Raw genomic sequence first — 57,671 nt, 5'->3', positions numbered from 1 at the left:
TTGCAATCGCCAATTGGTGTTGTTGTTGCAAAGCCTCATAATGCGATTCTTGTTTTGCAATCGATTGATGATAATACTTGCGGTGTTTAGTAATGACAAAATCGGTTGATACCGTAATGGTGCCTTGATGCAGCAACTGATAAAAAGCATGCTGTGCATTTGGTCCCACTTCTCCCCAAATAATCGGGCAGGTACTATAATCCACTTCATCTTGATTATTACGACGAATCGACTTTCCGTTTGACTCCATTTCCAATTGTTGCAAGTAAGAAGTCAAATATTCCAACCGCCCGTCATAAGGCAAAATCGCATGGGTCTGAATATCTAAATAGTTGGTATTCCAAATCCCAATTAACGCCAAAAGTACAGGAATATTACTTTGCCAAGGCATTGTCTTGAAGTGCTGATCCATATCATAGGCACCACGAAGCAACTCGGTAAACGCATCCATACCAAAGGTAATCGCTATCGGCAAGCCAATTGCTGACCACAACGAATAACGACCACCCACCCAATCCCAAAGATTAAGCTGTAAATTTGGCGCAATCCCCCACTCTGTCATTTTGTCACTTCGAGTCGATACACCGATAAAGTGGCAATTCAATACAGAGGCACTTTGACCTAAAGACTGCATTAACCATTGACGAGCAGTCTGTGCATTCGACAAGGTATCAATCGTGCTAAATGATTTTGAGGAAATAATAAATAATGTCGATGCTGGGCGGAGCTTTTGCAGAATCTGGCTCAGCTGGCTACCATCCATGGTCGAAGCAAAACGCACTCGAACATCAGGATCCGCACGATGTGATGCCAACGCATTACACACCATCAATGGACCAAGATCTGACCCACCGACCCCGATATTGACGACATCGGTAATTTTTTCACCTGTCGCCCCACGGAATTGCCCAGAACGAATCTTATCAACCAGCTCTTGCATTTTTTCAAGTTGTTGATGCACTTGTTGATTCACCTGAAAGTTAACATCAGATTCATCTTGTAGTTTCGGCATCCGTAGCGCCCAGTGCATTGCACTGCGCTGTTCGGTATGATTAATACATGCTGTAGAAAATAGTTTTTGAATCCATTCCGAAAGTCGTTTTTCATCGGCAAGTTGAATCAGCGCATCAAGCACACTTGCATCTAAACGCTGCTTACTAAAATCAAATAGAATCCCGTTGCTTTTAATATGCATCGACTGAAATCGACTAACATCCCGTTCAAACAGCTCGGTAATATGTGTATTTTTAAATTGCTCTGCAAGCTGATCAAGCACTTTCATCATGAGTGGCGACATAGTTCAATCCTCTTAGCGTCCAATACCAATATAAGTAAACCCTTGGTTTTCAACATATAAAGGATTATAAATATTACGCCCATCGATGAGATTCGGATGACGCATTTTTTTGACGAGCTTCTGATAATCAGGGCTCCAGTATTGCTTCCATTCCGTAACCAAACACAAGACATCTGCACCATCTACAGCATCATATTGATCATCATACAATTTTAATAAATGTTGGTCTGGATAAAGTGCCTGCAACTCTGACAAAGCCCGTGGATCGTGAACTTGGGTAATTGCACCTTGCGACCAACACGCCTCTAATACTTTTAAAATCGGCGACTGCGCAACGCTTTTACTATTGGGTTTAAATGACGCCCCCCAAAAGGCGATGACTTTATTCTCTAAATGACAATCAAACAGTTTCCATAATTTACGGAAAATGATTTCTTTTTGATTTTCATTAATATCCCAAATTTTATCTAGTAAACCATTGACGTTACCTGTTTCCAGCACCACCTCTTTGAGCTTTAAAATGTCACGGGTAAAATTACTGCCACCAAAGCCACAGCCTGGATACAAATAATGCGCACCGACTCGTTCATCCATCGACATGGCGACTCGTACTTCTTCAATATCGATCCCAAGTGATTCTGCAACATTAGATAAGTCATTCATAAAACTAACTTTTGCCGCCAAGAATCCTGATACCGAAAGTTTAGTAAACTCTGCGGCTTGAATACTGAGAAAGTTATATTGTTGACTCAAAGGATAAATCGGTCGAAACATTTCACGAATAATGACCTCATTCTCAGGGTTTTCATTGCCGACAATGAGCCCACTATCCAAGAAACTGGTTAGCAAACGCCCTTCTTGTATCGCATCAGGAATATAAACGATATTCTTAATCGCTAGTTCTTGCTGTAACTCACGGGTTTTGCCCATGCCTAAGTTGGCATAATTAATCACTAATTTATATTTATAACGAGAAAACTTCTCACGCAATTTATCAAAGTCGAGATACTGCTCGTTGTTCACCGCAAGAATACACACCGAATAGGTGTACTCTGTACACGGCTCATCAACCATCAATAGATTTAGACTCATCTGTTCTCGCAAACTACAACTCAGCTCACAATCATCAAAAATCATTTCAGATTGCTTCAACCGATTGGACAAGTCTTTATCCAATGTTTGCCAGTTGACATGATGTCCGATCAAGGACATACGATACGCCATGACAGCAGCATTCACAGATGCGCCTAAAACCTTGATATACATAGCCTAAACCAACTTAATTTAATGTTTTAATAAATTCTAATAGCTCATCCTTGAGTTCATTACGCTGTGTTGCATAATGCAAGATCGCTTTTAAATAACCAATCTTACTCCCACAATCATAGGTTTGTCCATGTAATGTAAAGGCTTGGATATTTTGTACACCTAACAATTTTGCCATCGCATCGGTTAACTGGATTTCACCTGATTTATCCGCTTGAGTTTCTTTTAAGTAGTTAAAAATTTCAGGTGTAAACACATAACGCCCCACCACTGCCAAAGTCGATGGCGCCTCACTCACCGCAGGCTTTTCAACTAATCCCAAAATATTAGTGGTGTTTTCCTCACCCTGCTTTTCAAGTTTAACAATACCATATTGATCGACACGTTCAGGCGCAACGTCTTCCACCATGATTTGTGATGCCTGATTTTGCTCAAATTGCGCAATCATTTGCGCCAAGTTATTCTGATCAGCCGAGTCGACCAATACATCTGGAAGCAATACTGCAAAAGGTTCATTACCAATCACTTTTTCCGCACAGAGTACTGCATGTCCCAAGCCAAGTGGCTCAGGCTGACGCACAGCAACCACAGTCACGTGATCAGGCACAATTGCTCGAATCTCATCTAAGATTTTGTTTTTTTTCTTTTTCTCTAAAAGATTCTCAAGCTCAGCATTACGGTCAAAATAATTTTCAATCGCTTGTTTTGCAGGATGATTCACCAAGACAATCGTATCAATACCCGCCTCAATCGCCTCCTGCACAACATAATCAATTGCTGGACGGTCGACTACTGTAATCATTTCTTTAGGAATAGACTTGCTTGCTGGTAATAAACGTGTACCGAACCCTGCAACAGGTAAAATCGCTTTCTTAACTTTCACTAAAAAATTCCTATAAAATTAAAAGTTTATTTAAAATACAAATATATAGCCTATCTCTAATATATGTAATTCAAATTAATATGCCACTTCACTTGGACATAAATTTGTAACATCACGTTGGGGACACCGACGTGATGCACACACTTTCTTCGCATTGTGTGATTAATTCGCAATTATTTGCTTTAACTCGCTGGTCTTCTCTTGCATCAATTGCTGTGCTTGCTCACCACGAGCCTCTACATTGAGCCTTAACAGTGGTTCAGTATTTGAGGCACGCACATTAAAGCGCCAATCACCAAAGTCACAAGAAATTCCATCGACACGATTAATTTCTGGATGGAGCGCCTGATAATGCGACAATATTTTCTGAATGGTTTGATCAGAATCTTGCACTTTAAAATTAATTTCACCACTACATGGATATTGTGCAATCATCGCACCAACTAGCTCAGATAACTTGGTTGATTTTTTTGACAACAATTCAATTGTCAATAACCAAGGGATCATGCCACTATCACAATAACCAAAATCTCTAAAGTAATGATGCGCACTCATTTCACCGCCATATACTGCATTCTCGCTACGCATCACATCTTTAATGAAGGCATGTCCAGATTTTGACTCTACAGCAGTACCACCATAACGATTAACAACATCTAGTGTATTCCATACCAGTCTAGGATCATGGACGATTTTTTCATTCGATGATTTGTTTAAAAATGCCTCGGCAAGCATACCGACAATATAGTAGCCCTCAATAAATTGACCATTTTGATCAAACAAGAAGCAGCGGTCAAAATCCCCGTCCCAAGCAATCCCAAGATCTGCACGATGCGCAAGCACAGCCTCACTTGTCACTGCCTGATTTTCTAATAATATTGGATTAGGAATCCCATTTGGAAAATTACCATCAGCTTCATGGTTAATTTTAATAAATTCAACAGGCGCATTCAGTGCTTGAAAGCGCGTCTCTAATTCATCAATTACATGACCTGCTGCACCATTCCCCGCATTGACTAAAAGTTTTAATGGTTGCAAGGCCGCAACATCGATATATGTCATCAAATGATCGACAAATTCTGGCAGGATATTGTATCGTTGCGTTAAGCCCACTTGAGCAGGTGTTTTAAACTCACCTGATTCAGCAATCGCTTGAATTTCACGAAGCCCAGTATCGATACTAATTGGTCGAGCATTCTCTTTAACCAGCTTCATCCCGTTATAGTTCATCGGGTTATGACTAGCGGTAATCTCAATTCCGCCCTGCACATCAAGGTGAAATGCAGCAAAGTAAACTTCCTCTGTACCCGTCATTCCCAAATCAAGTACATTGACACCCGCATCATTTAAGCCTTTGATGGTTGCTTGCTTTAAAGACTCACTTGATAAGCGAATATCACAGCCTACCGCCACAGTTTTTGGCTGGTAGAGATCACCATATGCACGACCTATACGATAGGCAACATCTTCATTTAACTGTGTTTCCAATTCACCACGAATATCATAGGCTTTTACGCAGCTAATTTTCATCTCTTTCTCCAATATTTAATGCTGAATTGATCGAGCAACTTCTTTTAAAACAGATTCATTTGGCAATATTTTTTCAGGCGCTTCAAACTTGCGCTGAGCATAGCTCGAAATTATCGGCAAATAAAATGAACCTTTATTCCGTAAAACATCAATGTGCCAATGCATCCAAGACTCCCAATACATTTGACGATCCACAGGAATACGCTGATCCACAAAACCTGTTTCGGGGGCATTCATCAAAGACTTTTCGTGAAAAGAGCCTATTGCTAATGGCAAATTTACCTTTTTGACCCGATGATGACCAAATGCCAGCTTCACTCGATGATTAAACTCAGAATCTGCACCAGTGCGTACAGCATCCCAAAATCCTACTTTCTTCATCACTGCTGTTCTTCTAAATAATAAAGAAGATGGATTTAAACGACTTAATGGAAATACACTTCGGCTAACAAATCGCCCCTGATTCGTTAAACGAACCCAGTTAGACACCGTGGCAATTAACTTTTTATCCTCTAAAAGCGGTTGAAGTTGCCGCTCCAATCGCTGAGGATGTGACCAATCATCTGCATCGTGACACATGACAAAATCACCTTTTGCCATTAATAAAGCTTTATTTTTGGCTAGGTAAGTCCCTGCATTCAGGATCTGTCGCATCGGGCGAACTCTTTGATCTTTTTTGGCAAACGATTGGATGATGTCCCATGTACCATCCGTGCTACAGTCATCAACAATAATTAACTCTATAAATCGATAGCTTTGTTTAAGAATACTCTCTACCGCAGTTTCAATATAATCTTTAGCATTAAATGCAGTCATAATAATACTGACCACGCCACGTGATGGCTGAACGCGTTGATACTCATCACTACAAGGCTGAATCGTATTCACATTAAGGTTTGACTTATTATCATTTTCAAGACAAATCTTGCTCATCTGAGCCGAAGCATAAATTGCATTGAGCGACGCCAGTTTATCACAAACGCCAATTGACAAGTTTGCCATCAGTATAGATTTATCAACATTCGAGATAGAGGAATCAGAAGTATTTAGGTTTTGCAACATCACTTTAGCTGATGCAACATCACCACTTTTCTCCATGAGCGCCACGACACAAAGACTAGTCAAACGATATGTTTTAGCAAGCAATAATGCTCGGTTATAATTGAATGTTGCCAACTTCTCCACAAGCAATGTCATATCTTGCGAAAATAAACGCTCATATTTTTGTATGAATTCTTCACCTTGAATATCTTGACCACATGCAAAAGCTGAAACAATGATTGCAATCAAAGTGTACTTTGACTGCACATCAAACATTTCTCTTTCTCGCTTTAAATTCACCTCATTATACATTCCCAATTGATACAGCGCCCAAAGCACCTTTTCATTAGAGGAATGCTTCCATTGTTTACTGAGACTTAAGTAAGCTACATATTTTGACTTCTTGAACGATGAATAAGCTCGAAATTGAGAGAACATCAAGCATCTTTCCCAAACAGATCCCTTGTATAAACTTTATCTAAATGGTTGGACAAATCAGATGATAGACGATTCGCAACGATCACATCGGATTGACTCAAAAATGCATCTAAATCAGCAATTACTTTGTAACCATTAAAATCAGCAACTTGAATCGTTGGCTCATAAATGACTATCTGAACCCCTTGATCAACCAGTCTCTGCATAATCCCTTGTATAGCAGATGCCCTAAAATTATCCGAACCTTGTTTCATGATGAGACGATAAATACCCACAACTTTTGGTTGTTTTTCAACAATTGAATTTGCAACAAAATCCATTCGCGTATTATTCGACTTGACAATTGCTTCGATTAAATTCTGTGGAACATCGTGGTAATTTGCCAACAATTGCTTGGTATCTTTGGGCAAACAATAACCGCCATAACCAAAAGACGGATTATTATAATGACTACCAATACGTGGATCCAAACCAATACCACGAATAATTTGTTCGGTATTTAGCTGATGAATTGCAGCATAAGTATCTAACTCATTAAAATATGCAACCCGCATTGCAAGATAAGTATTTGCAAAGAGCTTAATTGCTTCGGCTTCTGTACTGTTGGTAAACAATACTTCAATATCTTCTTTTACAGCACCTTGCTTTAACAATAATGCAAATTTTTCTGCACGTTCAGAGATTTCACCCACCACAATCCTTGATGGATAAAGGTTATCGTAAAGCGCATGACCCTCACGCAAAAACTCAGGAGAAAAAATGATATTTTTTGTCTGATATTTTTCATTTGCTGTATGAGTAAAACCAACAGGAATCGTAGATTTAATTACCATTAATGCATTGGGGTTTATGCCTATAACTGCTTGAATTACACTCTCGACACTGGAAGTATCGAAGTGATGCGTCTCTTCATCATAATTGGTCGGCGTGGCAATAATGACGATATCAGCACTTTGATATACCGAAATATCCGTTGTTGCAACTAAGTTCAGATGACTTGTTGACAAATATTCCTGAATTTCTTTATCTTCGATTGGTGATTTTTTTTGATTAATCAAATCAACTTTGGCTTGATCGATATCTAGTGCAACGACTTCATTATTTTGCGCCAACAAAATCGCATTAGACAACCCGACATAACCCGTACCAGCAACGACTATCTTCACTATTTACAACCTTTTTTAATTAAATATCACACACTACGACTTGCCAACACGGTTAGAAGCTCATCAACATCCACAACACCTGAGTTTACAACCACACAATCATAATTCATATCATTAAATCTAGTACGCAAATAATAATCAGACTTGATCGACTTCGCATCCTGCAACTCAACCAATGACGAACCTCTTTGCATAAAAGCTGTGTTTGCCAATACTTTAGATGTTGCTGTAACAACCAAACTAGAACGCTGAAATAAATCAATTAATTTCGATACAGGGAGGTCTTCTGGATGAACAATCAAAAAGCCTAAATCACGTAAAACCTTACACACTTCATCTTTATTCTTAATCTCCACGCCACCTTTAGGGTTAGCCAAAAAGACTTTAAATCCAGAATCTTCATATGAATTATACTTATTAAAGTGCTCAAAAAAAGCTGCATCCCAAAGATTTCCGCCTACAGGATGTATCTGATATGCTTTTTTCACGCGAATATCTTGCATATCTAAAAAAGATTTAAATCTCGAACGATCAACTCCTAGGCGCTCGCACAATAAATCTAAAATTCCGTACGTATCTTCCGTATAAACAATAGGAAGATTTTTCGGAAAATAATCCACTAATGCCAAACCACTCCACATCTCCGAAAGATGCTGAAAATAATCACTATCTATGTGTGCAATTGGCAGAATAATGGCTTCATCTACCTCATCCACTTCATTTTTACTTAACAATACTTGATTGCTTAGCTTTGCTAATCGAGAACACAACTTCCTGTTAAAAAAGCGATCCTCTATTACCACACTATAAAAATTAGGATCAGCAACACTAAACCGAACATTCGACAACACATCAATACGTTGCTCTCGGCGACGGCTTACCTCTTTTTCAAAACCCTTTCCAGACAAGAGGCTCTTGGTCCCAACTTGCGAAAAGTCTTGAGCAAAGGTTGATTTACGCTTTTGATCTTCGTGAATAATGGCAGAACTCCCAACCACCAATTGATCCAAATCCACCCAACTCGTCAATCTCAAAGTTTTACGAGGAACATACTCATCTAAACTCATAGTGACAAAGTCAGCATCATTACTCCACAAGCTGCTTTGTCGGGCTTTTTTAAGATCTCTGACTTGATTTTCAGACACTTTTATAGCTTGTGCAATCGAGTCCGATTTTTTATCATTCTTCACTAAAGATATAAACTTTTCAGCATCTGACACGCCGTTTTTAAATATAATATCCAAAAAGGCAGCCGTATAATTGGCACTATTGCTTAAAATTTTTTTATCAATAGCTTGCTGGTGTGTATCACCTAAATGCAATTTCCTTAATTGAGAATCGAATGTATTCATATCAAACTCACACCTAAAAATCGAAATATCTTCTCAAACGAACATACCAGAATACTTATACAACAAAAACATCAAAACATTAGCACCATCTACAATAATCTTACAAAAAAAACAAAAACTTAAAAACCAAGTCTTTACTTAAGATTATTTATCAAAACAATGAACAACAACTAATGCCAACACAAACTCAAATCATAAGAAGAAATATCCGACTTAGAGTATTTCTTTATGATCTTTTTATAACCACTATCAAAATACGCTGCCTTAAAAAAAAGATTAGATGCCTTTCGCGGATCATATACTCCAGAAAACATAACATTACCTTGAGACTTATAGTAATCAGCTCGGATACGATCAAACTTAACTTTACTATGAACAAACTCTTGATGGGTTAAATCACCAGTAGCATATGGAACCACCCAATCCACAGCCTTCTTCAAAGAGCCTCCGTTAGGTGAAACCCAATTAAACCAATCCTCACCATTTTTCTTTGCCAGAATAGCCACATCAACCAATGGCATTAAGTCAAATACAACATAATGAATGGCATCTCGCTCCTTAAAATCCACCGTCTCTCCTTGGCTATTAATATTATAAAAAATTTGATCCTTAAAAATTGTACGCGATGAATCAATAATTCCATCATCATCCGTAACAAAACCAATCATAGATATTATCTTCACCCTATAACTCTGCCAATTAGATATCCACCAACCATCTTTAGGTGCAGAATTTATTTTATCTATATAAACTTTCGCCCAATCTTTTAAGAACTTATCAACTTTAGAATTTTCCTTATTAGATAACTCACCTTTTATTATCCCATAACTATCTACCATTCGCATCATATGCTGCTCATATATTGGGATATACGAAGGCTCATAAGTATCAATCCATGCAAATAAAAATTTTTTTGTTAAGTTTAAGTATCTCTTATCATTAGTATACTTATATGCAATTGCAAAATCATGCATTTTACGCATATCTTTTAACGCCTTCGTACCTTCCTTATACTTCAATGTGTTTGGCAACCCCCCCACATCAATCGTCTTAAGAGGATTAGGTGAAGACTTTTTCTCTTTCTCCGCTCTACTCACGATCACTTTTATAGCATCCTCATCAACAAAGTAACATAAGTTTTTTCCATAGGATGCATTCACGATCACAAAATTAAGAACAAGTATTAAAAAAATCATTCTAAACATAAAATACTCTTCACTTCATATTGCTAACAAATGTAATATTGTACTGGGAAAAGAGGAGCTTTAGTAAACTCCAGAGGCTTTGTTACTTAAAGGCATCAGAACTTAATCCTAGCCAAAATAATGAACAACGCTTTGAATTGATAAGTATACGTTTTACGTGTTGTGCTCATGGTAAACATGAGTACATTACAACTTACTAAGTTTAACCCTCCATTTTTGACGACCCACATCAGTTTTTTCGAATTGACTTGTTCATTTAGGAAATATAGTGTTGAATATGCTGTTAACAGAAGGTTTGTGCATCAAAACTCAGTTATTTATTACTGTACAAACATTTTAACACCCTGAAATACAAATGAATGGAAAATCTTTAATGCTAACACCTAAAGAACTTGTAAACCACAATTCTATTTTACTAAGTATGGATATTTGGAATGCTGAAGGAGAGCTTGTTGCTGTTAAATTAAACACCCCATTCCAAGAATTAACTTTCAACGGTGATTTTGACAAAGTTGAGAACATATTACTCGAAATAAAAGGATATCCATTTTACAACTTAGTATCAGAAAAGGTGGATGTCTTACTCTCCCAACTCTATAAGCTTAAAAAAACATTAAATTTCAACGACACCAATTACAAAAAGGTTAGCCTAATACCTTTCAAAGATAAGAACAAAAAATTCCATCAAAATTTGGAAGATTTAGAAAATGGAATATATTTAAATTTTTTTTCAAATCATAGGTTTTCCAACTTCACAGAGAACTTTGATGGTAAGAGTTCTGAAATTATTAAAATATTAAAAAGTAAAAACTTTGATTTCCAAGTATCCCAACATTTTGCTGTAAAAATGAGAGTAATGTCTAACTGTCGTATTCATAATTTTGACGAAGGTTTCTGCACTATTTCTGATGAAAACCACCACTATGATCGGGGTAATTCAGCAAGATTAGCATCTTTAACTTCCTCCAATTTCTTACACAAAGACTGCAATAAAACAATTGAAAATGCTTTTATATTGCCATTCGAACACACATATTTGAATTATTATCACAATTTAATTGAATGCATATTTGGTTTAAGATATTTTGATTATCATAAGTATGATTATCCAATAGTTTACTCAAAAGATAAATTTAATATCATTCCATTTATAGCAAAAAAACTTAATATTGACCAAGATAGATTTTTATCACTAGATGACGTATCTACGACTCTCATAAAAAAAGCTTATTGCTTTCATAAGGGTAGTTTTTATTGGGATAAAAGTATATATGATTTCGCTCGTAAACTAATACCGTCTTCTGTCACACCTTCAAGAAAGAAGGTATATTTATCTAGATTAAAATCTAGAAGACCTATACAAAATGAATTAGAAGTTGAAAACTTCTTACGATGCTTGAATTTTGAGATCGTCTATTCAGAGGATTTGAACTTTGAGCAACAATGCAACCTTTTTAGTGAAATTGAGTATTTGGTTGCTCCGCACGGAGCAGGTCTTGCCAACATCTGTTTTATGCCTGAGGGAGCAACACTTGTCGAGATTTTCGAAAAGGGAATGATCAAAGCCGATTTTTATCTAAGATCAACACATAACAAGTTAAAATATGACTTTTTATTTTTAGATGATAACAAAAATCTAGATTTAAAATCTCTAAATGAGATAATTTCCAACAAATAATCATACAGACGAATAACACAAGTGTTATTCGTCTGTATTTGACAATGCTTCAAAAACAACGTCTTTCAACACATTAGGACTAAAGAGAGAGTTATACTCATACAGCTTACAAAAATTTGATATCCTTTCTATATTATAACTACTCAGATTTTTTTCTTCTAAGATGAATGGCTCAATATCTTCTCCACCTTTGAGTATAGAAAAACAATCATGAAATTTAAAATTATCATCTTTATGCAACTGATGCCCTCTAATCTTCACCCACAACCAAGGAATTCCATATGTTTGCGCAATTATGGCTCCGTGCAATGAAGTAGTTATACAATATTTTGAGTTTGAAATTTTATCAATGACATCTGATGGTGGCATACCAACATCAATAATATCCAAGTTTTCAAGTTTCTTACTCTTAAACATATTATACTGTGTCCAATGTGGGACAATACACCCTTTTTCAGAATAGTTCTTCACAGGGGTGTAAAAATCGTTTAATATAAAAGCTGGATCACCCAAAGGTATTTTTTTTGTAATACCTATTTTTCGAAGCAACTCCAAACTATTCAATCCTCGCAATGAAAGAATATTATCTTCATTTGTATAAATAGTTTTAGTATCTAGATTCTCTATTCTGTCCGTCATAAAGCCGCTCCCCCAAATTTTCATATTGAGATGATTTGGCTTAAATATACTTTCTAGGACTGAGCCAACACCTAAAACCGAATTTTGTGTTTTATAACCAAAAGAGTTAATTACTGGTCTTTCAGTTATCATACTGATCAACCATGGACCTATAACATCACCGAAGTTTGCATGTAAAGACCACCAGTACGCCACTATCGGCTTTTCAACAACTGGTTTATTCATATCATCTACTGTTAGGATTTGGTGATGCTCATAAAAACAGTTTTTCTTATTATGTGTTATTCGCCTTAATCTAAATACCTCTCGCTTTATTAGAGCAAATAAATCATGATTCCCCAAAATATTATCAACACTCACTATCAACACATTATCTGCCGAGGCAAAAGCACTATACAGAAATGAGAAGTTATCTGCTACTAATCGAGAAGATGCAATAATTTCAATTCTTACCTGTGACCTTAATAAATAAATCTTCAAACAATAATCAAATTTATAATCATTGATATAAATGAAATTATCATTTTGAGTTACCTCAACACCTTCAAAGGAGCTTTCTGTTAGACTTTTTATTTCCTCAAATCTATCTAAAATTACACTAACCATTGAAACCTCCACGTTTAAACTTACTCATCGCAGAACCAATCACTTGATGCATATCATAATACCGATATTCAGCAAGGCGACCGCCAAAAATTACATTTTCATCAGCGTTTGCCAGCTCTCTGTATTTTTTGAAGATTTCAGTATTTTTTTCATCGCCGATTGGATAGTATGGCGTTTTATCACGATCCCACTCATCAGGAATTTCCTTAGTGATAATCGTTTTATTTTTTTCTGCCGTAGAGTCATCAAAATGCTTATGCTCTATCATGCGTGTCCATGGTACATCAGCAGAATTATAGTTAATCACCGCATTGCCTTGGTAATTATCAACATCAATTACTTCGGTTTCAAACTTTAATGAACGATATTCTAGCTCACCAAATTGGAAACCATAATATTCATCAATTTTACCAGTGAAAACAACTTTGTCTGCCATTGCATCAAAATTTTCTTTATCTGCAAAATAGTCAACATTTGTGCGGACTTCGATACCATCCAACATTTGCTCAAACATCGCAGTATATCCACCAACTGGAATACCCTGATATTTATCAAAAAAGTAGTTATTGTCCCAAGTTAATCGTACTGGTAGACGTTTAATAATGGATGCTGGCAATTCTTTTGGATCTTTCTTCCATTGCTTTTTCGTATAGTCACGAATCAATGTATTGTAAATATCCGTACCGACTAAACTCAATGCTTGTTCCTCAAGATTCGCTGGTTCACGATCGAGCTTAAGTCGTTGCTCTTCGATCTTTGCCATAGCCTCTTGAGGTGTCGTCACCCCCCACATCGCATTAAATGTATACATACTAAAAGGCAGTGAGTATGCTTTGCCATTATTAATCGCAATAGGTCGATTTACAAAAGTATTAAATTCTGCAAAGCGATTTACATACTCCCAGATATCCGCATCATTGGTGTGGAAAATATGTGGTCCATAAATATGCTGATGGATACCATGCGTTTCTTTACTAAAGCAATTCCCTGCAATATGCTCACGCTTATCAATCACCAAACACTTTTTCCCAGCATCTGTAGCTAGTCTAGCGAAAGTTGTTCCAAACATACCTGCGCCAACAATTAAATAATCATACATTTTTCAAAATTCCTATTAACCAGCCAATTGCGCTAACAACTCTTCTTTCAGTGCTTCATACTGTTCCATATGTGTCTCTGGAACACGATCCTTAGCCCATACAACCAAGTCACGAACAAACTTACACCAAATCGTTTGCATTTGTGCATCATACGCACTGTATTTTGCAATTGTTTCATTCGTAAATCGCAATGACTCAAAAACCGCAAGCCTACGAACATCATTAATATTCGTAATCTGAGAGCGCGCACTGAACTTACGATGAGCACATACCGCATTTTCGCTATAACCAATATTATTGGCTGCAACAACGCTATGCCAATGATATGGAATATCATTGTGTACAACTGTTGAACCAAAGAAAATGTTTTCATCGTGAAGGAGTTCAGTTTTGATGATTCGATTCCAAGGATAATTGATCAAGCCCGAAGCCAATAACTTTAACTCATTATTAGACGTCGCATGAGCAAACTTACCCCAAATCTCTTGATCTGCATTAAACATACCACGAGATTTATTTTCTTCAAAAAATTCAATATTATACTTCATCAAATACAGATCATGTTGCTTGCTACTCGCATCTCTGACGGCTGCAACTAGATTATCAGCAATAATGACATCATCTGCATCTAAGAAGAAGGTATATTTACCAGTACACAGTGGAATCACTGCATTTCTAGCACGACCAGCACCTTTATTACCTTGCTGATAGAAATGAATATGCTGGTATCTATCAGCATATTCTTGGCAAATTTCTGCGGAGTTATCACTAGAACCATCATCAATAACAATCACATCATATTTCAATCCGTGAATTTTCAGTACGGATTCAAATGTATCTCGCAGCAAATCTTCACAGTTATATACGGGAATAACGATTGTTAAATCCAGCTCCGGATAAGCACTCTTATAATCATTAAATTTTTTCTTAAAATTAGCTCGAACATTCACTGGCGGGCAAGCTTTCGCTGTTTTTTCATAAATATTCGAAAAAACTTTTTTAATAATATTACCTGTTGTTGCATCTGCTTGGCGAGTAGCAATCCAGTCAGTTCGATAACAATAGTCATAAAACTCATCAAACTTAACCTGATCACCGATCGCATTGGCTCTCAAAAAGTTTGAAATTGTATTCATATGACATGTGATTGCCGCCAACTTATATGTTGCCGAACTCATGGTCTGCCCTTCACGCGCCATTCGATGATAACTAATTACCTTATCCACAACAACTATACGATTAGACTTACTCAACACAAACCAGTGTAATGGGTTATCCTCATAGAAATAATCCCCCTCAGGATAGTCGATGTTGTTTTGATGCAAAAAGTCTGTCTTATACAGCTTACGCCAAGGTACTGGAGATATACGATATAACTGTGCACAGTTTTTCGCAGAGATCAGAGTATTTAAAGGAATTCCTTCCCAATTGGCCTTATCATAAGCCTCTTTGACAATACGTGTATCATCTTCAAATGTTTTAAAATCGCCAACTACAATCTCAGCTTCATGCGCTTCAGCAGCTCGAATCAGTACCTCAAAAGCATCGGACTCAACCCAATCATCACTATCAACAAAACCTAAATACTTCCCTGTAGCAGCCTTAATCCCAATATTACTTGGAATACCTGCCCCACCTAATGTATTGAAATCCAAATTAATAAATTTGATGCGACTATCTAAGTCTTGATACATTTGAATAATTTTTTTACCGTTATCTGTCGAAGCATCATTAACAATAATCAATTCAAAATCAGTTACGGTTTGTGAAAGCACCGACAAGATACTTGCATCGAGATATGGAGCAACATTGAATACGGGCATAACAATAGATAATAATGGCTGACCACTGTCTGTCTGCACATCAAGAGATTGTGATCTTTCTTGTATCTCAACTATTTCTTCCACTAAACCTGATTGAATCAGGTAGTCAATATTGAACTTTGCTTGAGGATAAAGGGGATGATTTTTTGCAATACGCCGATACTCTTTTAAAGCATTAGCATAATCACCACTTCTTGCGTAATCATTACCTTTTTTCAAACTCATGACTGCTCCTCTTTATCCGTCATTTCAATTCGCTTTTTTTCATCATTAAATGCCAATACTTCTTTGATTAAATCAACTGGTAACTTTTTCAATCGATTTAAACCCTTCAAATCTTTCAACACCGTTTTACCTATCCGATAAGAAAGATGTTGCTTCGCCAACTCACCTTTCTGTGCATCTGTAAATTCATCCAAACTTTCATGAGCAGTAATTTCATCTGAAATCACTTTGATCAAATGCTCTTTAGTAACCTTGAGCACTCCAAGCGGAATTTGAGCAACCTGTCTATGCTTAGCACCTGAAACCAACACACTTCCTAGCTGATAAACAAGCCCAGATTTAACCAATTCGGCAGCACCCAGCTTCCTCTGTAAAGACCCAGCTTCATGCACTCCTTGATCATACATTCGCACCAACTCGTCTTGTACATCATAGAGCTGCTGTTTTAGCTTACTTAATTGGGCTTCATAATTACGCTCAAAGGATGTATGAGCATCATCTATTTTATCTGTCAATTGCTCTTGCAAAGCATAAACTTGTTGTAATAAAAGTTGGTTTTGAGATTTCCACTTAGCCTTTTCTTGCAAGTGATTAATATACAAAAGCTCAAGCTCATCTTGGACAAGGGATATTGTCTCAGATTTTGACGACAAATCATTTTGACAAAACTGAAGCTCACTTCTCAATTGTTTTATCTGGCTAGCATCCTCCTCAATACGCTTGAGTTTCAAAGCCAACTCATCAGACATTCGCACATGAGATTCATTGAGTTCATTATACTTATCTTGCAAATCAATATGACCCAAAATAAAGTTAGCGTTAACTTTGCTATACTTTGTTAAGAACAGGGCTTCCTGCTCTTCTTGCATACCATACAATTGTTCAAGACTGATGCCATTAGACTTAGACTTGAATGTTATCGAGAGAACACTTTGACTCAGATGCTTTAGAAAATCCTGCAAAACTTGAGTCTTTTTCCTCTGGCTCATTGAGTGATAGCGAGGAGATGTTAAACTTTCTTCAAAATCAAAAATTTCCCGCTTCAACTCTTCAACTTGCTCTGTGGCAGATAATTTGATCATATCAGACACCTCTATATATCCAATGCCACTTTCGCGGCAATCGCAATCTGATAAAGAATCGTCGTCAAGCCTCGAGCAATTTCTATGCCTTTCGATGACACTTTCGGCAACACCATAATCTCGTCACCCTCTTTGAGTTGATATCTAGATTTCACCAATTCAGACTCACCATTTTGATGTACGATAATCACTTTCGACTTATTCGACTTCTGGGTATACCCTCCAACTTGATTAATATAATCTTTAGCAGTCATCCCTTTTTGCCACTCTACCGCATTTGGGAACATCACCTCGCCATGCACCATGATGACAGAGGTCTTCTCTGGGATATTTAACACATCACCTTGTTCCAAAATCACATTAGAGAACGAGTTTGGATTTAATACCACTTGTCCTTTAGGCACCACTTTACGTGCTTTTTCTACAAACTGCTTGACCAACTGCGCATCCTGAAGACGCAAAGATGCCTCTTCTTTGGTTGCAGAACGCACAGAATAGGTCGATTCCTCAAGTTTATCTAACGCAACATTCAGCATCTCTTTCTGACGTTTCGCAACACTTGGACGGAACAGTTGCAAGTTCTGTACTTCAGACAATTCATTCGGTTTGAGTTGCTTCAGCACCTCAGAGAGTTTCGCACCATATGGCAACACAATTGCACGTGTCCCATTATGTGCCCCTTCAATACGCACCTGAATTGTGCCTGCATAACGATCCGCTGTCACACTCAGCACGTCACCATCTTGCAGCACGACATTCTGTGCTTCAGCAATCGAATAGTACTCACTACGATACTCTGAACCCTGACGGCGACTAATGCTGACATGTGTCGCACCAGGCTTTGGTTTAGCAACAGACAATGCCTGCTCAACCGTGAGTTGATCGACATTAAATTCAAAATCAAACGGGTTAAATACCTCGCCACTGACACTAAAGGTATGCTTTCGTGGCGCAACAACGATCACATCACCATCTTTGAATGAAAATGGTTGAATCTGACCCGCCAATAAGAAATCATACAAATTCACATATTGAATCATTCGTCCATTACGTTGAATTTGAATATCTACATAACTACCACGCTCTGGATCGACACCGCCCGCACGGTCGAGATAGGCAAGTACCGTATCATTTGCCACACCGCCGTAATTACCTGGTTGATTGACAAAACCAGTCACCAGCACTTTGACAGGCTGCGCCTGCTCAAGTGCAGCATAAACCCCGACATTTGCTACATAAACTCGACGCACGTTACGTTCAATCAGGTTTTGTAAATTCCCATTCGTTGTTCCCGCTACTTTTACAGGACCGACATTCGGTACAAATATATTCCCTTCAGGATCAACCGTTAAACTTCCTGCAAACTGATATGCACCCCATAAGCGAAGGTTGATATTGTCACCTGGGTTAATCACATAACTACTATTGAAGGTACTTCCCGCACTGGTCGCAAATGCACCTTTAAAAAGCTGCGCACCAAACATTCGACTATTGACTTGACTATATTTCGCACCCGTATTACCTAAATTAATCACTGAATTTGATGGCAACATTGCTGCAGCTTGTGCCTGCTCCTGATTGGCACTGGCATCGATGGTCTGGCTCGCAGAGCCACTTGGCCCAGAACTCAAAACATCAGAATCAGGCAACATCGTGTCATCTGTCGCTGCAAAAGCGAAGCTGATTTGGCTTGCCAAAAAAGTGGCTAATAACGTCTTTTTCATCAACTTACTCCTTATGCTCACGAATTACAGAGCGCACCAACATCACGATGCCGAAAAATAAATTCAATAATAAAAATGCACTGAATGCGATATAGCCAACACGTGGATATAACGCTTCTTGCGCCAATCTTGGGCTGGTAATCACGACAAGATTTTTCAACTTACGCACCGCTTCAAGGCGGGCTTTTTCCAATGAAGCCAAAGCCAATTTATACAAATCTGTATTGAATTCAACCTGTGCTTTTAGACTTTCAAAATCAGCTGCACTGCGGTTGAGTTTTTCTGCATTTCCAGGTGAGGTTAACTTAGATTTTTCATCTTGGATTTGCTTTTCAACCGACTGAATCTGACTACGCAAAGCCACCACTTGCGGTGCCGTTGGGTTTAAATAGCTCAGCAAAGTACGCTCTTCCGTACGAAGTTGCGCCAAATTTGATTCAAGCTGGTTGACAATTTGTGCGACCGCTTGCGCTTGCGCTTGTGGGTCAAACATTTGATTTTTATTTTGATAACTAATCAACGCTTCACGTGATTGAGTCAGATTTTCCAATGCCTCATTGAGTTGATCTGTGGCAAATACCAATTGATCTTTCGCTACTTCTTGTGAAATATCATTCACAAACTGCTCACTTTCCGCCAAGATTTCCTGATTCAACCTTAACGCAAACGACGGGCTAAAACCTTCGACAGACAGATGCAATAAATTTGTTTGTTCATCCAAGTCGACTTTGACTCGTTTATTATAATATGCTACCAACTCTTCTTTAGAGGCACTTGCAGGTAACTCAAAAATAGGATCACTACCACTCCCTTGAAACTCTTTTTGTAGATCAAGCTTTTTATCCAGCTTCTCAACGAGATCTCGGGACTGTATAAAAGCTTTTAAATACTGAGAATCCTCGGTACTGGTACTACTTACACCAAGCAAAGCGCCAATACCTGTCGACGCCTCTGTGCTTACCTCACCAACCTGCTTCACGACCACGGTTGCATCCGTTAAATACCTACCTTGAGCAAACAAAAGCAAATATAAAAGAACCACAACAAGTGGCACGATCACCATGGCTAAATACGCTAAAAGCGTAGAACGATTATTTTTTGCCCAATGCATATTCTTTATAAACCTCTACAGCTTCATTAATATCATCAAAATATTGCGCTTTTCCGTCCTGTACAAAAAAACCCACATCACAGTTCTTTGTTAAGTCCTCTAAATTATGAGACACCATAATAATGTTTGAGTTCGCCTTGAGGTCATTCAACATCTTTTGACTTCGCTTTTTAAACACGGCATCACCAACTGCACCAACTTCGTCCAAAAGATAATAATCAAACTCAAAAGCCATACTCAAACCAAAACCCAAGCGTGAGCGCATACCAGACGAATAACTTTTAATTGGCATATCAAAATACTTACCAAGCTGAGCAAAATCCTCAACAAAAGCGATAACCTGAGAAACATCGTCTTCCGCAGCATACAAGCGTGCGACAAAACGTACATTTTGTCTCCCAGTTAAACTCCCTTGAAAACCACCAGATAAAGCAACTGGCCACGATATGGTTTTATTCGTAATCACCTGCCCAGAATCAGGATAATCTATCCCACCAATAATACGCAATAAAGTACTTTTCCCAGCACCATTTTTTCCAAGCAGCCCAACACTTTTATTGGTTGGCAAAACAACGTTTAAATCCCTAAATACATAATGCCGACCTTTAGGTGTCACAAAAGATTTAGTTAAATTGCGCAACTCAATCATTTTCTAGTCAACATCCTTTCTTGAAATACTTGATTTAATGCCAACCCTAAAAACAATACAAAAACCACACACATCCAAACATAAGACATACTCACACCTTTCACAGTAATATAAGTCGGTGCAACACTGTGCCTCATTAACTCGAATATATGTGCCAAGGGGTTCCATAAAAAATAGACCAAATACTCCTCAGGAACCCTATGTAAAGGAAATATTGCGCCAGACATAAAATACATTAATATGAAAAATGGTGTAATAACTTTATTAATCTCTTTACTCCAAGAACCAATCACCATTAAACAAATTGACAAACCAAATGAAAACAACAATACAGCAAGCCAACAAAACAATAAGTATGGAATGTGAGATAAACTAACCTCAAATCCAATCCAAACTAGTACTAAAGTTAATAACACGTAACAAACAAAATACAGCAAAAACTCTAGGCCAGTTCGCGCAAGAATAATATCAATTGGCTTTACATTTCGATAACTTAAAAGCCCTGCATTTGCTTCAATCGCACCCAAGGCTTTTATAGCAGACTTCCTAAATACAAAAAAAGGCAAAATACCATTTATTAAGAAAACTGGATATTCAATACCAGGCAAAACTCGCTTTATGATTGCGCCAAATAAAATCAACATAAACACAACATTAAGCGCAGGCTCTACAAGCGCCCAAACATAACCGATCCGATAATGTCCAAATCGTGTCTGTAATTCACGCAGAAACAATGCACGTATCGACGCATACATTACCGCGATACCACTGCGTGGTTTAAAGCGTGGCAATCGTTTGAGCTGTGTTTCCGTGTTATCAGACATAGGCAAAAACCATCAAAAATGTATCTTAAATAAGCAAGTTTAATCATGTAGCAAGCTGAGTATACCGTATCCAAGATGACATGATGCAAGGAAATTTAGCATTCAGCCATTTAAACCAAATGCAATTAATCCAGTCAAACTACCTAAATAATACGCAATACTGTTCGAGTATTTTACATAAGTGCTTGGTTGTTACCGTAACAAAATGTTTTGTTCCCTCCATATTCACTAGGGATACCATTGATTCACCACATCCGAGCACCTTTCAAACCCAATAAGTCTTATCAATAAAACCCAATGCAATACGCCATGCTTTGTAGTATCTTAAAGCACTTTTTACATTCAACTTCTTCAACTATGAATTTCGCCCAGCAACATTCACAACAGTTTGATGTCGTTATCATTGGTAGCGGTGGTGCAGGTTTAACTTTGGCGCTTTCGTTGCCCGAGCATTATCAAATTGCAGTTTTGGCAAAGTCTCATCTGCAAGATGCTAGTACCTATTTCGCCCAAGGTGGTGTGGCTGCCGTACTTGATCAAGAAGATTCGATTGAACAGCATATTGATGACACTATGATTGCAGGTGGACATCTTTGTCACTTAGATGCGGTAAAATTCACCGTTGAAGGTGGGCAAGATGCCGTTGATTTTTTACTCAAGCAAGGTGTGCAATTCACTTTAGATGAGCAAGAAAACTTACACCTTACCCGTGAAGGTGGACATTCTCAGCGCCGTATCATTCATGCTGCTGATGCCACAGGCAAAGCGATTTCCACGACTTTGGTTGAACGTGCTCAAGAAAAAGAAAATATCCACTTATTTGAAAATGTAGTCGCTATTGATGTCATCACCACACAAAAAGCCCAGATAGAACATTCTGAAAATCGTGCGATCGGCGTGTATGCGCTCGATGAAACCACTGGCGAAGTCAAAACATTTTTAGCGCCATTTACTGCACTCGCCTGTGGTGGTGCGATGAAAGCCTACCTTTATACGTCAAATCCTGACATTGCCACTGGTGATGGCATTGCTATGGCGTGGCGTGCAGGCTGTCGTATTGCTAACATGGAATTTAACCAGTTCCATCCGACTTGCCTGTATCATCCTAAAGCGCGCTCTTTTTTAATCACTGAAGCCATGCGTGGTGAAGGTGCATATTTGCGATTACCTGATGGTGAGCGTTTTATGCTTCGTTTTGACGAACGTGCCGAGCTTGCCCCTCGTGATGTGGTGGCACGTGCCATCGACTATGAAATGAAACGTCTTGGTCTACGTCATGTCTGGCTCGACATTACCCATCAGCCTGAAAGTTTTGTCAAAGAACACTTCCCGACACTCTATGCACGTTTGCTCGAGCTCGGCATAGACATTACCAAGGACAAAATTCCTGTAGTTCCTGCAGCGCACTACACCTGTGGTGGTGTAATCGTCGATCAACATAGTCAAACAGATATTGCAGGACTGTATGCCATTGGCGAAACCTCATCGACGGGCTTACATGGTGCCAATCGCATGGCAAGCAACTCCCTTTTAGAATGTTTTGTCTATGGCATGAGCGCAGCCAAGCATATTCAATCTCAAATCGACAATGCACCTCGGTTCGATCAAGTCAATCCATGGGATGCCTCGCAAGTAGAACATCCTGATGAAGATGTCGTCATCCTACAAAACTGGGATGAATTACGTACTTCGATGTGGAATTATGTGGGAATTGTACGCACAACTAAACGCTTGGAACGTGCATTGCATCGTATCGAGATGCTGAAACGAGAAATTGAGGAATATTATCAAGGCTATAAGGTCAGTAAAAATCTGATCGAACTACGCAATTTGGTTTTAGTGTCTGAAATGATTGTGCGCTGTGCCATGCAACGCAAAGAATCTCGTGGCTTGCATTACACATTGGATTATCCTGAATTATCAGATGAAATTCGAGATACTATTTTGACACCACCTGATTTTTTGGTCAGTCAGCCGTTGGTAGACAATTAAACTCGTATTCAACGCTGTAAATTTCAAAAATGATCGAGCTAAACGGATGAGCTCGACATCTATACTTGCGCTGACATTGGTGAATTGCGCTGTTTATTTTCCCAATAGGCAATCAAAAACGCTAATGCAAACAAAATCATAAAGCCACCTGTCATTGGTCGTAATGTCCCATCATACATCTGTCCAATGATCGCTGCCAAAATCAATGAAATGATCGACGATGCCGCACCAATAATTGCCGACGCCATGCCAGCAACATGCCCCATCGGCTCCATAGCAATCGCATTTAAGTTGCCAAACAATGTGCCGAACATGGCAAATAAAAACACTGCATAGAGCATAAATAACCAAAACGGAATCTGCATACCCACAATTTGTAGCGCAAAGAATAAGAACGACAAAATACTTAAACCGAGCAAGCCATAAATACAAATGGTGCGCATACCAAAGCGCATGACAATTTTTGAATTGGTAAAAGATGCAACGCCCATCACCCCAGCAAGCAACGCAAAATAACCGCTGAACGCTTCGCCTGACAGACCATACTGTTGCATAAATATCTGCTGTGAACTACCGAGATAGCCAATCAAACCACCGAAGCAAAAGCCCGCACAAATCAGATAACTCATCGTAGTTTTATTGCGTACCACTTCAAAAAAGCCTTCTTGAAATGCTGACTTGCGCATCGCAATTCGGTTCTCAGGCAATAAGGTTTCTTCCAATCGAAAAGCGACCCACGCACCTATGACGAAGGCATAAATCACATACATCAGGAAAATTTCACGCCAACCAGAAAAGTGAATAATCAACTGCCCAATACTTGGCGCAACCGCAGGCGCCACCATGAATACCATCATGATCAAGGACATAATCCGCGCCATTTGATCGCCACTGTATTTATCTCGCACAGTTGAAATCGATGCCACATAAGGCCCTGCAACACCAACACCTTGAATGAATCGTCCAAGTAGAAAAAATTCAAATTGCTGGGTAAGGTAGCACAATAAACTACCGACAAAATAAATCGCAATGCCTGCAAACAAGATACGCTTGCGTCCGATCGCATCGGATAATGGTCCTGCAATCAGTTGTCCGATGGTCATCCCTGCAAAGATCGCAATGATCACCCATTGCGCTTGATTATCATTTTTTACCGAAAGCGCTTGCCCAATCTCCCCGAGCGCAGGAAGTACCGCATCAATCGAAAACGATACGATCGACATCAGTAATGCCATCAGCAGGGTAAATTCACGGAACTTAATATTGCTTTGCATAGGACATCCACACAATTTATGCTGATTTTTTGATCTGAGCGATATTATACGCAGTCAATGAAAATTTAATATCCATCTTGACTGCTTCATATACGGATACATGACAACGCAAACACCACCAGAAAATAAAACCTCACAAGACATTGACTTATGAGGTTTTCAGCAATCATCGACTTCAATGGAATGCGTCACCTTAACGCATTCATGAAACATTAACTACAAAGTGAGCTAAGCCTGTTGACGCTTGTTATACGCAATCGATGAGAATACCGCCCAAACAATAAAGATAATCCCGATCAAGCCCGTGACCAACTCAGGCACATGTAAGCCTGTACCACTTGCCAACATAATCACCGCCAAAGCACCAATCGCATAATGTGCGCCATGCTCAAGGTAGATATAGGCATCAAGTGTGCCTTTATCCACAAGATAGATCGTCATCGAACGCACAAACATCGCACCAATTGCCAAACCAAGCATGATGATCACCACATCATTGGTAATGGCAAAAGCACCAATTACACCATCAAAACTAAATGATGCATCCAGCACTTCGAGGTAGATAAATCCACCGATACCACCTTTCATGATCGCCTTGCCGACTTCGGCATTGCCACTCGCTTCATCATCTTCACTCGAACCACCTTCAAGCAAATGTCCAATGACTTGTACACCGACATAAACCACGATGCCCCAAATCCCTGCCATGATCACCACCAGCTTTTGTTCTTCTGGCACTTGTCCAGCCAAGATGATCAAAGCGATTAAGGAAATAAACACCGATACCGCAGGAATACTACCGAAATGCGCTGATTTTTGCTCAAGCCAATGGAACCAATGGGTGTCTTTTTCATCATCGAACATGAAGTTCAAAAACACGAGGAGCAAGAACATACCACCAAATGCAGCTATTTCTGCATGATGTGCCATCAATTTTTGTGAATATTGATCAGGATCATCTAAGGCTAAACGTGCAACTTCAATCATGCCCATATCGGCGGTCACGGCTACGATCAACAGCGGGAAAACCAGTCGCATACCAAAAACTGCAACAATAATTCCGACTGTCAAAAACAGCATTTTCCAGAACGGATCCCAGCCTTTTAGCACCGAGGCATTGACCACGGCATTATCAAACGATAACGACACTTCCATCACCGCCAAAATCGCAGTAATTGCCAATGCTTTGAGCATGGTCTGGATAGCAGCTTCAGCGCCGTGGCTATAGCCCCAATAGGCTGACAATGCCAAACAAACAATAGTAAAAACGATTGAAAATCGAAAATGTTTAAGCATTTTGCTTACCCTTAAACAAATCTAAAAAATTGCCTGCATGATACACCACAGCGCTGAATATTACTGCACAGAATCGTCCAAAGTTGCTATCGAATTTCACCGAAGAAAAAGCGCATGATCACTTTTGTAGAAAGGATGTGCTTAATTACAACGTGCTTAAAGCCGTTGCAACAATCCTGTGGCATTCAACACATCATATTGTTTAATTACAAAACTCGAATGCAGTGCCACCACATTGTCAATTTTCCCCAAACGCTTGAGCAATACATCACTATAATTATCCATATCTCTTGCCACCACTTCGAGCAAGAAATCTGCCGACTGCCCCGTGATCAAAAACGCATTGGTGACTTCTGGAATGTCCTCAACTGCTGCCAAAAACCGCTCAAAAGTCTCCGAATCATGACGACTGAGTGACACTTGCAAAATGGCATGGAAACTAAATCCGAGCTTTTGATAATTAATTTCACGTTTGATTTTGCCGATGATTTGACTATCGACCAAATTTTTAATGCGTCGATGTACCGAGCTGACCGACAAATGGATGCGTTCGGACAATTCATTCAGATTCATATCCTCATGACTCAAGATTTCGATGATTTGCTTATCATAATGGTCAAGTTCCATGCGGACTCCAAGGGACAGGTGAGATCAAAATCGGTCGATGTGATCGTAAGATGCGTAAAAAAAAATAACAGCGAAATTATTATTATCGATAAAGTAGTTACGGGATTTCGAGGGAGAATTTAACCGCAATCTAATGACGGCTCAATCTCTACAGATCACATCGCACGGGTCTGTGCATTTTCGATTCGCTTGTGGCAAATCGCCGTATCTGTTGCGCTGTGACTTTTTGGGTCAACACACCAAGCAGGTTTTGCTATTTTGGTGCATCTTTGCTTCAATCTCTAGAAATCTCGAAGCAGTTTGGTGCAGCGCATTCCCTCTCACACCCTGAAAACTAATGTACCAATAACTGCTTTAAATTATTTCTCGATTTTGTAGTTTTTACCAGAGAATATGGAAATATTTTTCACTTTACAATTATTTCATATTATTAATTTCCAGATACACTCCAAACATTAAATTATTTATCAAATTTCTCAGCGATTTGCACGGATTCACACAGCATTTCATCGGTTTGCAATCATTTTTCTGCATGATTTTTTATCAGGTCATTTTTTAAAAAATCTGACTGAGCAAGGCATACATTTTGCTTATTTAATTTTAAATTCCAAGCGATACTAGCTACATCGATTGTCATGCTGTTGCATCACCACATCACAGCCCAAATGATTTTAAAAAGTGATATGAATGAAAATACTTAGCCAACTTATTTTGTTATGTCTAAACTCAAAGTCGTACTGATCGACGATCATCCAGACCGAGCAGAATATGTCGCCAAAACACTAGAACAACAATCGTTTCAAGTGGTTGGTTGCTTTCTCTCCTCCCAAACCAGTTTACTCAATCTGGAGTCACTGGATGCGGACGTGATTTTGCTCGATATGGATCATCCGCATCGTGATGTGGTGGAAAGTTGCGTGATGAATTCCAACTTACCCATTGTTTTGTTTACCAAGAATACTGACCGTCAAACGATTCACAGTGCCATTGATGCAGGGGTGACCGCATATATCGTTGATGGCATTGACAATGAACGCCTACATGCGATCTTAGACATCGCCATCGAGCAATACAAACATCATCAAAAATTACTCAAAGATCTGAATGATGCCAAAAGCAAACTCGCCGATCGCAAAGACATTGACCGTGCCAAAGCATTACTCATGCAGCTGCACCATATTGATGAGGAAGATGCCTATAAACGTCTGCGTAAACATGCCATGAGCCATCGTATTACTTTGGGCGAGGCGGCTCGGCATTTTTATGAAGCCTTATCATTGATCAACCCATCCGATCAGGAGCAACCATGACCGTCATGCCATTAGAGTCCGATCACGATAGTACAAATATATTAAAGGTTGGCTATTTACCCTTGGTCGACAGCATTGCGCTACTTTGGGCACAACATCATGGTTATTTTACTGCGGAAAATTTAACGGTTGAATTGGTGCAAGAAACCTCTTGGGCAACACTTCGAGATCGTTTGGCGTTTGGCATATTGCAGGCTGCGCACTGTCTGTCGCCGATCGTTGCCAGTGCCTGTAGTACCGCAGATGATATTGGCATTGCGATGCGCACCGCTTTGGTGCTCTCACATAACACGGCAAAAATCAGTCTAAAAGCTGAACTGTATGATGCGCTTGACATTCAAGCTAGCGATTTACCGCATCAAAGTGCAGCGAAATTTGTTACTCATTCAAAGCAAATCACGCACAAATTGGCTCAAGTCTTCCCTGCATCATTACATCATTTTACCCTTCGAGAATGGTTACGCCTTGCTGATCAGGACTTTGCCCATCAATGCAAACTTGCCACCTTGCCACCGCATTATATGCTTGAGGCAATGCATCACGGTACGATCGATGGTTGTTGCGTCGGTGAGCCGTGGAATAGTGTCGGTGCGACCCAGCAAATTTCCAAAATCATCTGTCGTTCGCAAGATGTCATTCCCAGTATTGCCGACAAAGTGCTTGCTGTGACCAATGAGTGGGCAGATGCACATCCCACATTACATCAGGCGCTGGTTCTTGGCTTGATGAAAGCACAGCGAGATTTGGCAAAAACGGAAAATAGTGCGGCAGCCTATCAACTGCTCCAGCAGTTTGGCATTATCGACACCGCTTTTGATTTAGCGCTTGATCCTGCACTTAGCTCAGCGACTTTACAAGCAGATGTTGAAGCCTTAATTGTGCAAATCCATCAACAGAATATGCAACCCAAAGCCACGGATTTTGATTGGATTTTGTCACAACTCAAAGCATGGCTACATGCTGATTTAGACGCTGGAAAATTTCAGGATTATAGTTTGCAATGTATTGATTTGGCCTGTTATCAACAGGTATTGAGTGAGTTAAATCAAGCCTAAGCGCTTAGCCACCAATGGCATGCATACTAATTTTACGCAGTGGCGCACGCTGTTTACTGACATAGCCTGCGTCTTTGTACCAGACCACAGTTTTAATGGTGCCGATGATCTCGTTTCGTAGTGCATCATCATTATTTTTTTGATATTGTTCAAGTTTATCTTTAAAACTTAAACCTTGATCACTAAATAAGCAAGTAAATAACTCGCCTGTCGCCGTAAAGCGCAAGCGATCACATTGCTGACAAAATGGATTAGAAATCGTAGAAATAATCCCAATTCTATAGATTTGTTTTGAAAAATGTTCTTTAACTGCATCATTTAAATTTTGAATTGCAAATTGCCGTGCAGGTTCATGATCTTGTGCTATTGCGGTGATCTGAAATTCTTTTTCCAGTGTACTCAAGATATCTTGCTCACTGACCACCCAATCCTTTTGCCACAGCGCATCACCATCGAGTGGCATATATTCAATAAAACGCACGCTAATGTTCTGCGCCATGCCCCATTTCACCAAAGGAATGATTTGATCATCGTTGATGCCACGCATCAGTACGCTGTTGATTTTTATTTTTAAGCCGACAGCTTGCGCAGCAGCAATGCCTTGTAAAACAGGTTGTAGTGATTTTTTGGTGAGTTGTTGAAATTGCGTGGCATCTAAACTGTCCAAGCTGATATTCAGATCATCCAAGCCTGCACGTTTTAAACCCTCTGCGTATTTGGCGAGATAATGCGCATTGCTGGTCATCGAAATACGCTTTAAACCTTTGGCACGCAAGCGATTTAGGTCGTTAATAAAATGCACCACACCTTGACGCATTAACGGCTCGCCACCTGTGATGCGAATACTTTCAATGCCCTGCTCAACCATCAACTCGCAAAAGGTATACAGCGCCTCAAATGAAAGAATATCCTTTTTCGCCAACCATTCAGGATGTTCAGGCATGCAGTACTGACATTTAAAATTACAGCGATCCGTGACAGAAATGCGTAGTTTGCGTTTTTCACGACCAAATTGATCCACCAAGTTTGCATTGCTACGCACTTGTCGCTGTGGCGAATGATCATGTGTAGACATGATCTGTGTTGGTAGATCATTCAATTGCTTTACTCACTCATGGATTGTTCAGAAAAACAATTTTTGTCAAAATAAGAAATTAAATCAAGCAAATACAAACGCACTAGGGAACGCATCGAAAACCTAGCGAGTAGCGTAAATTTCAAGGCGCACCTCGCACAGCAACCGCAGTGTACTTACGGTACATGAGGATTGCGAGCAAGGAGCAACGTAGAAATTTGCCTACGCAGTTGGTTTTTCGAGCTTCCCTAAAGTTTTTAACTCGGCCCACGCATTGATACTATGCGGTTGTGCACTGTCATTTGTCAATTTTAACACAGAAAATTTAAGCGACTTAAATAGTCGAAATAGGCTACGTTGCTCCTGCGCCAAACTCTGCGCAAGATGCTCACTGACCGAGCGATGCATTAAACACAGTGGATATAAGGCTTGCCCATCAATTTCTGCATAGCAAATTTGACTTTGATCTGTCGCAATTTGCTCTGCAAACTTCTCAAGCAATTGATCTGGAATATAAAACAAATCACACGGCACAAACAGTATCCAATCTCGCTGACTATATAACCATGCACTGTGCATGCCCATCATCGGACCGTGAAAGCCTTTCTCAACATCGCTAAAAATCCCAAGATCAGCATCAATGGCTTGATAAATTTCACTATCTCGGTGACTATTGATCCACAGCTTTTGTACTTGCGGTTTGAGCTTTTCCCGCAGTCGATCAAGCTGACGACACTGTCCATCGAAACTTTGAAGCAATTTATTACAACCGCCCATCCGTGTCGCCTGACCGCCTGCAAGAATTACGGCATCGGTATTGGCGAAAATCGTTTTTTGATCCATGAAATTGCTTTGATCAATTGTCGCTTGCGCATCATCAGAGGGCTTTGTTGGACAATTCACTTTCACGCTCCGACTGACATTGCTTAATCAAACCACGGATTTCAGGCAAACATGAACCACAGTTTCCGCCTGCTTTGAGACAAGCCGTGACTTGTTTTTCATCCGTGATATTTTTGGTTTTAATGGTGTCAATAATACGGTTTTTACCGACCTTGAAACAACTACACACCAATGCACCTTCATTATTCGCCTGACCGATTGGCATGCCTGCGAGTAAGGCACGGCGATGCAATGCACTCAGACGATTGCGACTAAACAAGCCTGCTAACCAATCTCGATCAGGTAAAAACTCACGAGGTGCAAGATAGAATGCCGCCATCAAACGATCTTCACGCAGTACCACGATATGTAAAGTGTCGGTATGCACATCTTCATACATCAACCATTCATCATTTTCGGCATCATAAGGCAGTAAATCTAGTAGCTTATTGGCGACTTGTAGACTCTCGGTACGATCGACGATTTCATAGCGAATGGCTTGTGCGGTTTGGATTTTCACCCACCAAGTAAAGGCTTCTTTATCCAACTGCTTTGTATCACAGCCTTTCTCTTTATCACATGGCGCATTTTCCATCCACTCTGGACGCACGTACAGCACCCCTTGCCAGCGTCCATAAAATGGTTGAATCATCACTGGGGTATGTTTAAATTCAGGCTCACCCGAGATCGCATCAACTACAGGATTGACTACCGCACCGACACGTGCATCGGAGGCAACTTGATCATTCCAATGAATTGGCACAAAAATCTGACCACGGCGCACTTTGGTCGAAAACTGAGCACGCACCACACAGCGTCCCCACTCCGAACGCACTTCGACCAAATCAAACTCTTTAATCCCGAACTTGAGCGCATCTTGTGGGTGAATTTCACAATAAGGCTCACTGCGATGTGTAGAGAGATTGGCAGACAATCCCGTACGTGACATGGTATGCCACTGATCACGGACACGACCCGTATTCAAAATCAGTGGATATTCAGCATTTGGTTTATTTTTTGGTTCAATATTTGGCGTGGAAATAAATTTTGCTTTGCTATCTGCATGGCTAAAAATCCCATCGCCATAAATGCGTGGCGTACCTTGCTTGTCCGCATAGACAGGCCATTGAATCGGTTTAAGCGCATGATATTCGGCTTGACTAATGTCACTTAAACCTTGCAGATTGAAATAGCGAAATGCAGGCAAGCTGTCACGCTCAGAGGCAAAACCATTGCCCACCGTTGAGAGTTTGGCGTGTTCTAAGAAAATGTCATAATTCGATGTAAAATCAAAACCTTGCCAACCCATTTTTTGTGCGACTTGGCTCACCGCCCACCAATCTGGCTTGATGGTTTCAGGCACAGATAAGAAAGCATTTTGACGTGAAATACGACGTTCGGAGTTGGTCACTGTGCCGTCTTTTTCACCCCACGCTTGCGCAGGCAATAACACATCGGCAAAGTCTGTGGTATCGGTATCTTTACAGACATCAGACACCACCACAAATTCACATTTTTCCAATGCACATTTGACTTGATCACTATTCGGTAAGCTCACCACAGGATTGGTCGCCATAATCCAAATTGCTTTGATTTTCCCTGCTTCCACCGCTTCAAACATATCTACAGCTTTTAAACCGACCTTTTGTGCGATGTGTGGACTTTGCCAAAAGTCTTGCACCAGTTGCTGATGCGTTGGATTATCAATATCGAGATGCGAAGCAAGCATATTTGCTAGACCACCGACCTCACGTCCGCCCATCGCATTGGGCTGACCTGTCATGGAAAATGCGCCCATGCCCTCGCCTGTCACACGACCAGTAAGCAGATGACAATTGATAATGCTATTGGCTTTATTTGTGCCTTGACTGGACTGATTTACGCCCATTGAGAACAGCGTAATCACCTTCTTGTTTTTGGCGAACAGTTGATAAAATTCAAGCAGTTTCTCAATGGCAATACCAGTTTCCGAAGCGACAAAATCGAGGTCTTGCTCAGCCTGACTGACATCGAGCGCACGATCCAATTGCGTGGTATGCGCATCAATAAAAGCTTGATCCGCATAACCCTGTTCATTGAGATATTGCAATAAACCATTGAAAAGACAAATATCTTGACCAATCAAAATTGGCAAATGTAAATCCGCCTGTTCACAGGTTGCGGTAAAACGTGGGTCAATCACTACGACTTTTAGATTGGCATTTTCAGCTTTGGCCGCCATGATGCGCTGAAACAAAATCGGATGGCACCATGCGGTGTTAGAACCAACCAAAACGATCAATTCCGCTTGTTCAAAATCTTGATAATTGCCTGCAACGATATCTTCGCCGAAAGCACGTTTGTGCGCTGCTACAGCAGAAGACATGCACAGTCGGGAATTAGTGTCGATATTGCCTGTGCCGAGATAGCCTTTGACGAATTTATTGACCACATAATAGTCTTCAGTCAACAATTGTCCTGACACATAGAACGCAACACTTTCACGTCCATATTGGTCGATACATTGACGAAATTTATCGGCAATCAAATCCGTGGCTTGATCCCAAGATGTTTGCTTACGCGCTGCACCTCGTCCAAGTTGTGGCGTGATCAAACGATGCGACATACCCACCGTATCAGCCAGATGACTCCCTTTGATACAGAGTTTTCCTCGATTGGCAGGATGCGACTCATCCCCGACCACTTGTAGCCCTTTGGCAGTTTGCTGTGCAGTGACGCCACAGCCCACACCACAATAAGGACAGGTCGAATGCACGACTTCATTGTTTGAAATCGTTGGGATGAGCTGTGCAACTTGATTCATCTTTGCCATTCTCCAAAATTATACGGATTCGTAATCAGTTGATCTTAAAAACCAAATTGGAGTAAGTACCAATTTGGCGATGATCAATCTCTTAGCTTGCTTGTTTTAGGGCGAAATCTCGACCAAACAACAGCTTATTACGGATTTGGTGAATCGGTGTTTGATCGCTGATCAACTCTGCATACCATGCACCATCTTCAGTATCACCAAACAATACCGCACCGATCACTTTGTCATTTTGGATAATTAAGCGTTTGTAGATTTGACGTTTTTCATCATTGAGCACGATGTCTTCACAGTCTTCGGTTGCTTCAATATTACCTGCCGAGAACACATCCACACCACTGACTTTCAGCTGTGTCGGAGTCGGCAAGGTTTTAAAGGTCAAGCTACCATGCTCTGCCAAGTGAGTTGCACAAACAAAGGCTTGTCCCCAAAGTGGTTCGACCAAACCAAAGACGCTACCACGATGTTCGATACACTCACCGATCGAATAAATACTTGGGTCAAACGTCTGCATGGTGTCATTGACCACCACACCACGATTGCAACGCAAGCCTGCACTTTGTGCAAGATCGGTATTCGGACGAATCCCCACTGCAAATACCACAAGGTCTGCAAGGAGCTGTGTACCGTCGGCAAGGCGCACGCCAACCACTTTACCATCTTGCCCGAGAATCTCTTGAGTTGAGGCTTCAGTGATGATTTTAATGCCTTTTTCATGAATACTTTGACGTAGCATTTGACTGGCACGAAGGTCAAGCTGACGCTCCATGATGCGATCCATCAAATGCAATACCGTGACATTCATACCACGTTGTTTCAAACCATACGCCGCTTCAAGTCCAAGCAAACCACCGCCGATGACGATGGCATTTTGCTTAGTTTGGCTGATCTCGATCATTTTATTCACATCATAAATGTCACGGAAGCTCAGCACGCCATCGAGATCATTACCTTTGATCGGTGGCATAAATGGTTTTGAACCTGTTGCCAAGATCAAACGATCATAATCTACAGCTAAACCTGATTCGGTAATCACTTGCTTTTTACGGCGTTCAACTTTCACCGCTTTGTCGCCTGCGATGAATTTGATGCCTTTTTCCGCATACCATTCAGGTGCATGCAGCATGATTTGCTCAATGGTTTTTTCCCCTGAAAGTACTGGCGAAAGCATGATGCGGTTGTAGTTGCCCCACGGCTCTTCACCAATCACGGTGATGTCATACATCTCAGGTGCCATATCGAGCAAGTCTTCGAGGCAACGCATGCCTGCCAAGCCATTACCCACAAGCACGAGCTTCATCCGATCACGTTGCAATGCCACGTTGGTCAGATACGTTTTTTGTGCTTCAGGATAAACCCACACTTCACCATCAACGATCTTGGTTGGGAACACTGGCAAACTTTGACTGCCATCTTCCAAACAACGCCCTGTCGCCAAGCTAAAATGTTGCTTATAAATCGGTGAAGCAATCACACGCTCACCCAAAATATCACCCAAAATGCCACGTGACATGACATTGGCACCACTAAATGGATCGTGGTTGGAGAGTGCATAAATACGCTTTTCATTTCCAACACGGAACATGGCAACTTGTTGCTCGCCGATCAATGCACAAACACCTGTGTTTGGCTGGATTTGATCAAGCAAACACACTTTTTGCCAATCTAAACCTTGCTTCATCTCTGTCATGATAGTTTCCTTCAATTCTTAAATACTTTTCGCTAACTCGAATTTGTTCACTTTATACAGACGTTACTGCAATACGTTTTGCATCACGCTCTTGTGCATTCATTGGGCGGATTTGACCACGCTCAGGGGTAAACTGAATGTGTGGATCCGCTTGATCAGAGTTAATAAAGGTTTGGAAACGGGCACGGACTTTTGGATCAGTGACCGCAGTATTCCATTCGTCTTGATAGGTATTCACCACGTGTTGCATACGATCTTCAAGCTCTTGTGCCACACCAAGCGAGTCATTCACCACCACATCTTTGAGGTAATCCAAACCGCCTTCAAGATTGTCACGCCATACGCTGGTACGTTGTAGACGATCGGCGGTTTGGATATAGAACATAAAGAAACGGTCGATATAGCGAATCAAAGTATTGGTATCTAAGTCAGATGCAAGTAGCTCTGCATGGCGAGGTTTCATCCCACCGTTACCGCAGACATAGAGATTCCAACCTTTTTCAGTGGCAATCACACCGACATCCTTACCTTGCGCTTCGGCACATTCACGGGTACAGCCAGAGACTGCCATTTTTAATTTATGCGGAGAGCGCAAACCTTTGTAACGGTTTTCCAAGAAGATCGCCAAGCCCACAGAATCATCCACACCATAACGGCACCATGTACTACCGACACACGATTTCACAGTACGAAGCGACTTGCCATACGCATGTCCAGACTCAAAACCTGCAGCGATCAATTCTTCCCAAATCGTTGGCAATTGATGCACTTGCGCACCAAATAAATCAACACGTTGACCACCTGTGATTTTGGTATATAGACCATATTTCTTGGCAATTTGACCAACGGCGATCAAACCATCTGGCGTAACTTCCCCGCCCGCCATACGTGGCACGACAGAATAAGAACCATCCTTTTGAATGTTACCAAGGAAATAGTCATTACTGTCTTGCAAACCTGCGTGCTCTTTTTGCAGGATAAAGTCATTCCAACATGAAGCGAGGATATTCGATGCAGTCGGCTTACAGATATCACAACCGAGTCCATGACCGTGTTTTGAAATCAGCTCATCAAAAGAACGAATTTCATTGACACGTACCAAGTGATACAGCTCTTGCCGAGAGTATGGGAAATGTTCGCAAAGGTGGTTATTGACGGTCACACCTTGACGTTGCAATTCCGCTTTTAAGACTTGTGTCACCAGTGGCGCACAGCCACCACATGCCGTTGCGGCTTTGGTACATTTTTTCAATGCACCGAGCGAGGTCGAGCCGTCGGCAATCGCACTACATAAATCTGCTTTAGACACGTTATTACATGAACAGATCGTCGCAGAATCAGGTAACAGATCAACACCTGTACCACCTGATGATGCGACATTGCTACCGCCATATTGTGGCACGATCAAACTGTCTGGATTTTCAGGCAAATCCATGTCGTTGAGCATCATTTGTAGCAGTTCGCTATATTCTTTGGCATCACCAACGAGGACTGCGCCGAGTAATTTTTTGGTTTCTTTATTGATGACGATTTTTTTATAGACTTGTGCATGGTCATCATTATAGAAATAGCTTGCCGCAGACGGATGATTACCATGTGCATCACCGATCGATGCGACATCGACACCCATCAGCTTGAGCTTGGTGCTCATGTCCGCACCAGTAAAACTATTGGTTTCTTCTTGCATCACATGTTTTGCAGCAATACGCGCCATGTCATAACCTGGTGCCACCAAGCCGTAAATTTTGCCCTGCCACAGCGCACACTCACCGATCGCATAGATATGCTCATCAGAAGTTTGGCAATAATCATTGATCACAATCCCGCCACGCTCGCCAAGCTCCAGCCCTGACTGACGTGCCAACTCGTCACGAGGACGAATCCCTGCGGAGAAGACGATCAAATCTGTTTTCAGCTCTGTGCCATCAGAGAACTTCATACAATGTACAAAATCATCTCCATCTTCAATGGCTTGTGTACCTTTTTGGGTGAGAACTTCCACCCCTAAATCTTCAATTTTATTGCGTAGAACTTTACCGCCGAGGTCATCAATTTGCACTGCCATCAAACGTGGCGCGAACTCGACCACATGCGCTTTTAAGTTCAAGTCAACCAGCGCTTTTGCAGCTTCTAGACCGAGCAGACCACCACCGATCACCACACCATTTTTTGCGGTCAAACTTGCAGCACGGATGGCATCTAAGTCTTCAATGGTACGGTAGACAAAGCAGTTTTCACGATCGTTGCCTGGAATCGGTGGGACAAATGGATAAGAACCCGTAGATAGAATCAACTTATCATATGGGACTTGTTGACCTGATTTTGTAGTCACGATTTGCGCCTCACGATCAATCGCAATCGCTTGGGTATTCAAATGCAGATCAATACCATAGGCATCGGCAAAGTCCTGACGTGCTAATGACAAATCTTTGGCGGACTTCCCAGAAAAATATTCAGTAAGATGGACACGGTCATATGCCAAACGTGGTTCTTCTGCGATAACCGTAATTTCAACATCATCTTTCGCATATTCAAGCACGCCTTCAAGGAATTTGTGCCCAACCATACCATGACCAATAACGACTAATTTCATGGGAATTTCTCCGCAATTTTTTACAATGTTTTGCTATCTTTGGCTTTGAGCAACCGCCTTGATTTCAACGGGTTGGTTGCTCATTGCTATTTTTGCTTCTACAGCTCAGGCTTATGCCTCAGCCATTGCGTTACGTTCCGCAACTGCTTGTTCAAATAATTTTTGCTCTTTGGCTTTGTGCTCAGGGCTAAAGCGGATGAACATCACCGAGCAACCTGCGACCACCACCAACACACCGATGACCATCAAGCAAGTTTGGATATCGACCATGCCTTTGAGCAAGAAACCTGCTGCCACTGCACCGACATTACCGCCTGCACCGATGATGCCTGCCACGCCACCTAATGATTCACGATCCACGAACGGCACCAGTGCATACGTTGCGCCACATGCCATGTGTGTAAACAACCCAAAGACTGTCATGGCAAGGATTGCCATCCATACCACAGACATTTGTGAGAATAAAATCAAGAAGATGCCTTCACCCAAGATCATGATCAGCAAGACTTTGGTACGCCCATCAAGACCTTTACTGGTTGCAACTTTGTCCGAGATGATGCCACCAAGTGCACGGGCAAACAGCGCCAGCAAACCAAAGATCCCTGCGGCTAAGCCTGCTTCTTTTAGCCCCAATTCAAAGGTATTGACGTAATACATCGCTGCGATATTGTGGATGAAAATTTCCACGCCGAAACATGCGCCATAAGTTAAGAAAAGAATCCAAACACGATAGTTTGATGCAGCTTGTTTTAAGATGCCCATGCTGCTTTTTTTGCCACTACCCGCTTCCACACCCATGGCACGCAATTCTTTAAAATTACCTTGTGGGCTATCTTGGGTGAGTTTCCAGTACATGATGCCAACGATAACCATCATCACACCAGGCACCAATAACGCTGCTCTCCACCCCCAAGCTGCATCCACACCCACCATAATCAAGGCTGCCATTAATAAAGGCATTAATGCTTGAGTCGCACCGCCACCCGCATTACCCCAACCCGCAGTTGCCGCATTGGCTGTACCGACAACATTCGGCGCAAACATGATGCTGGTATGATATTGGGTGATGACAAAGCTAGCACCGATCGCACCAATCAACAGGCGGAAGAATAAGAAGGATTCGTAGCTATTGGCAGCTGCTACGCCAAATATAGGGATACTACCGATCAGAAGTAATGCGGTATAGGTACGACGAGGGCCATATTTATCAGAGAGTGGTCCAATGATGAGACGCACGAGAATGGTGATTGCCACCGCTGCGATATTGATATTGGCGATCTGATCTTTTGTGAGATGAAATTCACCTGCGATGACTGGCATCAATGGCGCGCAGGCAAACCACGCAAAGAAACAGACAAAGAACGCCAGCCATGACATATGAAATGCACGCATTGCTGGTGTGGAAAAACTAAACAGCTTGATGGATGTTGCTTTTTTAGCGGATAAATCAATAGACATAATGGCGTCCCCTGAGCTAAACATGTATTGATGCAGTGATAAAAAAATTAAAACCACATATTCGCTTGTCAGAACGGGCGCCATTGACCGTTGCAATTTGGAGTCATCTTTGACTTCGGTTTAATAAAGCAACAGCCATGCCAACTTATAAATATTAGATGCAAATTTAAAAAATAACGTATAATTAAAACTCAAACAATTGTATTTTATAAATATTTTTAAAATTAAAAATATAGGACGTGCTGTAAATAACGCAGCTCACACATCCATTATCGACTTAAACTATCTATCACACTCACCATTTCGATCCGCCAAGATCGAGTGATTTGCCAAATTTTCTCCAAGTCGATTGCATTGAATTGCGCTAATTTACAAAGGATTACACACAACGCACCACTTTGACTCACTTGTTTACTGCAACGTATTTAGCAATTTTCATGCAATCCATTAAAAAAAGCGGATGATTGCACCAAAACATGGCAACCACCCGCCTCATCTACGACCAAAGTCTATATTTTAACGATGAATCAGCGTACAAACCTGATCGAATTATTCATTTTCTGGAAAAATCTCTGCAACCATATACAATTTTGCATAACCTGAAATCTCCATACGCTCATCATCCAAAATTTTGCAATATAACGTACCACCCCGCTTGGAGGCTTGATAAGCAACCAGCTCGGTTTTATTCAAGCGATCTGCCCACATCGGCACAATCCCCGTATGAATCGAACCTGTGACAGGATCTTCATCAATGCCCATTGCAGGCGCAAAATAACGAGACACGCAATCAAACTCCGCATACGAATCAATACCTTGTGCCGTGATCGCAACATCACGATTCGATGCAGTAATTGCCGTTCTAAGTTTGCCGAGCGTTTTTAATTTGGCGAAATCAGGCTGTTCATCCAGCACATCTTGCACCGATGCATATTCAATAATATAGGCTTGCGGACTCAGATATACCGCTTTAAACGGTTTGCTTAATCCTGCACGCAACTCGGCTGGATAGTTATCAATCTGCTCAGCACGGCGAATCGGAAAATTCATATGAATCTTGCCATCGTCCGCCTGATGTATAATAAATTCACCCAATTTACGCACATGAAAACTCAACTGCTTGAGTGAGGCATTAAGCTGAAACAACACAAACGCACTGGCCAATGTGGCATGCCCACAAAAATCCACCTCTGCCACAGGTGTAAACCAACGAATCTCAAAATTTCGCTCATCTTGCTTTTTGACAAAAGCGGTTTCAGCCAAATTGTTTTCTTGGGCGATATTTTGCATCACATTGTCATCAAGCCATTCCTCCAAAATCAGTACCGCCGCTGGATTCCCTTGAAATAACTGCTGTGCAAAAGCATCCACTTGATACATTTTCATCAACGTGCTCATCTTAATTGATCTATGATTTCACATGAACTATAGCTTTTTTTCATCCGCATGTAATGCCCTAGTGCTTGACAAGCTGATTTTTTATTCTACAATGGCGCCAAATTGATCAGCGTACATTTTATTTCTGCACGATCAATTTCATCTCTATTTTCATTGACCATGCATCAGCCAAGAATGTTGCATGGCTGACAACGACTGAGGAGGACGTTATGCTTTTTTCTATGGATTACAACTTCAGCTGATTTTGCATACGTCTGCTCACGGACATATGTTGAATCACACATATGTCCGAATGCCAAAAATCATTGATCTAGCATTCGCTAGATTTTTTTTGCCTATTTTTTCGATATTTAACGATTAAATATCAATCTCTGAAATAAAATAGGCATGACGCTTCGGACGATGTTCAATTTTTTAAAAGAGAACCGTCATGGGCATACAAAAAATTTTAAATGCCAACGCTGAATACGGCGTTCCCGTCAAAATCTATACCAATGATATTGACGCAGAAAGCATGCAACAGCTTGGCAAGATGGCACAATTGCAATTCATTCATTCACATATTGCAGTGATGCCAGATGTACACTTAGGTAAAGGTGCAACTGTCGGCAGTGTGATTCCCACCAAACATGCCATCATCCCTGCTGCTGTCGGCGTGGATATTGGTTGTGGCATGAATGCACTGCGCTTGAGCTTAAAAGCGAGCCAACTACCCGACAATCTCAGTGCCCTGCGTAATGCGATTGAACGCAAAGTGCCTGTGGGCTTTGCCATGCACAAGCAGCTCAAAGCCAAGGCATCAACGCTTGCGCCACTAGATAAGCGTCTCAAGGAAATCACCGACAAGCACCCTGCACTGAAGCGCATGCTGAGAAACTTCGATGTCACTTGGCAGAAGCAACTTGGCACTTTGGGCGGTGGCAATCACTTTATCGAGCTATGTTTGGATGAGCAAGATGATGTGTGGGTGATGCTCCATTCTGGTAGTCGTGGTTTGGGAAATGTGATTGGTACATACTTTATCGAACGTGCCAAAAAAGAGGCGCAACATCGCTTCGGACATGTGCCAGATAAAGATTTGTCTTATTTTGCTGAAGGCTCAGCCAGCTTTGATGATTATGTGCAAGCCGTCGAATGGGCACAAGAATATGCATTTGAAAATCGCCGTGAAATGATGCGCTTGATTTTAGAAGCGATTCGCCCATTGTTACCGAGCTTTCAGATGACCAAAGAAGCGATCAACTGCCATCACAACTATGTGCAAAAGGAACTGCATTTTGGCGAGGAAGTTTTTGTGACACGTAAAGGCGCTATCCGTGCTGGACTTGATGAGTTCGGCATTATCCCAGGTTCAATGGGCGCCAAATCCTTTATCGTCAAGGGCAAAGGCAATCCAGAATCATTTTGTTCCTGTTCACACGGTGCGGGACGCAAAATGAGTCGAAGCCGAGCCAAGCATCTCTTTAATCAACAGGATTTAATTGCGCAAACTCAAGGCATTGAGTGTCGAAAAGATAAAGGCGTAGTTGATGAAATTCCAAGTGCCTACAAAGACATTGACCAAGTGATGGCAAACCAAACCGATCTCATCGAAGTGGTACACACGCTCAAACAAGTGCTGTGTATCAAAGGTTAAAATCAAGGAAAAGACAATGAAACTCAAAGAAATGACCAAAATCAAAGTGCGCAATCCAGTCGCATTATCACCACTTTTACATAAAGGCGGTGTGCATGAAACTGAAAAACCACAAGCTGTACATCGTCGCAACCGCAAAACATCCAAGCAACATTTGCGGAAAACCGATTGGCAAGCTGAATAAGTGCATAGATTCAATCATCGAATGATCTTGCTATTCAAGCACGTTAAACCCAATAAAAAAGCAGCCCTAGGGCTGCTTTTTAAATCATGATAGATTATTGAACAGGTGCTTGTTCTGGTTGAACCACAACTTTTTTCACACCAGTAATTTGTAGTGTTACACGACGGTCTGGTTGTAAGCATGCTTTCAATTCAGCAGTCGCTTTAGTACCAGTACAGTTCGTTGTTACAGGTTGAGTTTCACCCGCACTTGCAACGTTCATTTGAGTTTGTAGACCACGAGTTGCCAAGTATTGTTGTACGGTTTGCGCACGTTTCATGCCCAATTCGTAGTTATACTTTTCAGAACCCAAACGGTCTGTATGACCAGTGATATCGATCGTGTTAATCGTAGTATAGTTACCATTAACCGCATCAACCACTTGATCTAAAGTCGCACGACCTTGTGGTAACAAGTCAGATACTGATGAACCATTAAACTTGAACAATGCATCAGCAGCAAGGTTGATCGTCTCTTGCTCAACACGTGGTGCTGGTGGTGGAACAGGTACTGGCTCTGGTAGTGGCTCAACTTCTACGACTGGCGCAGCAGGCTTCAAGTGACCGCCAAGAACAACATTCAAACCAGCAAGAGCGGTATAGTTCCAGAATTCTTCGTCTGCATTATACGTTGCACGTGCTTCTGTACGAAGTGACAATGCATCATTGAAGCGATAGAACGCACCAATACCCGCATTACCCAAAGTACCTTCTTCAGTTAGACCACGACCAGCACGACCAAGTTCTGCCGCAGTCGCACCATCAAATTCGTATTTATAATGACCAGCACCTAAAAGCACATATGGCTTAAATTTGCTGTCATAGTTTTTAGTGATCAAATCAGAAGTCACATAAAAGTTACCATTGATTTGAGTTTGCTTGTACTCTGCACCATTGAGCTCTTGACCACCGACTTCAATATCACCTTTCACTTGGTTATATTCAGCTTCGAAACCCAACCAAGGTGTCAATTCAACACCAAGCGCTGCACCAACAAACAAATCGTCTTGAATTTCAGCAGAGTTGGTCAAGTCACCTTTGTCGCCGTCATTGTTGTGCTGGGTATCTTGAAAAGTATAACCAACCATCAACGGAGTAACTGTTACGCCAGCATTAGCTGCTGCGAATGGGAGTGCTAACATCAAAGCACATGTTAAACGATTTAAATTCATAATTAACTCCAAATAATGCACGATGCATTGAAAAAATGTCTTTGCAAGAAAGTAAAACATTTACAAAAGAAGCTGAAAAACAACAAACCGAACAAACCCTTTGTAAACCAACTATACTTCATCACGAAAGTAACAAGTTGTGTCTAATATATTCAATTTTTCACATTAAGTTTGTAATTTTTTGATACATTTGACATAAAAAAAGCAACCCGAAGGTTGCTTTTTAGTGTCTAAAACTCAGCAATTATTGTGCTGGAGCTTCTTGACCAGGTTGTACTAGAACTGTACGGCTACCAGTAATTGTAGCGAATACACGACGGTTCATTGCACGACCTTCTTTAGTATTGTTGTCAGCGATTGGTTGATCCCATGCAAAGCCTTGAGTGCTTAAGCGGTTTGGATCGATACCGAATTCGTTAACCAAAGAAGATTTCACAGAATTCGCACGAGCAAGTGAAAGACGTTCGTTCAACTTACGTGGACCAGTGTTGTCTGTGTGACCTTCGATTTGTGCAGTTGCGTTTGGATACTCAACAAGTTTCTCAGCAACTTTAGCGATTTCTGGCTTGTATTGCGGTTTGATGTTTGACTTGTTGATGTCAAAGAATACACGAAGTTCCATTTTAAGATCTTCAGTGATTTCTTTAGGTTGCTCTGGTTCTGGTTGAACAACAACTTCAGGAACTGGCTCAACTTCAACTACAGGTGCAGCTGGTTTCAAGTGACCACCAAGAACGACTTGAAGAGCTGCCAAGCCTTGACCTTCCCACCAGTTGTTATCAAAGTTGTGGATAGCACGAGCTTCTGTACGAAGTGTCAATGCATCGTTCAACTGCCATAGTACACCAGCGCCCAAGTTACCAATCGTGTCATAAGAACGGTTGTCATAACCAGGATTATCAACAGTGATACGTGAATGACCAACACCTAGCAAACCATAAGGTTTGATTTTGCTGTCATAGTTACCAGTGAATACATCAGTGGTTGCTATCGCATTCAAACTTAATGTTTCATGCTTCGCATCGTATGGTTGACCATTGATTGATGCATCTTCGTTCGCAGCTGCATCAGCTTTAGTTTGTTGGTATTCAACTTCAGCTTGTAACCAAGGTGTCAACTCTGCACCAATCGCAGCACCAACAACTAGATCACTTTGTAATGCAACACCGTTACCGTTTGCACCAGTTTGTGGGCTGTTTTCACGACCAGACAATGCTTCATCACGCATCTTGTCTTGAGTATCGCTAGGATACCAGTGATAACCAACCATAAGCGGGGTGATTGTAATACCAGCATTTGCAGCTGCAAAAGGAGCAGCAACTAACATTGCTAGAGCAATACGACTCATTTTCATGGAATGCCTCCAGATTAACATTTTGTTGTGTAACGCAAGCCTAAAACTTTGTTTTCTGTGCATAGTATATACACAATTTCATATGTTTTTAAGCTACTTGCCTAAAATTTTACAAAAAAATGGGTATTCAACCCATGTGCCAACACCTAAGTGTCAATAGTATTGACAAATTTCCTTACAATTACCGTTGTTATTCGGTAACCTAGAACCCAGGATCGTGACTCATCCTTGGCATGCAGTCTAGTCGTATTTAAATGCTTTTTCTATACTTTTTTATGAAAGTTTGAAATAGAACATGGTTTTTTTTGTAACTGTGGCGTATTTTTTAAATGATTTTTCTTCACAATTTTGACTCACTTTATCTTGATATAGTTTATCTTTTAGTTTTTTAGTTTGCTATTCATCACATTTTTTAATAAATTAATACAGAGCGCTGTGTAATATGTCTTTGCATAAACGCCACATAACTACACAATAATATGGAATATAAAATTGAAAAGAATCACTCCAAAGCATGCTGTCGGTTTCACACTTGTCGAGCTCATGGTGACTCTGGCAATTTTGGCGATTATTGTGATTACGGCTCTCCCCAATTTTCAAAATCTAATGGCAAGCCTTGAAGCCAAGCGGGTCAGTACATCGCTATCTACATTTATTCGCAATAGTAAGCAACGTGCTTATGTACATCACCAACGTATTGGTCTATGCGGTAGTAGTAATTCGAGCAGTTGTGACCGCACAGGCTGGTCTACGGGCATGATTATGTTTCATGATAATAATGCCAATCGTCTTCGTGATTCATCAGAGCAAATCGTTGATCAAATTCGTTTCAATCTCAGATATGGTACTTTGTCATGGCAAGGTGTCGGTAGAACCAATTCTTTGCTATTTCAGCCTGATACAGGATTACCAAGAGGTTCGAATGGTTCATTCACCTATTGCTCGCAAAACAATCTGCATCAAAATGTTATTTTAAGCAACATGGGGCATGTGCGTGTTGAACGCATTACCACTTGCTAAGCTCTGTAACGCCCCCATCAACATAGTCAGTATTTCATGCATTGAAAATGAACGTGTAGTTTCGCTTTATTTTTGTGCCACATTTTTAAATCGAATATAGTTTACACATCGATTGGAATCAACATTCAAGGAGTTCTTCATGGCTGACATCGTAATTGTCAATGGTGCCCGTACCGCAATGGGTGGTTTTCAAGGTAGTTTGGCGGGTGTGACTGCACCTGAGCTCGGCGCAGTATCAATTAAAGAAGCAATTGCACGCTCAGGTCTTCAACCGACTGATATTGAAGAAGTGATCATGGGCTGTGTATTGCCTGCTGGTTTAAAGCAAGGTCCTGCTCGTCAAGCGATGCGTCAAGCTGGTCTTCCTGATTCTACTGGTGCTGTGACCATCAATAAACTTTGTGGTTCAGGTATGAAAGCCGTAATGCAAGCTGCTGATATGATTAAAGCAGGCTCTGCAAGTATCGTGGTAGCTGGCGGTATGGAATCGATGACCAATGCGCCATATATCTTACCTAAAGCACGTGGTGGCTACCGCATGGGACATGGTGAAGTGAAAGATCACATGTTCTTAGATGGTTTGGAAGATGCAGAAACTGGTCGTCTGATGGGTTCTTTTGCCCAAGACATGGCGAATACAAAATCGTATAGCCGTGAGCAAATGGATGAGTTTGCCATTCGTTCATTGAAGCGTGCACAAACTGCTGTGACTGAAGGCTATTTTTCCGATGAAATTGTTCCTGTCACTGTATCTACGCGTAAAGGTGATGTGGTTGTTGATAAAGATGAACAACCATTCAATGCAAATATTGATAAAATTCCAACACTACGTCCTGCTTTTGCTAAAGACGGCACCATCACCGCGGCAAATGCAAGTTCGATCTCTGACGGTGCGTCTGCATTAGTATTGACGACTGCTGATAATGCGCAAGCAAAAGGTCTAAATCCTTTGGCAAAAATCATTGCATACGCATCAAACTCACAACACCCATCTGAGTTCACCATTGCACCTGTTGGCGCAATCCAAAAAGTATTGAACCAAACAGGTTGGGATGCAAAAGACGTTGACCTTTGGGAAATCAATGAAGCATTCGCCATGGTTGCGATGTGTCCGATTGATGAGTTCAAACTTGATATTGAAAAAGTCAATATCAACGGTGGTGCATGTGCACTTGGTCATCCTGTTGGTTCTACAGGTTCACGCATTATCTTGACTTTGATCCATGCGCTTAAACGCACAGGTGGCAAGAAAGGTATTGCAGCGCTGTGTATCGGCGGTGGTGAAGCAACTGCTGTGGCGATTGAATTACTTTAATTCAAAAGTTTAAATACAAAATCCCGCATCAATGTGCGGGATTTTTTTTATTCGTGACTCAAAATTTATAACGCAATATCTTGACTATCATGTGTCGCATCAAGCTGACAATTCACCATCCATTGCACGCCAAATTGATCAACAAAAGAACCAAATAATGCACCCCAAAAGGTTTTTTCTAAAGGACACTCAATATGACCATGCACAGACAATTGATTGAATAGGCGTCGTGTTTCAGTTTCATCATTGACGAGATTGATGGAAATATAGTGGTTATTACCTTGAATAAATCCTTTGGCATTATTTCCACAGAAGGCTTCCATATAGTCAGAACCCATCAACTCAGTATGTTCGTTGAGTGGCAGTGACACATGCATAATAAAGTTGCGTTCTTCCTCGGTTAAATTCACACCATCTTCGGGTGGCATATCACCATAACGGGTCATATTTGAAAATGTGCCACCAAAGACAGATTGATAAAATAAAAATGCTGCTTCGGTTTGCCCCTTGAAGTTTAAGTAATGATTGAGTTGCATTGTTATATCCTCACGTTCCCTAAGTTAGATTTTTCAAAATTGTATAAACAATATACGATGTGTTCATGTAACATCCTATCTTTGAATTGTTATCCGATTATTATTCAATTAGATAGAATTGCGTTGTCTATCACAAAAAATCCCGCATCAAAGTGCGGGATTTTTATAAACAGCATGAGTTATTTTTTAACGACTGGTTTGATAGCTTGCTTCACGTACCGCCGTTGAGGCTTGATAAGGATGGGTAAAATCATTCAAACCTGCCGCAGCTTCCTGAATATCTTTACCTTCTTTAATCACAAAGCTGTCAAAACCTGAACGCTTTAGATAATTCAGTACATCTTTAAAGACATCACCGACTGCACGCAATTCGCCTTGATAACCTTGACGGCGTAAAAGTGCTGCAAAAGAATAACCACGACCATCGCCAAAACCTGCGAAATCAATAAAAATCGCATCAAGTTGATCGAGTGGAAAATCTGTGGTTTCAGGTGAATCTTCCGCAGTCAAAAATAATGCTTTTTTACCTGTCACATTCGGTAATTGGTCAAGCTGTTCAACAGTTAGTACAACATCACCTTGTGGCAACTGCCCTTCTTCAGAGATTTGCTGAAAAGTATTGTCAAAAATACTGCCATCTTTAGCGAGCACAGGCTGAGTCAAATTAAGCATATGCACGCTCCTTAAATGGTTTGATGCCAACACGGCGATAGGTATCGAGGAAACGCTCTTCACCTTCACGTAAGTCAAGATAGGTATTTAGAATTTCTTCAACCACATCAGGCACAGCTTCTGCAGCGAACGATGGCCCAAGAATATCACCAATCGATGCATCATGATCAGCGTTTCCACCTAAGGTAATTTGATAAAATTCTGCGCCTTTTTTATCCACACCCAAGATACCGATATTCCCGACATGGTGATGACCGCAGGCATTCATACAACCTGAGATATTTAAATCCAGTTTGCGTAGGTTATAGACAGTATCTAAATCATCAAAACGACGGGTAATCGCTTCTGAAATCGGAATTGACTTGGCATTTGCCAATGAGCAGAAATCACCACCTGGACAGCAGATAATATCAGTGATAAATCCGATATGGGCACGTGCCATATTGGCTTGATCAAGGATTTTCCACAGTTCAAATACATCTTTTTGCGGGACATCAGCAAGGACGATGTTTTGTTCGTGTGTAGTACGCAGCTCGCCAAATGTGTATTTATCCGCAAGATCGGCGATAAAGTTCATTTCTTCAGTGGTCACATCACCTGGCGCAACACCAGCACGCTTTAAGTTAATGGTGACAATATGATAGCCCTGCACTTTGTGCGCATGGGTATTGACGTTAAACCATTGCTTAAACTTCGGATGCTCTGCGAACAATGCGCTGAAATCTTCATTTGGCAAGTCTTGATAATCAAATGGCTTAAACACTGCATCCATTTTCGCCAAAAGCTCAGGCGCAACTTTCATTTGATCTTGGATTTGCGCAAATTCTGCTTCGACTTTTTCAGCGAATACTTCAGGGGTCAGTGCTTTGACCAAAATTTTAATACGTGCTTTATATTTATTATCACGACGACCATGTAAGTTATAAACACGTAGAATTGCTTCTAAATAACCGATCAGATCTTCACGTGCAACAAAGTCACGAATAAAGCTACCAATCACAGGGGTACGACCTAGACCGCCACCGACTTTGATTTTATAGCCCATTTCGCCTGCGTCATTGCGCACGATATACACGCCAATATCATGAAAAGACGTCGCCGCACGATCGGTTTCTTCGAGCGCAGATACAGCAATTTTAAACTTACGTGGTAAGAAGGCGAATTCTGGGTGGAAGGTACTCCACTGACGAATCAACTCACAAGTTGGACGTGGATCTTCGACTTCTCCAGCAATCACGCCTGCATATTGATCGGTCGTAGTATTACGAATACAGTTGCCTGAGGTCTGCGTCGCATGCATCTGCACGGTTGCAAGTTGCTCAAGAATCTCAGGAATATCTTCCAGTGCAGACCAATTGAGCTGAATATTTTGACGGGTTGATACGTGTGCATAACCACGATCATATTCCTGACTAATTTCTGCAACTTTGCGCAATTGTGTTGTGTTCAGCAAACCATACGGCACCGCAATACGAAGCATTGGCGCATAGCGCTGTACATATAAGCCATTTTGCAAACGCAGCGGACGATATTCATCCTCAGTCAGCTTGCCTGCAAGATAGCGTTCGGTTTGATCTCGAAACTGGGCAACACGTTGATTGAGCAACTGTTGATCGAAGTCGGTATATAAATACATGGCGTTCAGCTAGTAAGTCATTCTAGAAAGGTGTGTAGCATACCGACATTTACTTCATCAATAAAATGCTTTTTTTGCATATTTAATTTCGATTTTATTGATAAGAGCATCATCACGGTTCAATTTTAATGATGAACAACGCAAAAAACGCCCACCGAAGTGAGCGTTTTGACTTTCTCTTTTTAAGATTCGCTTTTTTAAATCAGACTGAGATTATTTGCTATCAGGTAAAGCATAAGCCACCAAATAGTCGCCCATCTTGGTACCAAATGAGCCATGACCACCCGCCATGATCACCAAGTATTGCTTACCATTGCTTTCATAAGTCATTGGTGTGGCTTGACCACCCGCAGGAAGGCGTGCTTCCCAAAGTTTTTCGCCATTGGTGACATTAAATGCACGGATATAGTTGTCTTGTGTCGCCGCAACAAACATCACATTACCCGCTGTTGAGATCGAACCACCCAGACCTGGTACGCCGATTTTTACTGCTGGTAACTGCATTAAGTTTGGTAAGCTATCACGGATCGTTCCGATACGTTTTTTCCAGACCACTTGATGAGTTTTCAAATCTACACCTGCCACATAGCCCCACGCAGGTTGCTTACATGGTAGTCCAAGTGGAGATAAGAAGGCTTTGATTTCCACACCATAAGGCACACCGTACATTGGTTGTACGCCTTGTTCTGTACCCGCACCTTTAGCAGTTTCTGCACGGTTTGGATCAGCTGGAATCAGCTTGGTGACAAATGGCAAGCCGATCGGGTTCATTACCGCAACTTGACGATCTGGGTTGACTGAGATACCACCCCATTCAAACACACCTAAGTTCCCTGGGAAAACCAAGGTGCCATTTTCAGATGGTGGGGTATAAATGCCATCGTAGTTCAATGACTTGAAGTAGGCACGGCAATACATTTGGTCAAACATGGTTGCGCCCCACATGTCTTTGTCTTGCAACTTTTCTTGCGGTGCAAGATCAAGTGCAGAGAAAGGTTGGGTGGCAGAGTAACGCTCACCTTTGGTTTGCGGGCCACGTTTTACCGTTTGTGGTACTGCTTTTTCAGTGATCGGGACAATCGCTTGACCATTACGACGATCAAGTACAAAGACATTACCTGTTTTGGTGGTCACATAGATTGCTTGACGCATTTGACCAGTTTTGTCTTGAACATCAGCAAGAGTTGGTTGCGATGGTACATCCATATCCCACAAATCATGATGTGTGGTTTGGAAGTGCCAAACAATTTTACCTGTGCTGGCATTGATGGCAAGCACCGCATTGGCATAGCGCTCTTTTAGATCAGAACGATCACCACCCCAAATATCTGGCGTACCCACACCAGTCGGCACATAAACTAAATCAAGTTTTGCATCATAAGCCAATGGCGCCCAAGCATTCGGTGAATTGTGCTCATAAGTACCACCTTCACCCGGCAATGCGTTTGGATCTTGCGCACCTGTATCGAATGCCCAAGACAATTCACCTGTATTCACATCATAACCACGGATCACACCTGATGGCTCTTTGCTCGAATAGTTGTCGGTCACAGAACCTGCGATCACCACGGTCGTACCTGAAACAATCCCTGGTGAAGTTGGGTTATAGCCACCTGGATATGAATATGGCATAAATTTTTGCAAATTCACTTCGCCATTGTCACCGAAGTCACTACATTTTTTGCCTGTATCAGCATTCACTGCGATCAAACGACCATCATTGACTGGCAAGAACACTTTACGTGGGCATTCCGCAGACGATGATTTTTGACTTTGCAAACTGGTCGCAAACTCTGCGGTATTCGCCACATCATAATACATCACACCACGACAGGTCAGATGCTGGAAGGTTTCATCCGCTTTTAGTTTCGGATCGAAACGCCATTTTTCTTTACCTGTTGCAGGATCAAGCGCAATCAACCATTGATGCGTGGTACACATATACATGTTGTTGCCGATTTTGATCGGTGTCACCTGATTGGTGGTTTCACCTGAATCATTCGCCGTCTTCATATCGCCAGTACGGAAAGTCCAAGCGACTTTAAGATCTTTGACATTTTGATCATTGATCTGTGTCAACGGTGAATAACGCTGACCTGCTTGAGTACGACCATAGGCAGGCCAATCCGCATCTGCCACACCATCAACTGCTTTTGCAGTTGATGGCTGAGCCGTTGGCATGGTGCCATTAATCTGCTGTGGATCATTAAAGATCGCCACCGCCATTAACACTACAGCAATTGCTAGCATTCCTGACAATGCCCATTTGCTTGGCAGTTTTGGTTGTTCAATGCCACGAGTTACCGCAGGAATTAACATCCATAAGCCCAGCACACCGAGCACATCGAGACGAGGCGCTAATGCCCAGAAGTCTGTACCAACTTCCCATACCGCCCAAATAATGGTACCGAGCATCAGCACGGCATAAACCAATAACGATGCGATAGAACGGCGCAATAACAATACGCCACTGACCAGCAACATCAATCCAGCAATGATGTAGTACCAAGACCCACCAAGCACTGCCAGATAAATACCACCACCCAACAAAATCACACCAAATAACACGAGTATCAACGCTGTAAATACACGCATACCTGATTCTCCTAGTGTTTGAGGATTGCCCTCAATCATGTTGTCTGGTGAATGATGCGATAAAATCTTGCTTGAACTTGCCCGACTTTATCGAATCCATTCACCCTATTTTTCAAATAAAATCTGTGCTTTGCCAACTTTGTTTAATCACTTCACAGAGATCAATACATAAATAGCCTAAAGCACAGAAATTAAAATTTTACGAAATAAAGTTGCGTCAACTTAAACATTTAACTCTAAATACTTAAACTTAAACACTTCACTTAAAACGCTGTCATAAACTTAATGCCACCGACCCAAGCATCATCATTTTCGTCATCCAATGCACCGATGTGACTAATATATTGCACATTCGGACGCACAGTGAGCCAGTTGTTGACGTGAATGCCGTAATACAATTCGGTGTTAAACTCGACATCACGGTTCTCTAAATCTTCATTGAGATGAATGCGAGAGAAGCCTAAAGCCAACTCATCTTTTGGACGTTGATCGGCAAGTCCCATATAGCTCAGTCCGATATTTTGCATATCCACCACAGCATTGGTATCAGGATCAAACCATGTCGCATTAAAGAAACCTGTTAAACCACGTGTTGCATCGTCCGCATGCTGGGTAAGTTGTTGTTTACCTGACAACCAAAACCCTTGGCGATGATCGGTTTTGCTGGCATCGTTAATGGTCTGGGCATCCACAGTACTGCGGAAATAACCTGCACGATATTCTGCTGGCATCGTCGCTTGTGGCCGCCAAACCACTTCCATCGGGATCAATGCGCCATGCGAGCCGTCTGTGCTGAGATTAAAGCCTTTGCCACGCTCTAGGTTTTCTGGATTGTACTCATACACGCCAACTTGTGCATAAACTGCTGGATTGATTTGATATTTCACTCGAGCAGCCCATTGGCTGACAGGCCAGTTGTACCACTCGTCACCCGCCCAGTTGCCCATTTGCGAGCCACACAGTGCCAAATTTTGGAAATTACAATCAAAACTATTAAAGTCTTCACCTTCACCGAAACGACCGACTTTAATGTCCAGTTTTTCATCCAAAAACTTTTTCTTGATCCACAGATCGGTCAAACGCCACGTCTGACCACGCCCCCAGACTTCTTGAACAGAACTCATTTGCCCTGCCAATGCATCCGAAGTATTGGTGAGGTTTTGCCCATCACGCCATGTTACGGTGATATTTGCTTCAGTATCTTGCCAGCCTAAGATTTTTTCCAAATCAAACTGCGCACCGAGTGCCAATTGACCTGTATATTCTGTGTCATGGTCGCTATCACGAGATGAATCCAGCAAGGTCGCCGACTCACCTGTATAGCCCAAGGAAAAGTCATAACCTTGTTGTGATAATGCAGTACGCTGACCATTCCAATCGCCAAACATCCACGGACTTTCACTTGAAAATGCAGTTTGTGCATGACTGCTCTGAAGCATCGCCGCACACAATAATGTTGGCATAAAACCCAATTGCAAAATACGCAACTGCCCAGCTTTGGACATAGTGACCTCTATAAATGACTCATCAGTTTGGGTTAATTGTAACAATATTTGCTTTTATGGTAGTGCTTGGTATGGCTTGTGTTGTGCTTATATTCGACTAAAACAGTCAACTTTATCGTTATATCTTTTTGAGTTCAATCATTTTTTAAGAATTTATTAGACTTTAGTCTAATGCATTAACCAAGTTCGGTAATTGTTGCTTTTTTTACCATTTCCCAGCGCCTAAGGCTTGCCCAACGAAATCATAACGCATGCTTGAACGTGAAAATTTAATGGGATTTGCCAGTTGACGCTGTGACTGCTGATCAGCATGGTCAGTATTTAACGGCACATTTACTGTCCAATCTCGTTCATCTGCCAATGCTGAATCTAGTGCCTCACCCAGCATCAGCACTGGCTCTACGCACAAATCATGCGTTGCAAATAATTCTTGCCAAAAAATCAGCGGTTGTGTAGCGATTTTCTCTTGAATGGTAGCTTTCACCTGCTGTTGATGCTCTAAATTCGGCGACAACGCTTTTTCAGCGATGATCGGCAAATCCAAAAGCTGCGCCAAGCCCTGAATAAATTTCGGCTCGAGCCCGCCAATCGACACATAGCGCCCATCAGCACAGCGGTAATAATCATAAAAACTGGCGCCATTTAAGACTTCAGATTCAGCTTGCACAGGATGATCTGCTGCCAACTGCGCTGCCCCCGCCAAGCTATTTAAGCTCACCGCACAATCTGTCATGGAAATATCAATATATTGCCCAAGACCACTCCGCCCACGCTCAAATACTGCCGCCAAAATCGCAATCACCGCATGCAATGAACCGCCTGCCACATCCGCCACTTGCACACCTAAGGGCGGTGGTCCTGAGACTTTGCGTCCGCTCTGCCCAGCAATGCCTGATATTGCTAAATAATTAATGTCATGTCCTGCACGATGGCGATAACTGCCCGTTTGCCCATACCCAGTGATTGAACAATAAATCAGTCGTGGATTGATCTGCGATAGAATCTCGTAGTCTAAGCCGAGTCTTTTCATCACCTCAGGGCGAAACTGCTCGACCACAATGTCATAGTCATTGATTTTAGATTTGATCAGCTCGATGCAACTTTGATCTTTTAAATCCAGCGCAATCGACTGCTTATTCCGATTCAGATAGCTGTGTGCCGTCGCTTGTCCATTGGCATAAGGTGGCATCATACGCACCAGATCGACTCGACTAGGTGACTCAACATGGACGACTTCCGCCCCCATATCGGCAAGCATCATGGTGGCAAATGGACCTGGCAATAAAGTCGAAAAATCTAAGACTTTTAAACCACTTAACGCACCATTCATATCGCATCCTGCCATTTTTTATATCAATTAAAGACTTAAACATATCTACCTTAGAGAGGATGACGATCAAGCACAATAGATTTTTGCTCAAAACCATTGTCATTTTATGCCAAGTGAAGTGCACTAAGACTAAAGTTTAGAACTGTACTATGAGTCTAGCTAAACCCATGAATCCACATCAAATAATTCACGATTTGATAAAATAAAGACATATTCAAAGACCTATCATTTGGGTTATCATCAACCAAGTGAACAGTTGTACTTAAATTTATTTAAAAGGTGTATTTATGAGCCGTGATACGATTAGCATTCATTTTGTCAATGCGGCGCTGACAGGTGTAAAACGTCTCGGGCTAGATACCGACAATTTACTGTCGCATGTGGGGATCGAAGCAGAATTATTAAAACAGCCTAAAGCCCGTATCTCACCTGACCAATATACCCAGTTTGTCAAAATGCTGTGGCTCGTCACCCAAGATGAGCATGTCGGTTTTGATGTGCAGCCTCGTAAACTCGGCACTTTTGCCATGATGTGTCAGCTCATCATTCATTGCAAAACACTGGGCGAAGCACTGGAGCGATCCACCGAATTTTATCGTTTATTCGGCGATGAATGGGCAGTGATCTTAGAACGAGATAAGCATGAAGCTCGTTTGATTCCGATGATTCCTAAAGAACATGATCCCGATCATTTCTTGACGGAAAGCATGCTGATGATCTGGCATGGCTTGGCATCTTGGCTGATCGAACGGCGCATTCCCTTAGAGCGTGTGCACTTTGGTTATGAGCGTCCAAAACATGCCGATGAATATGATGCCTTATTCTTCGCCCCCGTGATGCAATTTAATGCACAGCGTACCGAAGTGACGTTTGCAGCGGATTATTTGGATTTACCAATTCGCCAGACCGAAGAAACCCTCGAGGACTTCCTTAAAATGGCGCCAGCGCAATTACTGGTGAAATTTAAAAATACCAACTCACTCACCAACCGCATTCGTGATGTCCTGAAAAGTCAAATCGGCGAAGAAATGCCAACACTGAATGATGTCGCAGCGATGCTGTATCTTTCCCCGCAAACTTTACGTCGTCGCCTTGCTACTGAAGGTAAAAGCTATCAAGGCGTCAAAGATGCCCTGCGCCGTGATGCGGCGATTCATCTTTTACTGCGTCAAGACCTGACTTTGGAAGATGTCGCACAGCAAGTTGGCTTTAGTGAAACCAGTACCTTTCACCGTGCCTTTAAGAAATGGACAGGTGTGACCCCAGGGTTGTATCGCCAACTACACGGCGGTTATCGTCATAGCGATTTATTGGAATAATTTTTATCCGCAAAAAAGCTCAAATGAACGCAATATTCGTTTGATCTTTGTCAGCAAAGCCCCTATAATTTGCGCTCCATTTCGTTTGGTCATTTTGTCAGTTTTTACCTCAAAATGGGCAAACCAACTATAATAGGTATTTCGTTCATGAAAACTCTCAGTGCAAAACCTGCTGAAGTGCAACACGACTGGTACGTTGTGGATGCATCAGGTAAAACACTTGGTCGTTTAGCGACTGAAATTGCTCGCCGCCTTCGTGGT

Annotated in this window: 44 protein-coding genes (2 of these 44 only partly in view); 10 read left to right on the top strand and 34 right to left on the bottom strand. The window is 41.3% G+C overall.

Features of this window, described 5'->3' with window-relative positions:
* The 8 genes from pgi to BLQ60_RS09615 form a co-directional block, all read right to left on the bottom strand.
* A protein-coding gene (pgi, locus tag BLQ60_RS09650; RefSeq protein ID WP_092619487.1) for a glucose-6-phosphate isomerase crosses the window boundary here: on the bottom strand, positions 1-1,297 show its 5' portion. 341 nt of this gene lie to the left of the window's left edge; only the first 1,297 of its 1,638 coding nucleotides appear in the window; it begins with the start codon at positions 1,295-1,297; the stop codon falls past the left edge of the window.
* A gap of 12 nt (positions 1,298-1,309) precedes the next feature.
* The gene (locus tag BLQ60_RS09645) at positions 1,310-2,563 is read right to left on the bottom strand and encodes a UDP binding domain-containing protein (RefSeq protein WP_092619484.1); all 1,254 of its coding nucleotides are present in this window, start codon (positions 2,561-2,563) and stop codon (positions 1,310-1,312) included.
* 13 nt (positions 2,564-2,576) lie between these two features.
* Positions 2,577-3,446, bottom strand: coding sequence for a UTP--glucose-1-phosphate uridylyltransferase GalU (gene galU / locus BLQ60_RS09640; RefSeq protein ID WP_092619481.1), 870 nt, complete (start codon positions 3,444-3,446; stop codon positions 2,577-2,579).
* Positions 3,447-3,608: 162 nt separating this feature from the next.
* The gene (locus BLQ60_RS09635; protein ID WP_092619478.1) at positions 3,609-4,976 is read right to left on the bottom strand and encodes a phosphohexomutase domain-containing protein; all 1,368 of its coding nucleotides are present in this window, start codon (positions 4,974-4,976) and stop codon (positions 3,609-3,611) included.
* Positions 4,977-4,991: 15 nt separating this feature from the next.
* Positions 4,992-6,455 carry a glycosyltransferase family 2 protein gene (locus tag BLQ60_RS09630; RefSeq protein ID WP_092619476.1) on the bottom strand — a complete coding sequence of 488 codons (1,464 nt, stop codon included), beginning with the start codon at positions 6,453-6,455 and terminating at the stop codon, positions 4,992-4,994.
* Entirely contained in the window at positions 6,455-7,621 is a 1,167-nt protein-coding gene (locus tag BLQ60_RS09625; protein WP_092619473.1) for a nucleotide sugar dehydrogenase, read from the bottom strand. The genes BLQ60_RS09630 and BLQ60_RS09625 overlap by 1 nt, the downstream gene beginning before the upstream one ends.
* 26 nt (positions 7,622-7,647) lie before the next feature.
* Complete coding sequence (locus BLQ60_RS09620) at positions 7,648-8,973, bottom strand: glycosyltransferase 61 family protein (protein ID WP_092619470.1); 1,326 nt, start codon at positions 8,971-8,973, stop codon at positions 7,648-7,650.
* 170 nt (positions 8,974-9,143) lie between these two features.
* Positions 9,144-10,178, bottom strand: a complete 1,035-nt coding sequence (locus BLQ60_RS09615; RefSeq protein WP_092619467.1) for an alginate lyase family protein — start codon at positions 10,176-10,178, stop codon at positions 9,144-9,146.
* Between the two features lie 355 nt (positions 10,179-10,533).
* Between BLQ60_RS09615 and BLQ60_RS09610 the strand changes: the two genes are divergently transcribed.
* Positions 10,534-11,856, top strand: coding sequence for a glycosyltransferase family 61 protein (locus BLQ60_RS09610; protein WP_092619464.1), 1,323 nt, complete (start codon positions 10,534-10,536; stop codon positions 11,854-11,856).
* 24 nt (positions 11,857-11,880) lie between these two features.
* Here BLQ60_RS09610 and BLQ60_RS09605 read toward each other — a convergent pair whose 3' ends face one another.
* From BLQ60_RS09605 to BLQ60_RS09570, 8 genes are read right to left on the bottom strand one after another with little or no spacing between them, the layout of a single operon-like run.
* A complete protein-coding gene (locus BLQ60_RS09605; protein ID WP_092619461.1) occupies positions 11,881-13,101 on the bottom strand; it encodes a polysaccharide pyruvyl transferase family protein in 1,221 nt (406 codons plus the stop codon).
* Positions 13,094-14,200: a UDP-galactopyranose mutase gene (gene glf, locus BLQ60_RS09600; RefSeq protein WP_092619458.1), complete on the bottom strand. Its 1,107-nt coding sequence runs from the start codon at positions 14,198-14,200 to the stop codon at positions 13,094-13,096. Before glf ends, BLQ60_RS09605 begins: the two co-directional genes overlap by 8 nt.
* A 15-nt stretch (positions 14,201-14,215) precedes the next feature.
* The gene (locus tag BLQ60_RS09595; RefSeq protein WP_092619455.1) at positions 14,216-16,249 is read right to left on the bottom strand and encodes a glycosyltransferase family 2 protein; all 2,034 of its coding nucleotides are present in this window, start codon (positions 16,247-16,249) and stop codon (positions 14,216-14,218) included.
* A complete protein-coding gene (locus tag BLQ60_RS09590; RefSeq protein WP_143005208.1) occupies positions 16,246-17,331 on the bottom strand; it encodes a hypothetical protein in 1,086 nt (361 codons plus the stop codon). The genes BLQ60_RS09595 and BLQ60_RS09590 overlap by 4 nt, the downstream gene beginning before the upstream one ends.
* Positions 17,332-17,342: 11 nt before the next feature.
* Entirely contained in the window at positions 17,343-19,055 is a 1,713-nt protein-coding gene (locus BLQ60_RS09585) for a polysaccharide biosynthesis/export family protein (protein WP_092619449.1), read from the bottom strand.
* A 4-nt stretch (positions 19,056-19,059) separates the two neighbouring features.
* Positions 19,060-20,166: a KpsE/RkpR family capsule polysaccharide export protein gene (locus BLQ60_RS09580; protein WP_092619446.1), complete on the bottom strand. Its 1,107-nt coding sequence runs from the start codon at positions 20,164-20,166 to the stop codon at positions 19,060-19,062.
* A complete protein-coding gene (locus tag BLQ60_RS09575) occupies positions 20,147-20,815 on the bottom strand; it encodes an ABC transporter ATP-binding protein (RefSeq protein ID WP_092619443.1) in 669 nt (222 codons plus the stop codon). The genes BLQ60_RS09580 and BLQ60_RS09575 overlap by 20 nt, the downstream gene beginning before the upstream one ends.
* On the bottom strand, positions 20,812-21,639 hold the full coding sequence (locus tag BLQ60_RS09570; protein ID WP_244516014.1) for an ABC transporter permease: 828 nt from the start codon (positions 21,637-21,639) through the stop codon (positions 20,812-20,814). The genes BLQ60_RS09575 and BLQ60_RS09570 overlap by 4 nt, the downstream gene beginning before the upstream one ends.
* A gap of 357 nt (positions 21,640-21,996) precedes the next feature.
* Between BLQ60_RS09570 and nadB the strand changes: the two genes are divergently transcribed.
* Entirely contained in the window at positions 21,997-23,631 is a 1,635-nt protein-coding gene (nadB, locus tag BLQ60_RS09565; RefSeq protein ID WP_092619440.1) for an L-aspartate oxidase, read from the top strand.
* Between the two features lie 59 nt (positions 23,632-23,690).
* Here nadB and BLQ60_RS09560 read toward each other — a convergent pair whose 3' ends face one another.
* The 3 genes from BLQ60_RS09560 to BLQ60_RS09550 form a co-directional block, all read right to left on the bottom strand.
* On the bottom strand, positions 23,691-24,905 hold the full coding sequence (locus BLQ60_RS09560) for a multidrug effflux MFS transporter (RefSeq protein ID WP_092619437.1): 1,215 nt from the start codon (positions 24,903-24,905) through the stop codon (positions 23,691-23,693).
* 228 nt (positions 24,906-25,133) lie between these two features.
* Complete coding sequence (locus BLQ60_RS09555) at positions 25,134-26,201, bottom strand: DUF475 domain-containing protein (RefSeq protein WP_092619434.1); 1,068 nt, start codon at positions 26,199-26,201, stop codon at positions 25,134-25,136.
* A gap of 156 nt (positions 26,202-26,357) precedes the next feature.
* Complete coding sequence (locus BLQ60_RS09550) at positions 26,358-26,828, bottom strand: Lrp/AsnC family transcriptional regulator (protein WP_092619431.1); 471 nt, start codon at positions 26,826-26,828, stop codon at positions 26,358-26,360.
* A 716-nt stretch (positions 26,829-27,544) separates the two neighbouring features.
* Here BLQ60_RS09550 and BLQ60_RS09545 point away from each other — a divergent pair.
* Together BLQ60_RS09545 and BLQ60_RS09540 are read left to right on the top strand one after the other, a co-directional pair.
* Positions 27,545-28,138 (top strand): ANTAR domain-containing response regulator, encoded by a 594-nt coding sequence (locus BLQ60_RS09545; protein ID WP_092619428.1) that lies wholly within the window; start codon positions 27,545-27,547, stop codon positions 28,136-28,138.
* Complete coding sequence (locus tag BLQ60_RS09540) at positions 28,135-29,193, top strand: ABC transporter substrate-binding protein (RefSeq protein ID WP_092619425.1); 1,059 nt, start codon at positions 28,135-28,137, stop codon at positions 29,191-29,193. The genes BLQ60_RS09545 and BLQ60_RS09540 overlap by 4 nt, the downstream gene beginning before the upstream one ends.
* Positions 29,194-29,197: 4 nt before the next feature.
* Here BLQ60_RS09540 and moaA read toward each other — a convergent pair whose 3' ends face one another.
* The 7 genes from moaA to BLQ60_RS09505 all read right to left on the bottom strand — a co-directional run bounded on the left by moaA (position 29,198) and on the right by BLQ60_RS09505 (position 41,086).
* Positions 29,198-30,268 carry a GTP 3',8-cyclase MoaA gene (moaA, locus tag BLQ60_RS09535; RefSeq protein ID WP_092619422.1) on the bottom strand — a complete coding sequence of 357 codons (1,071 nt, stop codon included), beginning with the start codon at positions 30,266-30,268 and terminating at the stop codon, positions 29,198-29,200.
* Between the two features lie 222 nt (positions 30,269-30,490).
* The gene (gene mobA, locus BLQ60_RS09530; RefSeq protein WP_092619419.1) at positions 30,491-31,171 is read right to left on the bottom strand and encodes a molybdenum cofactor guanylyltransferase; all 681 of its coding nucleotides are present in this window, start codon (positions 31,169-31,171) and stop codon (positions 30,491-30,493) included.
* Entirely contained in the window at positions 31,146-33,953 is a 2,808-nt protein-coding gene (locus tag BLQ60_RS09525) for a nitrate reductase (protein ID WP_092619416.1), read from the bottom strand. Before BLQ60_RS09525 ends, mobA begins: the two co-directional genes overlap by 26 nt.
* A gap of 91 nt (positions 33,954-34,044) precedes the next feature.
* On the bottom strand, positions 34,045-35,649 hold the full coding sequence (gene nirD, locus BLQ60_RS09520; RefSeq protein ID WP_092619413.1) for a nitrite reductase small subunit NirD: 1,605 nt from the start codon (positions 35,647-35,649) through the stop codon (positions 34,045-34,047).
* A 52-nt stretch (positions 35,650-35,701) separates the two neighbouring features.
* Positions 35,702-38,242, bottom strand: a complete 2,541-nt coding sequence (nirB, locus tag BLQ60_RS09515) for a nitrite reductase large subunit NirB (RefSeq protein ID WP_092619410.1) — start codon at positions 38,240-38,242, stop codon at positions 35,702-35,704.
* 111 nt (positions 38,243-38,353) lie between these two features.
* The gene (locus BLQ60_RS09510) at positions 38,354-39,700 is read right to left on the bottom strand and encodes an MFS transporter (RefSeq protein ID WP_092619595.1); all 1,347 of its coding nucleotides are present in this window, start codon (positions 39,698-39,700) and stop codon (positions 38,354-38,356) included.
* A gap of 549 nt (positions 39,701-40,249) precedes the next feature.
* Positions 40,250-41,086 carry a PhzF family phenazine biosynthesis protein gene (locus BLQ60_RS09505; protein WP_092619407.1) on the bottom strand — a complete coding sequence of 279 codons (837 nt, stop codon included), beginning with the start codon at positions 41,084-41,086 and terminating at the stop codon, positions 40,250-40,252.
* A 442-nt stretch (positions 41,087-41,528) separates the two neighbouring features.
* Between BLQ60_RS09505 and BLQ60_RS09500 the strand changes: the two genes are divergently transcribed.
* Both BLQ60_RS09500 and BLQ60_RS14065 read left to right on the top strand, forming a co-directional pair.
* A complete protein-coding gene (locus tag BLQ60_RS09500; RefSeq protein WP_092619404.1) occupies positions 41,529-42,734 on the top strand; it encodes an RtcB family protein in 1,206 nt (401 codons plus the stop codon).
* 16 nt (positions 42,735-42,750) lie between these two features.
* Positions 42,751-42,918, top strand: coding sequence for a hypothetical protein (locus tag BLQ60_RS14065; RefSeq protein ID WP_171259089.1), 168 nt, complete (start codon positions 42,751-42,753; stop codon positions 42,916-42,918).
* Positions 42,919-43,012: 94 nt separating this feature from the next.
* Here the strand turns inward: BLQ60_RS14065 and BLQ60_RS09495 are convergent, their stop codons facing one another.
* On the bottom strand, positions 43,013-44,128 hold the full coding sequence (locus BLQ60_RS09495; protein ID WP_092619401.1) for an OmpA family protein: 1,116 nt from the start codon (positions 44,126-44,128) through the stop codon (positions 43,013-43,015).
* A gap of 244 nt (positions 44,129-44,372) precedes the next feature.
* The gene (gene omp38, locus BLQ60_RS09490; protein WP_092619398.1) at positions 44,373-45,482 is read right to left on the bottom strand and encodes an outer membrane protein Omp38; all 1,110 of its coding nucleotides are present in this window, start codon (positions 45,480-45,482) and stop codon (positions 44,373-44,375) included.
* A 492-nt stretch (positions 45,483-45,974) separates the two neighbouring features.
* On the opposite strand from omp38, the gene BLQ60_RS09485 reads away from it, so the two are divergent.
* Positions 45,975-46,502 (top strand): pilus assembly FimT family protein, encoded by a 528-nt coding sequence (locus BLQ60_RS09485; RefSeq protein ID WP_244516013.1) that lies wholly within the window; start codon positions 45,975-45,977, stop codon positions 46,500-46,502.
* Positions 46,503-46,641: 139 nt separating this feature from the next.
* Positions 46,642-47,817, top strand: a complete 1,176-nt coding sequence (locus BLQ60_RS09480; RefSeq protein WP_092619395.1) for a thiolase family protein — start codon at positions 46,642-46,644, stop codon at positions 47,815-47,817.
* 65 nt (positions 47,818-47,882) lie between these two features.
* Here BLQ60_RS09480 and BLQ60_RS09475 read toward each other — a convergent pair whose 3' ends face one another.
* The 6 genes from BLQ60_RS09475 to BLQ60_RS09450 form a co-directional block, all read right to left on the bottom strand.
* On the bottom strand, positions 47,883-48,353 hold the full coding sequence (locus BLQ60_RS09475; RefSeq protein ID WP_092619392.1) for a VOC family protein: 471 nt from the start codon (positions 48,351-48,353) through the stop codon (positions 47,883-47,885).
* A 186-nt stretch (positions 48,354-48,539) separates the two neighbouring features.
* Complete coding sequence (locus tag BLQ60_RS09470; RefSeq protein ID WP_092619389.1) at positions 48,540-49,025, bottom strand: DUF934 domain-containing protein; 486 nt, start codon at positions 49,023-49,025, stop codon at positions 48,540-48,542.
* Positions 49,018-50,661, bottom strand: a complete 1,644-nt coding sequence (locus BLQ60_RS09465) for a nitrite/sulfite reductase (RefSeq protein ID WP_092619386.1) — start codon at positions 50,659-50,661, stop codon at positions 49,018-49,020. The genes BLQ60_RS09470 and BLQ60_RS09465 overlap by 8 nt, the downstream gene beginning before the upstream one ends.
* Before the next feature lie 213 nt (positions 50,662-50,874).
* Positions 50,875-53,295, bottom strand: coding sequence for a glucose/quinate/shikimate family membrane-bound PQQ-dependent dehydrogenase (locus BLQ60_RS09460; RefSeq protein WP_092619383.1), 2,421 nt, complete (start codon positions 53,293-53,295; stop codon positions 50,875-50,877).
* 224 nt (positions 53,296-53,519) lie between these two features.
* A complete protein-coding gene (locus BLQ60_RS09455; protein WP_244516018.1) occupies positions 53,520-54,695 on the bottom strand; it encodes a carbohydrate porin in 1,176 nt (391 codons plus the stop codon).
* Positions 54,696-54,966: 271 nt separating this feature from the next.
* Positions 54,967-56,091 (bottom strand): CaiB/BaiF CoA transferase family protein, encoded by a 1,125-nt coding sequence (locus tag BLQ60_RS09450; RefSeq protein ID WP_092619586.1) that lies wholly within the window; start codon positions 56,089-56,091, stop codon positions 54,967-54,969.
* Between the two features lie 287 nt (positions 56,092-56,378).
* On the opposite strand from BLQ60_RS09450, the gene BLQ60_RS09445 reads away from it, so the two are divergent.
* Together BLQ60_RS09445 and rplM are read left to right on the top strand one after the other, a co-directional pair.
* Positions 56,379-57,410 carry an AraC family transcriptional regulator gene (locus BLQ60_RS09445; protein WP_092619380.1) on the top strand — a complete coding sequence of 344 codons (1,032 nt, stop codon included), beginning with the start codon at positions 56,379-56,381 and terminating at the stop codon, positions 57,408-57,410.
* A 147-nt stretch (positions 57,411-57,557) separates the two neighbouring features.
* A protein-coding gene (rplM, locus tag BLQ60_RS09440) for a 50S ribosomal protein L13 (RefSeq protein ID WP_092619377.1) crosses the window boundary here: on the top strand, positions 57,558-57,671 show its beginning. It continues 315 nt past the right edge of the window; the window shows 114 of its 429 coding nt (coding positions 1-114); its start codon is at positions 57,558-57,560; its stop codon lies off the right edge, out of view.

The sequence above is a fragment of the Acinetobacter marinus genome (genome assembly GCF_900096915.1).
GTDB classification, from domain to species: Bacteria; Pseudomonadota; Gammaproteobacteria; order Pseudomonadales; family Moraxellaceae; genus Acinetobacter; species Acinetobacter marinus.
The sequence above is the reverse complement of the archived record's forward strand: the minus strand, read 5'-3'. Positions and strand labels throughout refer to the sequence as shown.

Coding starts and splice junctions, on each gene's coding strand:
- BLQ60_RS09475 (WP_092619392.1), bottom strand. CDS start 48,353: ATGCAACTCAATCATTACTTAAACTTCAAGGGGCAAACCGAAGCAGCA.
- BLQ60_RS09605 (WP_092619461.1), bottom strand. CDS start 13,101: ATGGTTAGTGTAATTTTAGATAGATTTGAGGAAATAAAAAGTCTAACA.
- BLQ60_RS09620 (WP_092619470.1), bottom strand. CDS start 8,973: ATGAATACATTCGATTCTCAATTAAGGAAATTGCATTTAGGTGATACA.
- omp38 (WP_092619398.1), bottom strand. CDS start 45,482: ATGAAAATGAGTCGTATTGCTCTAGCAATGTTAGTTGCTGCTCCTTTT.
- glf (WP_092619458.1), bottom strand. CDS start 14,200: ATGTATGATTATTTAATTGTTGGCGCAGGTATGTTTGGAACAACTTTC.
- BLQ60_RS09480 (WP_092619395.1), top strand. CDS start 46,642: ATGGCTGACATCGTAATTGTCAATGGTGCCCGTACCGCAATGGGTGGT.
- BLQ60_RS09555 (WP_092619434.1), bottom strand. CDS start 26,201: ATGCTTAAACATTTTCGATTTTCAATCGTTTTTACTATTGTTTGTTTG.
- BLQ60_RS09500 (WP_092619404.1), top strand. CDS start 41,529: ATGGGCATACAAAAAATTTTAAATGCCAACGCTGAATACGGCGTTCCC.
- BLQ60_RS09635 (WP_092619478.1), bottom strand. CDS start 4,976: ATGAAAATTAGCTGCGTAAAAGCCTATGATATTCGTGGTGAATTGGAA.
- BLQ60_RS09445 (WP_092619380.1), top strand. CDS start 56,379: ATGAGCCGTGATACGATTAGCATTCATTTTGTCAATGCGGCGCTGACA.
- nadB (WP_092619440.1), top strand. CDS start 21,997: ATGAATTTCGCCCAGCAACATTCACAACAGTTTGATGTCGTTATCATT.
- BLQ60_RS09615 (WP_092619467.1), bottom strand. CDS start 10,178: ATGTTTAGAATGATTTTTTTAATACTTGTTCTTAATTTTGTGATCGTG.
- BLQ60_RS09560 (WP_092619437.1), bottom strand. CDS start 24,905: ATGCAAAGCAATATTAAGTTCCGTGAATTTACCCTGCTGATGGCATTA.
- BLQ60_RS09455 (WP_244516018.1), bottom strand. CDS start 54,695: ATGCTTCAGAGCAGTCATGCACAAACTGCATTTTCAAGTGAAAGTCCG.
- BLQ60_RS09465 (WP_092619386.1), bottom strand. CDS start 50,661: ATGTATTTATATACCGACTTCGATCAACAGTTGCTCAATCAACGTGTT.
- BLQ60_RS09595 (WP_092619455.1), bottom strand. CDS start 16,249: ATGAGTTTGAAAAAAGGTAATGATTACGCAAGAAGTGGTGATTATGCT.
- nirB (WP_092619410.1), bottom strand. CDS start 38,242: ATGAAATTAGTCGTTATTGGTCATGGTATGGTTGGGCACAAATTCCTT.
- BLQ60_RS09570 (WP_244516014.1), bottom strand. CDS start 21,639: ATGTCTGATAACACGGAAACACAGCTCAAACGATTGCCACGCTTTAAA.
- BLQ60_RS09580 (WP_092619446.1), bottom strand. CDS start 20,166: ATGCATTGGGCAAAAAATAATCGTTCTACGCTTTTAGCGTATTTAGCC.
- BLQ60_RS09505 (WP_092619407.1), bottom strand. CDS start 41,086: ATGAAAATGTATCAAGTGGATGCTTTTGCACAGCAGTTATTTCAAGGG.
- BLQ60_RS09450 (WP_092619586.1), bottom strand. CDS start 56,091: ATGAATGGTGCGTTAAGTGGTTTAAAAGTCTTAGATTTTTCGACTTTA.
- BLQ60_RS09550 (WP_092619431.1), bottom strand. CDS start 26,828: ATGGAACTTGACCATTATGATAAGCAAATCATCGAAATCTTGAGTCAT.
- BLQ60_RS09470 (WP_092619389.1), bottom strand. CDS start 49,025: ATGCTTAATTTGACTCAGCCTGTGCTCGCTAAAGATGGCAGTATTTTT.
- BLQ60_RS09545 (WP_092619428.1), top strand. CDS start 27,545: ATGTCTAAACTCAAAGTCGTACTGATCGACGATCATCCAGACCGAGCA.
- BLQ60_RS09585 (WP_092619449.1), bottom strand. CDS start 19,055: ATGAAAAAGACGTTATTAGCCACTTTTTTGGCAAGCCAAATCAGCTTC.
- BLQ60_RS09575 (WP_092619443.1), bottom strand. CDS start 20,815: ATGATTGAGTTGCGCAATTTAACTAAATCTTTTGTGACACCTAAAGGT.
- BLQ60_RS09540 (WP_092619425.1), top strand. CDS start 28,135: ATGACCGTCATGCCATTAGAGTCCGATCACGATAGTACAAATATATTA.
- BLQ60_RS09610 (WP_092619464.1), top strand. CDS start 10,534: ATGAATGGAAAATCTTTAATGCTAACACCTAAAGAACTTGTAAACCAC.
- moaA (WP_092619422.1), bottom strand. CDS start 30,268: ATGTCTACACATGATCATTCGCCACAGCGACAAGTGCGTAGCAATGCA.
- BLQ60_RS09645 (WP_092619484.1), bottom strand. CDS start 2,563: ATGTATATCAAGGTTTTAGGCGCATCTGTGAATGCTGCTGTCATGGCG.
- BLQ60_RS14065 (WP_171259089.1), top strand. CDS start 42,751: ATGAAACTCAAAGAAATGACCAAAATCAAAGTGCGCAATCCAGTCGCA.
- BLQ60_RS09510 (WP_092619595.1), bottom strand. CDS start 39,700: ATGTCTATTGATTTATCCGCTAAAAAAGCAACATCCATCAAGCTGTTT.
- BLQ60_RS09590 (WP_143005208.1), bottom strand. CDS start 17,331: ATGATCAAATTATCTGCCACAGAGCAAGTTGAAGAGTTGAAGCGGGAA.
- nirD (WP_092619413.1), bottom strand. CDS start 35,649: ATGACAGAGATGAAGCAAGGTTTAGATTGGCAAAAAGTGTGTTTGCTT.
- BLQ60_RS09630 (WP_092619476.1), bottom strand. CDS start 6,455: ATGTTCTCTCAATTTCGAGCTTATTCATCGTTCAAGAAGTCAAAATAT.
- BLQ60_RS09525 (WP_092619416.1), bottom strand. CDS start 33,953: ATGAATCAAGTTGCACAGCTCATCCCAACGATTTCAAACAATGAAGTC.
- BLQ60_RS09460 (WP_092619383.1), bottom strand. CDS start 53,295: ATGATTGAGGGCAATCCTCAAACACTAGGAGAATCAGGTATGCGTGTA.
- BLQ60_RS09495 (WP_092619401.1), bottom strand. CDS start 44,128: ATGAATTTAAATCGTTTAACATGTGCTTTGATGTTAGCACTCCCATTC.